Raw genomic sequence first — 57671 nt, forward strand, 5'->3', positions numbered from 1 at the left:
GATCCTATTCAAAAGGAAAAGCTTAGTGGAAAACTCCCGCTTCAGCAGTTCCGTTCTCGGGGTCGTAAAGCACATAAAGAGAACTTTGTGCGGCACTGGAAGGCAAACACGAGCCTCACGATTGTGAATCAGAAGCTCCAGTTCACGACACTCAGTGTATAGGCATAGACAACCGCGATGACGGCGAGATTGATAACATCCAAATCTAGGGCAAGTGGTTTGCTCCGGTTCCAAAGATAACGAGACAAGAGAAAGGTTGTCGTTTCTGCGACGCCCAAGGCGGCAATCATTCCGATCGGGCCGCCGAGGTAGAACCCGACGAATGTCGCCGAGATCTTCAAAGCACTCGATACTGCCATAACATAGGCATGCACGCGACTATTGCCGGTCGAAAGCATGGCATTCTGATAAAGCATCGGGAGCACGCCAATCGCGCCATTCAGCGCCATGAGCGAGAGAAAGGCTCCCGCGGGGTAATACCTCGCGTCATAAAGAAGGTTGATGAGCGGCTGGGCCGCGAGAGACATAAGGATGAAGGCAGGCGTCGTCACGGAAGTCTGGATCAGCCGGAGTTTCGAAAGGACCTCTCTCAGCCGGTCGGGAGACTCCCGATACGTACGGGAGAGAACCGGGTAGCCGACGCTGCCGAGGATCTTGTTTGTAAGGTCGCCCAGCATCCACCCGAAAAGACTAGCAATGTGCAAGAAGGAAAGAACATCAAGATCAACGAGATAGCCGTTGATCGCCTTGAGACCCTTCCCGCTCATGTAAGTGAAAAAGGTACCCAACAGGATCCACCTGCCGAAGACGAGAATCTCCGAGATCGTGCTGCGATCCCACCGGAAACGGTTGTTGGGTGATGGCAGGAGAACATGGCTAAGCAGGGTATTCGCAAGTGCGCCACAGACGGTGCCGATCGCAAGGCCCCAGACGGATTGTATCCACCATGCCAGAAGGACGGTGCATGCGATCGAAATAGCCTGCGACAAAAGATCGAGCGTCACGACCCGTCCAAGGGCAATGTTACGCGACCGTACCATGATCTCGACCGACTTGAATCCGGAAACGAAAGAAGAAAGCGATGCGACGCAGATCAGCGGGAAGAGCAGAGGCTGGTCGTAAAGAAGCGCATAGGGCCAAGCGAGACACCACGCGAGACCCGTGATCCAGGCCCCCCTGAAGACCATGAGAGTCCAGGCCGTCGCCAGGAAATCCGGATCCTCCCCGCGATGCGACCGGACGACCGAGGGCTGGACACCCACGTCGCTGATAAGTTGCAGCGCACCGATGAAGACGGTGACGAGCACCATAAGGCCGAACGCCTCGGGGAAAAGGATACGCGTAAGGATCAGGTTCGATCCGAGCTGCAGGATCTTCGCCACCCCGAAAGCCCCCGTCAGGATGACCGTTCCCCGCATGGAGCGTGAGCGGAGCCGATCGCCTCGGAACTGATCGGTAAAGCTAGTGGCCAGGGTTCTGATGGATGTCATCGGGTCCTGCGTTCCTGAAGGATGGGAAACATGTCGGCTTTCACTTTCTGCGCGCGAGCAGCATTTTCATCAGACCCTGCCATCTGGGCACAGAGAGCGGATCGATCCGGACGGAGCGGAGCATGTACCGCAGCGCCAGGTCCTTACGGCCCTCCCTCAGCGATCGCCAGGCCCGCCCGCCCAGAAGGCTTGCCACATGACCGGTCGCGGACATCGCCCCCTCCGCCTTCGCAAGCCGGGGATCGAATGCCGGAGGGTGGCCTGCCTCGAGATCGTCCGTCTCGCCCATTCTGCGCTGGGATGCCAGACGTCTTGCCGTCGTCTCGTAAAACGCGCGTTCGGGCGTCGCTTGCGTATGGGTGATCGATCCTCCGTGCAAGCGATAGAAATAGGTCACGCGCGGATCGTGCCAGACCCGCCCCTGCCCCGCCAATCGAAGCTGCAGGTCGATATCTTCGGCCGTAACGAACCAGGATCGCGCGCCTCCGACCGCAACGAGAGTCTCTCGGCGCGTCAGCCATGTTCCGAAATGGGTAAGCGTATGGCCCTCGCGAAGTGCGTCCGTCGCCTCCCGGGGTTCCCCTTCGTCGGCTAGGTCCACGAGGTGCCGCCCCCGCGCCGTCATCGCTGCGAAGCCCCCCGAGACCGCGACGTAGTCGCGATGCGTGTCGAGCCAGTCGCATCTGTCGGAAAGGCCTTCGGAGGCGATCCGGTCATCGGCATCGCATCTGACGATATAGGGCGCATGCGCTGCATCGAGACCGGCATTGAAGGCATCGGATATTCCACTGCACGGCCCCGGAACGATCCTGATACGGTCGTCTCCCATCCTGCGCGCGATCTCGTCCGAACCGTCTGTCGAACCGTCGTCCACGACAATGACCTCCGCGACACTGTCATGTGCCAACGCGGATGCGAGCGCTTCCGAAAGGGTTCCGGCCCCGTTGCGAACCGGGACGATGACGCCGACCCGCGACATCAGAGGACCAGCGCGATCGTGCGGAATCCGGCCGGAACGGAACGATACGCGCACTCAGGCATCACGCCACCCGGCTTCGCGTTCCGCCTCGATGCGGGCGATCGTGCGGGACTTGCCCCGAAGGAGCGCATTGCGCTGGTAGCTGCGGATGAAACGTCGCAATTCGGCATCTTCATGGCGTGGCGCGCCGCGCATCCAGGCTCCGAAATAGCCCTGCAAAGTCGCGAGACCGCCCATGACATAGGGCTTCCGGGCCATCTTCCGGATTGCCGTCGCCGTGAAGTAGAGGGGGTCGGATCCCATGTAGTACTGCCCCGCCCCGTGGCGGCGACGTCCCGTATAGATGCCCTTCTGGCTCGACCCCATGGGGCGCAGATGTTCGAATTTCAGATCGTCGTAGCTGCGCACGATCCATCCCATCCTGCGCGCGGTGTGGCAGTCGATCCCGTCCCACATAACCTCTCGCACGAAGCCGCCGATCTGACGGAAGCATTCACGTCGGTAGAACTTGGTCATACCCTCGGACATCTCGGTACCGTGGCCTTCGGAGACGAGCTCGCCAGCCGCGGTGCGATAGCACGACCGCCCCGAGGCACTGCCGAGCCGCGGGGTTTGCTCCATCCGCGCGATCAGCGTCTCGAAGTAATCGGACGGCAGATCAAGATCGAGATCGAGCTTGCAGAGATAGGGAAAGTCCGCGAGGTCGACAGTGTCGAGCCCGTGATAGAAGGCCTCGATCACGCCGGGGCCTACGGCACGCCCGCCGCGATCGGGCTTCTGGACCACGCGGATCCAGTCATGTCTGGCGGCATATTCTGCGAGGATCTCCGGCGTGGCGTCGGTCGATCCGTCATCGACCACGATCCAGAGGGCAGGCGTCACGGTCTGAGCCACCACGCTGTCGAGCGTGCGGCGCATGTATTCCGCCTCGTCGCGGCAGGGCGAGATCAGAAGATAATCCCGATTTTGCATCTCGGTCATGCTGGCATCCATGGAATGGGAATTTAAGGGCGTCTCGTATCACGAGACCGATCGTCACGGCGTTCAGGCATTCGCACGGCCCCTTCCGCGAACCTGATTGACGAGCTCGTGCAACATCTCCGCCGCGGCCGCGTCGGAAAACCGACGGTCCGCCGTCTCGCGCGCCTGCTTCGACAGGCCGTCGCGCCGATCGCGATCGTTCCAGAGAGCCGCGATCGCGTCCGCCATTGCGTCGGAATCGAAAGGAGGCACCAGCAAGCCCGTCTCGCCATCCTCTACGTAACCTTCGGTTCCGGGGCAGCGCGTGGCGACAACCGGCACGCCGAGGCGCATGGCGTTGACGAAGGTGATCTGTCCCGAAGCGGTCTCGAGATTGCCGACCGGCGTGACCGAAATCCGTGCGCGCGCCAGAAGCGCAAGGCATTCTTCCTGGCTCAGATCCGATTTCAGCGTGACGTGCGGGCTTCGAGGCAGCGCCGCGGCCGCATCTGCACGGGTCACGATGATCGTGGGAATCCCCAGCCGGTCTACTGCAGCGATCAGCGTCTCGTAATCGCGATGGGCCGAACCCATCGCCAAGATGAAGGGTGCGTCCGCCTCTTCCTCGCGCACGATGCCCGGCGCGCCGCGCTGAAGCGGCACAAAGCGGAACCGGCTTTCGGGCAAGCCAAAATAAGCGGCGTATGGAGCGACCTCGGTGGGCGAATGCACGACGAAGAGATCGATGGCCGGGGCGATGAAGCGCGCGACCTGCTGGCGGCGTCCTGAAGAAAGGGAACCGAGATTGAAAGTGTAGGCGACGATGTACGGCCTGACGGGCCCAAGCCGCTTCAGAAGACCCGCGCACATGGCGATTTGAGGAAACACGGTCACCACGCCTTCGGGCCGGTACGAGAGCGCACGCGCCGCCTGACCGAGATGCCCCGCCCAGACCTTCAGGCTGTCCAGCCTGCTTCTCTTGCGATGCCAGCTGCGGCTCTTGCGCAGCGGCATTACCTTGCGGAAGACGATCTCATTGTCCTCGATCAGATCGTCGAGCCATGACGATCCGGTAGAGTCGAAGAAGAATGCCGCGACCGTCCAGAGCTTCCGCTCGGGGCGTCGGACCGACGGGACGGCCTCTTGCGCCGGCGCAACCGTTCGGGATCGGGAGAACATGGACAAATCGCCTTCCATTCGTAAAGCAGCGAGCCGCCCCGATGCGAAGGTGTCGGGCGGATCGTGAATCCGCCCGAGGCCGGCCGGATTCGTGCCATGCGCTACTGCAGGCCATGCGTACTGGCAACAATTCCATCGGAATTTCGCAAAGAACACGTAAATTGCGAACAATTCGATCGATCTGGCGAGATTGTGACACGGCTTGCGATCAAAAGGATTGCCCGGTTCGATCCGAAGATGCAAAACCCTTACGCGATAGACTGCGGACCGCCCGGGAACGGTCCGCGACGCCCGGCAGAAGCCTGGGCGGGGAACGGGTCGGGAAAATTTCGGTTCCGAGTACAGCCCGGTAACGATGTATCGTAACGCGTATCAACGAAGAACGAAGGTTTTAGCCCATGTCATTCGCAGAGCTGTCCCGCGGGACGCAGAAATACAATCTTCTGCATCCTGGCCTGATCTGGCTCGCGCTTGCCACGGCGGCAGCCACGATCTTCTTCCTGCCCGGCCTGCAGGAGCTCGGACGCGCCTGGCAATTGCCTGAATACAGTCACGGCCCCCTGATTCCGATCCTGTCGGGCTTCCTGTTCCTGCGCCACCTCAAGGAGGTCCCCGTCGACCCCGGGCCCAAGACAGATCGCTGGCCCGGCGTGGCGGTGATCTTCCTGGCGCTGTTCATGGGCGGCCTCGGGCGGCTCGCCAACATTCCCGACATCGTGGCCTATGCGACGATCGTCTGGGTGGGGGGGCTCCTGCTCATCAGCTTCGGGGCACGGACCGGATGGCTCTTCTGGCCATCGGTCCTGCATCTCGTCTACATGCTGCCGCTGCCGGGCGTGCTCTATTACGGGCTCTCGACTTCGCTGCAGATGATCTCGTCCGAACTCGGGGTGTGGTTCCTGAAGCTGCTGTCGGTGCCCGTCTTCCTCGAAGGCAACATCATCGATCTGGGCGTCTACAAGCTCCACGTGGCCGAGGCCTGTTCGGGGCTACGATACCTCTTTCCGATTCTGAGCTTCTCCTACATCTTCGCGGTACTCTATCGCGGGCCGATGTGGCACAAAGCCGTGCTGCTGATTTCGGCCGCGCCGATCACGGTCTTGATGAACTCGGTCCGGATCGCGATCTCCGGCGTCATCGTCGACCGTTACGGGCTCGACTGGGTCGAGGGGTTCAGCCATTTCTTCGAAGGCTGGGTGATCTTCGTTTCCTGCGTCATCCTGCTCTTCTGCCTGGCGCGGCTGATGTTGTTCCTGCAACCCGTCAAGATGTCGCTCACCGAGGCGCTCGACCTCGATTACGACGGGCTCGGCACGCAGGCCAAGCGCATTGCGCTGGTGCGCCCCTCCCCCGCCCTCATCACCGCCGCTATCGTGTTCCTGGTGGGCGCGTTCGTCGCCGTCGCGACGCCCGAGCGGCAGGCCGTCATCCCCGAGCGCGAAAGCTTCGCGACCTTCCCGCAGCGTGTCGGCGACTGGCAGCAGGTCGGCCCCGCCCAACGGCTTGAGGATAGCGTTGCCACGATCCTCGCGGCCGACGACTACCACTCTATCAACCTCTCGAACGCGGGTGCCGCGGCTCAGGTCGGCCTCTTCATGACCTGGTACGCCAATCAGGACGACGGCGGCAGCCATTCGCCCGAAGTATGCCTGCCCGGCGCAGGCTGGGAGATCGCCTGGCTGGAACAGACCGACATCTCGAACGAGATCGGTGCGGCACGTCCCGTCGAGCTCAACCGCGCGATCATCCAGCAGGGCGAGAGCCGGATGATGGTCTATTACTGGTTCGAGCAGCAGGGCCGGATGCTGACCGACGATTTCTCGGCCGCGCTCTACACGCTTTGGGACCGGACTTTCACGGGCCGCACCGATACCGGCCTCGTGCGTCTGACGACACCGATCCTCGAGAACGAGACGCCCCAGGATGCCGAACGACGCCTGAACGACGCGACCGAAGCGCTCCTGCCTCTCGTGCCGCGCTATCTGCCCGATCAGGACAACGACACCTGAATTGCAAGATCGGGGGCCGACTGGCCCCCGATCTTTCGTAGCGCCTCTTGTTACGGGGCGTTCGGAAGTTGCCCAAGAAATTCTTCGAGCGGCTCGGCATAATAGGATGAGTTGCAGGTCGCACCATGGCCGTTCGTCCGGTCGGTTTCGGATACGACATAGACAGATGCGTCGGACGCGATCTTTGCCACTCTCTCCTCGAGTATCGGCAGTTCGAGCGGATGACGCTTATCATCCTCCGACAGGATGACGAAGGCTTCGACCGTGATCTCCTCCAACTTCGTCATCGATCGAAATTGCACGACACGTTCCACATGTACATAATGTCGTTCGCATCGCCGACACGCGGACCCGACAAGATCGGCGGTAGAGAGGTGCCAGGAAAGATCAACGACCGTGTACTCGGCCCCGAGCCGGAAGAAAGATCAGGCTTCTGATCTACGAGGTGGGTCTTCCTTGGACAATCAGGGATCCGCGAAACGGACGTTGTCGAAACCGAAATCCCTTATCGAGGTCGCATGGATCGCGCCGAGCTTGCCATAGGAGTTGTCGCGCATCTCGACATCCTTGCCCATCAGCGCCGCAAGCACGGTCACGTGCAGGCGATCCGTCCGGATCGTCTCATAGCGCGAGACGAGATCCACCATGGCATCGACGATCTGTCGCGACATGAAGGGCCCGTGATCACGCATATGCATGAAGAGCTCCGAAATATCGATGTTTCCCTCAGGCACCGGGCCGCCGGTACTTTCGACATCATGCCGGAACGCGTTGAGGATCGCGCCGTGGGGCGGATAGGTCCCGAGCTGTCCGATCCGGTCGTCGAGCGCCTGCTTCCATGCGCGGAACTGGTGCAGATCGAACCTGAGCCTGCGCGGAGCCCGCAGGTCGCGCAAGAGTCCCGCAACAGGTGATTGCCGTAGACTTCGCGGATCGGCGAAGAATGCCATATCATGGCATTTTCTTAAGCGGAGGTTCGGCGCAGTAGCAAGGATATGGTCGTAGCTCTTTTGCTCTCGTACAAAAAAGGTGAAGCGGTCATCAAGCGTCTTGAGGAAATCTTCATGCCCCCTGACAGAATGAGGCAAAAGAACAAACGATTTTAAAGATTCTCTATGCCGCCCAATAAAACTTTTTGCCTCGACATAATGTGGCACCAGATTACCGCCGCCGCCAAAGATTATATGGCGGCCGTGATAATTACGTCTATAATATCCATGCTCTACTTTTAGCCCTATGGCTTCGAAAAAACTATAGGTATTAGCCGCTATAAGCGCATCACCAGCATTACCTGGGTTAAATATATGAACTGGGTTCTTACCTCGCAGTGGAGCTAGAGTTTCGACAAGAGATGAATAATCATGTCCAAATGCACCCATCATATCACATTTCTCTCTCTTTTGAGACCTGTCATACTAGAAGAATGGACTTGAAACAAAGAAAGCAAATGGGGCCTCATCTCTAATTTTCTTTATAGCTTCTTTTTCGCAAAGCCCCAAAAATCAATGCCTTCCAAGCATCACGTGACAGGGGAGAAATTTTGAGAGCTTTGATAAAATACCTTCGTGCCGTAGCTTGGTTTCCCGCTTTCCAAGCGCGCCAGCCCCAAGAAATCGCAAATTTTGTCCTTGACTGCGTGTCGTTACCAGGCCGCCAATCGTCAGTCACGATGTCCTGCTGCGGAAGACCTCGCCGGATCCGGGCATCGGCGCAGGCACGCCTCTTGCTGTCGTTCTGTTGATCCCGCCTCGTCCCGCTGATACTTGTCTCGAGCATGCGGTAGCGTAATAGAACTTCGTCGAGATTGGCGAGCCGCCCATGTTCTGCCAGTCGCAGCCAGAGATCCACATCTTCCGCGCTTTTGTAAGTCTCAATATAGCAGCCGACTTCACGGAAACGATCCGTGCGCATCATCACGGAAGGATGGCTGAGAGCCGCGACCCCGCTAAGGTTCAGCGCATCTACCGTCGGATGATCGAGCGGCGGCGTCGCCACATAGATCGGATTCCCCATCTCGTCGATATTCAGCCACCAAGTGCCGAGAGCACTCAACCCTGGCTCGGCATCCAAGCGCGCGACTTGATGCAGGAACCTGTCTGACAAACTGATATCGTCGGCATCCATGCGCGCAAGATATTCGCCCTGCGCCATCTCTGCGAGTTCATTCAGCGTCGCGACAAGGCCGCGATTTTCGCGCGCGACGAAGCGGATCCGGGGATCGCGTGCAGCATACAACGAAACGATCTCGACGCTTCCATCCGTCGAGCCGTCATCAATGATCAGGAATTCAAAATCGGCGAAGCTCTGTCTGAGAATACTCTCGATGGCCTCTGCCAAGTACGCCTGCGCGTTATAGACTGGCAAGAGAACCGAGACGCGCGGAACGTGCCGCAGGTTCGTCAGGCCAGCGGAAGCTCCCTCTTCTACGACGGAACTTGGCCAAGCGGATCGCCGCCCGGCAGCGTTGTTCACATTCTGTCGATCCATCGTCTCCGCTCTTCTCGAAAAACGCAACGATTGGGGATTCTCCCCACAACAACGGAAAAACTGTCTATGTCCGGAAAAAGTTCATCGATCTCCGGCGAAGGGGTTCCGATAGAGGCCGAGCTTCTGCTTCACGAGAAGCGGTACGACCGGGGGTTCGTGCACGACGTAGCGGTGCCAGCGCTGGCGCGGCTCCTTCACAAGGCGATAGAGCCATTCGAAGCCCCATTCGGTCACCCATCCCGGCGGACGCCGGAACGTGCCTGCCTCGTAATCGATCGTGCCGCCTAAAGGCAGATAAAGCTTCACGTTTTCGAACCGGTCACGATGGCGGATGATGAACTTTTCCTGCCGTCCACCGCCCAGACCCACAAGAAGCACGGTCGCCCCTGAGGCGTTCACGGCCTCGATCATCCGTTCGATCTCGGCCGGGTCGTCGTCGAAGTTGAAGGGCGGGGCATAGGTGCCTACCACGAATTCACGGCCGACCTTGGCATTGATGTTCTTCGCCGCGACTTCCGGAATCCCCGGCTTTCCGCCCAGCAGGAACACCGTGACATCGGGATTGTCGCGGTGGCGTTGGTAGAAGCGCGGGAAGTAATCCGAACCCGACACCCGCTCGGGCACCGGTGTCCCAAGGAACTTCGTCGCAAAATAGAGGATCTGGCTGTCGCAGGTGATCACGTCGAACTGATCGAGGATGTCGTGGAATTCACGGTCCTTCTGAAGCTTCATGATCATGTCGACATGCAGCGTCAGCAACAATCCCTCGTCGAGTGTTTCGACCACCTCGTCCATCGTCACGTCGTGGACATAGGCGTTGAGGATCTTCACCTTCCGCCGCTCGGGGAAGGTCGGAGCCTCGGTCGAATGTGCCGTGTCGCTCATTGCGCGGCCTGCGATGTGCCCACGGCACCCATGTATTTCTCGACGAGATCGCGGGTGTTCACGATATTGCCACGGCTCGACGCACCGAAGACGATCGACTGCACGTTCGGCAGTTCGGAAATCCATTCGATCGCCTCTTCGGGCGGGATCGCGCCCGACGCGTAGACCGACATGGCGATGGCGCGCAGCTTGCCGGTTCTGAGCGTCTCGAGATAGCGCTCGTGTCCGCCCGACATGCGAAAGCCGATCTTGTTGATGTTGGAGCAGATGATCGGGTTCTCGATCCCCTCCTTCGTCAACGCCTCGAAAAGCATCGGCATGTTCATCGTGATGAAGGCGGGCTCGGCTCCGTACTTCTCCTTCACGTGGTCGTGGAAGACCTTGAGCGCGCGGGTATAGCCCATGCCGAGCAGCAGGTCGGTGAAGACGTTCTGCATGAAGACGACCGGCGTGTTGAGCCCGCGGAACATCTTCATCTCGGCGTCGATCAGCACCTTGGCGATGCCCTCGATGTCGCGCCCGGCAAGCGCCTTGCCGCCCGAGAGCGCCGTCCTGAGAAAGCCGTCCTCGGGCATGAAGTTGGTGATCGCGCCCAGCATGCCCAGATCCGTCACCGCATTGGCGTATTTGTGCGCGTAGGGCATGCAGGGATAGAAGACGAAATCCGGATAGCGGTCGGGGTTGTTGCGCACGATCTCGCAGATCTCGGAGATGCGGTCGTGGGTCGTGCACATGAAGGTGCGGATCCCCGCATCGTAGGCCGCGTCGAGCACGGCCATGATGGCATCGGTACTCTGAAAGCGCATGGCCTGGGCGCGCGCCTTCTCCTCGGACATGTGGTTGATGCCGAAGAACTGGTTGTCGCCGAAGAGAAGTCTGTCCATGACGTGATCCTTCCTGATCCTTAGCGGCCGAAGAGGCTGCGCCAGCCGCGCCCGCCTTCGGTCTTGCCCGCGACGACGGCAGGGGCCGGCGTGACGGACGCGGTACCGGGATTGCCCGCATCGTCGACGATCATGGCGATGGTCTGGTCGGTCATCGCGGCCGAGCGGAAATCGTTCTCGCGCGCGCGTGTCTCGCCGGCGGCGACGGCCTCCACGAAATCCGCGATCTGGGCGGAATATTCCTCGCCCCTGAGATAGAACCACGGATCCTCGGTCAGATCGGTGGTATAGCGCACGCTCCAGCCCGCGCCGTAATCCGGCAGCGCATCCGACGCCTTGCGCAGATAGATCTGGCATTCCTGACGGTCTACATTCATCCGCCCGTTGGTGCCGATCAGGCTGATCTTGGTCGACATCTTGCGATGCGATTCGTCCGACCAGTTGACCGAGAGCTGCGCCAGCTGTCCGCCCGGGAATTTCAGCGTCGAGAGGACTTCGTCATCGGTGCCGGCCGAAAAGATCGAGTTGAGATGACTGCCGCTCACCCGCTCGGGCGTACCGAAGACCCAGTTCAGGAGATTGAGCGGATGGGCCGCATAATCGTAGAGACAGCCACCGCCCTCGGCCTTCTGGGTGCGCCAGGTCTGCCGCTTGGGACGCAGCACGACGGGTCCGTAGGCTTCGGCCAGAATGTGATGAATATCGCCGAGAGCGCCCGAGGCGAGGACCTTCTGCATTTCCTTGAACGCGCCGACATAGCGGTAGTGATAGCCCACCTGCCCGATCAGTCCCTTTTCCTCGGCCAAACTTGCCAGCGCGTCGCCCTCGCGCCAGTCGAGGCAGAAGGGCTTTTCACAAAAGACGTGGATCCCGCGCTCGAGCGCCGCACGTACCATGCTCGCGTGATGACGCGAGGGCGTGGCGATCACGACGGCATCGAGCGTCTCCTCGGCCAGCATCTTGTCGTAGCTCTTGTAGAGAGTGTTGGGCAAGTTCTTGCCCAGCACGTCGATGAGAAACCCGGTCGCGTCGCAGGCGACACAGTCGACATCGGGATGGGCGTTGACGATGGAAAAGTGCGACAGGCCCATCTTGCCCAGTCCCACAACGGCGATCTTGGTCTTTCGGCTCATGCGGCTACTCGTTTTTGGAAGGGAGACGGACCGGCTCCGGATCTATCTCGATTTCGTTGCGGATCTCTTCACACGCTTTCTGCGGTGCGGCAACGGTTCCTGGGGCCGATCACGACGAAGTCGATCATATCGATAGCCCCGTCAAGCCCGGCAACCGCGCGCGATCGTCGACGAAGAAGCTCTCAGCCTCCTCGACGTCGGTAAACGTGACCTCTGGGGCAGGCTGAACAAGGAACCGCGCCTTGAGGGACCGGCGAAGATCCGACGGGACAATCCGGCGCAGCGCACTTCTGAGACCGGCCATCTTGTGGAACCGGCGCCCCGCCGGGTTGAGCTCGTGGGCGAGGTTGCGATCCCCTTCATCGATCTCGGTCGACATCCCTTCGGAGGAAAGGCCCAGAAAGGTACAGGTCTTGTCGAGCGCGGTTGCGGGATCGCGCGTCAACTCCGCGAAGTCGAGAAACAGAAATTGATCAGGCGCGAAAACCTCGAGATAGCGGTCGATCTGGTCGGCATAGCGCCCCGCAAGAACCAGCATTGGATCCTCGCGCAGCGCGCCTGCAAGCGAGACAGGCCCCTCGGGTGCGCCAATCCGGCGGCGGTTGTGCCGATAGGCCGATTTCGCGCGAGCGACCGGGTCGCGCAGGATATAGATGAGCTTCGCCTCGGGCGCGATCTCGGCGATGCGTCGCGGCACGGGCGCGAGAAGGCCTGGCGCGCCTTCCCGATCGAGATCGCGGGCGGGCCTGAGAAAGCTGTAGGTCGTCGATGCGTCGACACGGATCGGGGCATCAGGGTCGCAAAAGCAGCGTGCATAGGCATCCATGTCATCGACATGATCCCCGCTCAGAAAATGCGGCTCTTTCGGGTGCGAGACGCAGACCGAAGCATGCCGGTCGAGCATGGCGGCGAGATAGGTGGTCCCGGCCTTCTGGGCACCGATGAGGAACGTGTTGGCAACAGGACTGGACGGCATTTTCGCGATCTTCTCTCTTGTGCCCCCCGCCCCCGGCTTCTATCGCTTCCGCCTTGCAAAATGGAAGCACGGATCGCGGAAAAATCGCCTCAAGTCGATCACGGAGAGCGGAAAATCTCCCCGCGAGCTTGGCAAACGGACCACGTTGCGGGAATGTCCGCGCATCATTCGGAGGTCGATCTGATGACCTATTCTGCAGGCGGCGGCATCGTCGTCGCGATCGTGAGCTACGGGACGTCGGAGCTCGTCCTGCAGGCGCTTCCCGCCTTGCAGGAGGAATTGTCGCATTTCCCGCGCGCCCGGACCTTCGTGGTCGACAACGCCTCCCCCGATAACGACGGGGAAGCCCTCGCCCGTGGGATCGCGGCGATGGATGGCACGGGCCCCGAGATCACCTTTCTGCCCTCGCCGATCAACGGCGGCTTCGCGGCCGGCAACAACGTGGCCTTCGCCGCGATCCGCGGAATGGAATGGCAACCGGAGGCGATCCTGCTGCTCAATCCCGACGCCGAGGTACGCCCCGGATCCATTCGCGAAATGCTGCGCGTGATGCGCGAGACGCCCGAAGCGGGTTTCGTGGGCCCGCGGGTGGAAAACCCGGACGGAAGCTCGTGGATCGGTGCATTCAACTTTCCTTCGATGGCGGGGGAAATCTACGGGCAGCTCGGCCTCGACATCCTTGCGCGTCGCGCCCGGTCGACCATTCCCGACAGCGACGTACCCGTGCGCGCGGACTGGGTGACCGGCACCGCCGTGCTGATCCGGCACGAAACGTTCAAAGACCTAGGCGACATGGATGACGGCTATTTCCTTTATTACGAGGAAGTCGACTACATGCTGCAGGGGGCGCGAGCCGGCTGGCAGAGCTGGCATGCACCGGATGCGCGTGTCGTCCATATCGCGGGGGCCGCCACAGGCGTGCAGGATCGCACCGTCCGCAAGGGGCGGATGCCCGCCTACTGGTTCCAGGCCTGGGCGCGGTATTTCGCCAAGAACCACGGGGCGGGCTATGCACGCGCCACGGCACTCGGCCGGATCGGCGCGGTATGGCTTGGCGATCTGCAGCGTCGCCTGCGCGGCAAGGGCTCGCCGCGTCCCGAAGGCTATCTGCGCGATTTTGCCGCTCGCGTAGCCTTCGCGCGCCTCTCGCCACCGCCCGTGTCGGATCGTGCCCGGATCCCGGGCGGCGGATATCGTCCTTCCTGAACCTCTAAAGGGCCCCTAATGTCCCTCGTCTCCGAAGATTTCCTGCGTGCCGAGCGTGAGATGGCAATCCCGCCCGTTTCCGAGCGCGGGAGACGCAACGAAAATCCCGAGGGGATCGGGTTCTGGGCACTCGTTGCCGAGGATTTTCGCACCCACGAAAGCCGGATCTTCGAGCAGGGATTCTGGGCCGTATTCAGCAACCGCTTTGGCAATTGGCGCATGGGACAACCAAAGATCATCCGCGCACCCTGCACGGTTCTCTACATGATCCTCTTCAAGGCGGTGGAGATCCTGGGTGGCATCTCGCTGTGGTACACCGTCAAGCTCGGCCGCCGCGTCCGCATCTGGCACCATAGCGGCATCGTGCTGAGCGCGCGGGCGATCGGCGACGACGTCCATATCCGGCAAAACACCACGATGGGGATCCGGCGGCGCGACCGAACGGCAGATCTGCCGATCGTCCGGGCCGGCGTCGATATCGGTGCGGGAGCCTGTATCGTCGGAGCAGTGGTGATCGGAGAAGGTGCCCGGATCGGAGCCAATTCCGTCATCTTCAACGACGTGCCGAACGGGGGATCGGCGATAGGCAATCCGGCCCTGATAACCCCGCCACGTGTCGACGCCGGGGGCTGAGGCACCTTTCGATCAGATGCGATGACGCGCATTTGGCCTAGATCCAGCCTCGACCATTCAGCTCCTTCAGAAGGGCGAAACGAAGCTGCGGCCGATCTGGACGAAGACGCTTTCCGAGCTTGCGCTGCCCAGATCGTCCTCTTCGCGGAAGGTATGGCTCAGCCCTCCGGTCAGGCTCCAGTCACGGGTAAGCTGGCGCGAGAGAGTTGCCGAGACGCGGCCGGTCGTATCCGTCGCATCGATATCGAGATCCTCGGTCCGGGCGAATTGCGCGTTGATCCCCAGCGAGGTCAGCCGCGACAGCGAACGGGTATAGCCGGCCGAAAGGACAGTGTTGGCCGTCTCGCCCTCCTCCGGATCACTGCTGACGGCCCGGCGGAAGGTCACGTTCACGTTCGAGACCGGATCGAGCGGCTGGGAATATGCGGCCGAGCCGTTCCAGGTCAGATCGTCGTTCGCGGTCTGCACCAGGCCGAGATTGAGGCTGAGCCGCCCCTCGCCCGCAAAATCCCGCGCGATGCCGCCCGAAAGGCCGATCCGGGTCCCTTCATCCACGCGGTTGACGTCGAAGGAGGTGCTGTAGGTCACGATAGCCTGACGGTAATCGACACCGAAACCGAGCCCCGTCGTCTCCTCGACGTCGTCGCCTTCCTCCGCATAGCGGTATCGCAAGGTGGTGGAAGTGCTGATCACGGGATTGAGGTCGATCCGCCCCGTGACGCTCGCATTGAAGTCGCGCGCATCCTCGAGTGTCGATCCCTCGCTCAGATCGGAATAGCTCACGTCCCGCCCCGACAGGGAGACGCTCACGCCATAGGGTCCGTCAGTGCCGTAGGAGAGCGTGGTGTTGACGCGCAGGCTCTCGCGCGTGCCGGTACGTTCGAATGCATCCTCGAAATCGTTGAAATCCGGAGGAAGCTCGCCGGTCTCGTCGACGAAATCCGTGAGGTCGAACGCGTCGAGATAATCCACGTCCTGGCTCGAATAGCCCGCCCCGAAGGAGAAGCCGGAATTGGCTCCGCGCCGGTCGTAGCTGAGCGAGGCATCGGGCCCCTCGAAACCGCTGGACTCGGTATCCCGGAAATCCTCGCGGTAGAGCCCCCCGAGTTGCAATCCGAGCGTCGAGATCGGCGTGGCACTCGTGATTCCGAAGCCGAGACGCGTCGTCGACAGGAGTGCCGATTCATCCTCGACCCCGGGATCGAGATCGACATTGCTGTTGGCCTCGAAGCGCTGCGAGAGATCGAACGAGACGAGACGCCCGCCCTCCTGGGCCATGACCGGTCCCGTCACGAAGGCGGGCGCGAGGAGCACGGCGAGACTGCCGAGCGTCGGGCGAGCGAGGATCATCCGGGCGCGCCTATTCGAAGAGGCGGCGGGTCGGCACGATGAAGGTATCGCCCGGCGCGACCATGAGCTGTCCGTTGGGGCTCGTCCCGTTTTCGATAGCCTTGTAGTTCAGGCGGTAGATCTGCGGCACGCCCTGCGCATCGGTGCGACGCAGCTGGATCCGCTTGGTGGCGGCGAAATCGCTGAAGCCTCCGGCAAGCGCGAAGGCCTGCAGGATCGTCGTGCCGGGCTCGACCTGGATGAGGCCGGAATTGGCGATCTCGCCCAGCATGTAGACATTGTACGTTTCGGGTTCGACCGGTTCCTGGGGGACCCGAGGCTCTTCTTGGGCGAGCGATGAAAGGCCGACGAAGACACTGGGCGTGACGGCGAAATCGTCCTCGAGCGCGGCTGTCAGGGTCGACTGGATCTGTTCGATCGTGCGTCCGCCCGCGCGGATGTTGCCTGCGAGAGGAAAGGAGATCTGCCCGTCGGGCGAGATCAGGACGTCACGGTTCAGCGACGGATCCTCGATCACCTCGACGCGTACGACATCACCGGGCCGCAGGCGGTAATCCTGTGCCCCGGCCTCGCCGGGCGCGAGCGCCACGAATGACAGGATGGCGAAAGCGGTCGCCCAAAGCAGTTTCATTGACAATCTCCGATGAGAGTCGACTTCACCGGCGAGACTGGCAGAGTTTCGCCGGGAAATCATGGCGTCGCGCGGATGTTGCGACGTGTGTAGGGAATGCCGTGCCTTATCGGCAACTCCCCGTCCTAGGTTGCGGCGGATTATTGCGTATCGCCCGACCCTTCCGTGCCTTGGCCCGTGGCCTGGTCAGGACCCGCTCCTTCGAGCGCCGCGCGGGCGCGTTCGACCAGGATGGCCGGAGCCTCCTGCTCGAGCGCGAGGCCCCGCTCGATCTCGGCCTCGGCATCCGCATCGCGACCCGCGGCCGCATAGGCGAGCCCCAGATGGAGCGCAACGCTCGGCTCCTGCGGCAGGCCGCGCGCGGCGGCCTGCAGGTTCCCGATGGCCGCGTCGATATCTCCGCGTTGCACCTGGATCCAGCCGAGCGTGTCCTGGAAGGCGGGCTCGCGCGCGCCGGTCAGCCGCAGGGATATCTGGTGCGCCCGGTCGAGCGAAGCCTGATCCTCGCGGTGGACCGACAGCAGGCTTGCGAGGTTGTTGGCCACGATGAGATCGTCGGAATCAGCCTCGTAGAGCTGTTCGTAGATTGCGATCGCGCCTTCGATGTCCCCTTCCCGTTCGAGCCGTCCGGCCTCCACGAGTTGCAGGGAACGGGCTTCGGGCATGATCTCAAGGCTGTCGCGAACGAGCGCGTCAGCTTCTTCCACGAGGTTCTGCTGACGCAGGAGACGGTAGAGACGCTCTACCACCGGGAGGCTGTCGGGATTTTCCGCGAGGACATCGCGATAGGACGCGATCGCCTCGTCGGTGCGCCCCTCGAGCGAGAGAAGGTCGGCCTGCAGGATCTGCACGGCCTGGCTTTCGGGATAGCGCTCGCCAAGGCGAGCGATGGTGGACCGCGCTTCGTCGAGCCGGTTCGATTGGACCTGCAGTCGCAAAAGCTGCAGCGTCGCGGCAAGCTCCTCGCCCGTCGATCCGCCCTCGTCGACCTGCGATTGGAGGAAGGAAAGGCTCTCGTCGACGCGGTTCTGGCGGAACAGAATCTGCGCCTGCAACGCCTGTGCCATCTGGCGCGCCCGCTGGACGTCGAGCTGCTGCAGCCGCTGGGCAAGCGCGCCTGCCTCGGCCAGGCGATCGCGCTGCAAGAGTACTCGCCCGAGTGCCGCGGCGACGTCGAGATTGCCAGGGCTGGCGGATTGCGCGTTGGTCAGGACCGTCTCGGCGGAGGAGAGGTTGCCCTGCCCCTCGAGGAACTGCGCATAGATGAGCGAGGGGCCGGGGGCCGCGTTCGACACCTCGACGGCCTGGGCCAGTTGCTGCTGTGACAATTCGATGTTGCCGGATTTCTGCTGCGCCTCTGCCAGCAGGATCATGATCTCCGCATCGGTCGGTGCCTGGCCCAGGGCCGTGCGCAGATTGGAGATGGCATCGCCGAAGGATCCTTCGCGGATCTCGCGCGCGCCACGTACCTTGAGCGCGTCGACATGGCTGGGGTCCTCCGCAAGGATCTCGTCAACGAGCGCGAAGGCCGCATCGGTTTCGTCCATGGCTGCACGCATCTGCGACAGGGCCATCTTGGCCTCGAGCCGACGCTCGGTACTTGTGGCGGTTTCGACGACCTGCTCGATCTGCGCGAGCCCCTCCTCGCGCTGGCCGAGACGGAAGCGCAGCGCCGCAGCCTCGGAGGCGTAGAGCCGTCCGAGTTCGGTCTCGGCATTGGCCTCGGTCAGGCGGTCGAGTTCGGCCAGGGAAGCCTCCGGCCCGTCCCGTTCGCCCAAAAGCTCGACCACTGTCAGATGCCCCTCGGGGGCCGCGTCGTCGGGACCGGCCTCGGCGCGCAGGAACTCCTCGGCCGCATCGAGATTGCCGGTCGAGATATACCAGCTGATGAGATAGCCCGAGATCTGCTCGTCGTCAGGGAAGAGTTCGTACATATGGCGCAGCTGCTCTTCGGTCGCCGCGTCGTCGTCGAGACGGCCCAGCACCGACAGGCGGGTCATCTGCAGCGACCGCGAAGTGGGCTGCTCCTCGAGCGCAAGGTCGATCTCGGGCAGCGCGCGGGCAGCATCGGGCCCCTGCACGAGCCAGTCGATCAGGATACGCCGCGCGACGGTGAGGTCCGGATCGGCCTCGAGCAGGGCTCGGGCACGCTCGGCAGCCGCAGCTGCCTCGGGTTCGTCCCGGTCGAGCATCGCCTCGCGGTAGTCGAGCGCGATCTGCAGTGCCTGGGTCGAGGGCTGATCGGGCTCAAGCTCCACCGCGGCTCCGGCATGACGCTCGAACTCGGTCCAGTTGCCGAGGTCGAGCGCCATGCCCGCCAGCATGCGCCGCGCTTCGGCATTGTCGGGCGATTGCTCGACCAGTCGAAGATACTGGCTGTAGGCCTCCGAAGTGTTGCCCTGCTGGACGAGGAGATCGGCATAGAGGGCGCGTGCTTCCTGATGCTGGCCGTCATTGTCGAAGACGTTGCGCAGTTCGACCATCGCACGGTCGACATCGCCCGCCTCGAGCAGGCTTAGAGCGGATTGGTAATAGCGTTCCGCCGCATCCTCGGGATCCTCGCAGGCCACGAGCACCCCGAGCCCCAGGATCAGAAGAGAAAGACGAAGAAGACGAGACGGTGCCATAAACGATGATCCAATCAGACTGATACGAAAAAACCCGCATTTGCATGCGGGCTTATCAGGTCATGATCTACCAATCTACTAACAGAAAAGCTAGCAGCCCGTCCCGCGCAGCACGACGTCGACGGTGGAGGCCATAAGACGAATATCCTTGGAAACCGAGATCTCGCGGAAATACGCGTCGTCGAAGCGCGCGCGATCCGCGAAGGAGGAGGCGTTACGGTCGGAGACCTGCCATGGCCCGGTAAGGCCCGGTCTCAGCGCGTAATAGCTCAGCCCGGGATAGAGATGCTCCTGCCCCGCCATCATCGGGCGCGGCCCCACGATGCTCATGTCCCCACGCAGCACATTGAAGAACTGCGGCAGCTCATCGAGCGAAGTGCGGCGCAGGATCCTTCCGAACCGGGTGATGCGCGGATCGTGCCGGAGCTTCTGCTTGATTTCCCATTCGCTGCGTACTTCCTCCGAGCTCGCCAGATAGGCATCGAGCCTGGCTTCGGCATCGGGCACCATCGTGCGCAGCTTCCACATGCCGAAGATGCGACCGTTCAAGCCCACGCGCTTCTGGATGTAGAAGGGAGAGGCTCCGTCGCGGGCGATCAGGAGGGCGAGGATCAGGATCGTGGGAAGGACGATCGGTACGAAAAGCAGCGTCAGCAACAGATCGAGTCCGCGCTTGCCGGCCCTGAGATAGACGCCGGCCCCACGCTCCTTGCGGATCGCGACCGGAGAGACGTTTCCGACCGACACCGCCGCAGCATGCTCGGGGCTGAACTCTATAAGATAATCTGGCTTCGACATAACATCTCCAACGGCAACGGTACTCGGAACGCGGAACACGAAAATGGGTTCAAGTCGAAACTTATGCCTCGAATATGGCACAGTCATTACAGACTCTCGCCCAACTCTCCAAGCATCGTGTCGCACGAAGGAGGATGCTGAAACAATTCGCATAAAATTTGTCGAATTGTGCACATCTCGATCGAAGATACTCTGCCCGCCGGGTCCGCTCATGCTGCGGGAGATGGCATCTTTCGCTGCATTGCGGCAAGAGTGATTCGTAATTACGTCCCGGATGCCGTAGGCTCGCCGCTCACAGCCCGCCCGCCGCCTTCCCGAAGGAGTCCCCCCTTGGCCTTGACGATGGACATCTATACCGAGCATTTCGGCCTTCGGGAACGCCCTTTCACATTGGTTCCCAACCCCGATTTCCTCTATTGGTCGCCGGCCCACAGGCGGGCGGCGGCGGTGCTCGAATACGGCATCATCACCTGCGCGCCCATTACCCTCGTCACAGGCGAGATCGGGTCGGGAAAGACGACGCTGCTGCGCAATCTGCTCAGAACCGCTGCCGAGGACATCGGCGAGATCCGGGTAGGGCTCATCTCGAACCCGATCGGCGGGCGCGACGAGCTCTTCCGCTGGGTGCTCATGGCGCTGGACCAGGACGCACCCGCCGATGCGACCTACGTTCAGCTCCACCGCCAGCTCGAGACCTATCTCATCACGCAATACGCCGAGGGCCGACGGGTCGTGCTGATCTTCGACGAGGCACAGAATCTCGATCGCGCCTCGCTCGAACAGGTGCGGATGCTCACCAACATCAATTCCGACGACAACGAGCTCGTTCAGCTCATTCTCGTGGGCCAGCCCGAACTGCGCGAGACCATCATGCGTCCCGACATGGTCCAGCTGGCCCAGAGGGTTTCGGCGAGTTTCTTCCTGCCGGCGCTGAAGGACGGGTCGGTGGCGGAATACATCCGGCACAGACTGCGTATCGCAGGAGCCGAACACGAGATCTTCACGCCTGATAGCGTGGAATTGATCCGCCAAGCCACGGGCGGCGTGCCACGGCTCATCAACCAACTGGGCGATTTCGCGATGCTTTACGCCTTCGAGAATGATACGACGCGCGTCACGAAGGAGACGGTGCAGGACGTGCTCAATGACGGCATGTTCTTCGCCGGCGGCCATACCGAGCCGTTGCGGCTGGTGCCGTCCTTCGACGATACGGGTTCCGACTGAAAGCAGGATTGATGGATCTCAGGTTCTATTTAGGATTGTTCCTTCGGCGGCTGCCGTTGCTCATCGCCTTCGCGGTCGTGGGGGCGGTACTGGGCGTGGTCGTGGCGCTCTCGCAGCAGCCCGTCTACAGCGCCCAGGCAACGCTGATCGTGGAATCCGAGCAGATCCCCGAGAATCTCGCCTCCTCCACCGTTCAGGCCAGCCAGAACGAGATGCTGCAGATCATCCAGCAGCGGATTCTGTCGCGTGACGTGCTTCTGGAGCTCGCGAACCGGCTGAACATCTATGCAGGCGTCGAGGATGCCGCCTCGATGACCGCCGACGAGAAGGTAAGCGATCTGCGCCAGCGCATCTCGATCCGCACCCGCGGGGGCGGCTCTCCCACGGAGGCGATGATCGTTACGGTAAGCTTCGATGCCACTACGCCGCAGATCACCGCGCAGGTCGTCAACGATATCGTGACCCAGATCCTGCAGCAGAACGTGCGGATGCGCACCTCGGTGGCGACGCAGACGCTCGACTTCTTCACGCAGGAGGTCGACAGGCTCGAACAACAGCTCTCGGCCGTGAGCGAGCGCATTCTGGACTTCCAAGAAAGCAATCTTCAGGCACTGCCTGATTCTCTCGAATTCCGTCGCTCCCAGCAGGCGGCCCTGCAGGAGCGTCTTCTCCAACTCGAACGCGACGGCAATGCCCTGCGCGAACGACGCCGGCAGCTCGTCACCCTCTTCGAGGAAACGGGCCGGGTCGGCTTCGCCCAGCAGCAGGGCGGCAACATGAGCCCACAGGAAGCGCGGCTGGCCGAGCTTCGCGACGAATACGCCCAGCTGGCGGGTGTGCTGTCCGATACCAATCCACGCCTCAACTTGCTGCGCAGCCGCATCTCGGCGATCGAGGGATCGATGCCCGCTGCGGGTTCCTCGCAATCCGAAGGCAGCGGCGGGACCGCGCCCACGCTCTACGACATCCAGATCGCCGATATCGACACCCAGATCGAGAACGTGGAAGAGCAATCCACAGCGATCGAGAACCAGATGGAGAATCTGTCCGCGACGATCCAGGCCACGCCCGGCAATGCCGTGACGCTGAACTCGCTCGAACGCGAATACGAGAACCTTCAGGCGCAGTACAACCAAGCCGTCACGAACCGTGCCCGGGCCGACATGGGCAACACGATCGAGTCGCTCTCAAAGGGCCAGCGGATCAGCGTGATCGAGCAGGCCACCCGTCCGTCTTCACCCTCGAGCCCGAACCGGCCGTTCATCGCGACCGCGGGGCTCGGTGCGGGGCTCGCGGCGGGAATCGCACTGATCGTGCTCATGGAGATCCTCAATTCGGCGATCCGTCGCCCGCAGGATCTTCAGAACGCTCTCGGTATCGATACGCTCGCCACCATTCCCTACATCCAGACCCGGGAAGAGGTCAGGACCCGCCGCATGCGTCTCGCCGTGCTGACAGCCCTGCTCGTGGTGGGGATCCCCGCCCTCCTGTGGTTCGTGGACCGCAACATCACCTCCCTGCAACCGGTCTTCGAGAATGTGGCCGAGCGCGTCCGGGATACGCTCAACCTCTGATGATCGAGGGCCCTTTCAAATGACGACCGAACGACTCCAGGCCGCGATCGCCAAGGCGCGGGCGAAGCGGGATACGACGGGGCGCATCGCCGACCCCTCTCCCGCCGATCCGGATCATGTGGCTGCGTCCCCTTCGCAAGCCGCGCAGACCTCCGATGCAGGAAGATGGAACGATCTGCGTGCCGCCGAGATCGACGCCGAGACGCTGATCCGCAATCGGGTCCTGTCGGTCGGCTCGAACCGCGATTCCACGCCTTTCGACATCCTGCGGACCAGGATCCTGCAGCGCATGCGCGAAAACGGCTGGCGACGGATCGCCATCACCTCTCCCACACCCCGATGTGGCAAGAGCACGCTGGCGCTGAACCTCGCCTTCGGCATGTCGCGCCAACCCGATCGCAAGATCGTGTCGATCGAGACCGATATGCGCCGCCCCAGTCATGAGACGCTGCTGGGCATCGATCCCGCCAACCGTTCGGTCGCTCGGTTCTTCGATTCCCGGAGCAGCTTTGCCGATACCGCAATCCTCGCCCTTCCGAACCTTGCCTTCGCGACCAATTCTTCCACGGAGGCGCAAGCTTCGGACGTGCTGCTCGGCAGCGCGGTGGGTCCGCTCCTCGCGCAGTTCGACAAGGACTACGCGCCGGACGTCACGATCTTCGATACGCCACCGCTTCTTGCCAACGACGATGCGATGGCTTTTCTCACCCATGTGGATTGTGCGCTGATCATCGCTGCGGCAGGCGAGACGACGGCCAAGGAAATCGATCAATGCGAGCGCCTGATCGCCCAAGAGACTCAAGTCATGGGCGTGGTGCTCAACAAGAGCCGCCAAGGCGGATCGACGGCCGCTTACGACTATTATTGAGCGCTGAACGGAAACAGGCTTTCACGGCATTCTGCAGACATAAAAAAGCCGGCGATGTTATCGCCGGCTTTTTCGTATCGCTAAGTCGCGGTCGAATCAGACCATTTCGGCCTTCGCCTTGCGGCGACGCGCGAATGCGAGGCCACCACCGAGCGCGGTCGTCAGAAGAAGTGCGCCGGCCGGAAGCGGAACAGCGGCCACGTTGACGGCAAATCCGAAGCGGCCAAGCGGCCTTTCACCGGTCGAGCCATAATCGAAGGTAAGCGAGAAGGATTCGCCTGCCGCGAAGATCGGATCGACGGAAGCTTCGGAATTGGCGGGAATGTCGATCGCCATATCGTCGTTGAAGCTCAGGGTAACGCCTTCGACGATGTTCGGACCGGCAAAGGCGGTCGTGCCGAACAGAACGGGCGTGTCGAGGTCGTTGAAGAAGTTGAACGTATAGGTACCGCCCGGCTCGCCCGAACGGGTGAACCCGCTGAACGCGAACGGCATTTCGGAAACGTTGTTGATCGCCGGGCCGTCGTTGATGTTCGTCACGACGGTCACGGCTTGGGAGACGGCGGGGATTGCTGCGAGCGCTGCCGCTGCAATCATGGTCTGGATTTTACGCATGGTTACCTCAAACATTGGATGGGGTCCGCCGATGTCTCGAAACGCGTCTCGGGCACGCTCCACCGATCGGACCTATATGAGTTCCCCGTCGCCAAATCTTCATCTCAAACCTTTACGCAACAATCTGACTGCGCGCAGTTCATCTCGACAGAGTCATAACGACTTGCCGTAGAGCGACGCGGAACAAGGTGGCAACAACCGGCTCCCACCCTGGTTCCAGAAAATTTACGATTTGTTTACTAATCGCAAATATCACGTTGCGTCACGTCAGGAATTACGCTGCGTGACAGGTCAGTAGAGCCCCTTTATTCCCTCCGCATCCGTTCCCGTCGCCCAGATCCGTACGACGCGAAGCGGAAATGCGATACCCGCACCGACGAAGACGGTTCCGGTCGTACCTTCGGTCGTGGTGACACGGAGGTTTCCGGCGGAAGACACATTGATCGCGCGTGTCGGCTGGTTGAGATCGCGATCGTCGTCGGGAGTGATCGACATGATGGCGGTCGGGGGCGAGGACAGCCCCTTCGTGAGATCGGCGAACTTGTCGGGCATGGCGAAGCGTCCTTCTATCGGGTTGTCGCAGATCCGACCATCGACCGCGGGGGGTTAAAGGCCGCCTTTTTCTCCGTACGGAGGTCTTTCCGACTGCCTTAAGCATTTTCCGTGTTGCGCTAAGAAAAACGTGTTACGCGGAGAAAAACACGAACCAGATCGAGGCAGGACATGACCGGGATCAGCGGATCGAGCACGCTCGAGACCCATGCGGCGCTCATCGCCGACGAACTCGTGCAGCATCGCGACAGGCTGCTCGAACCGGCGAAGGCGCGGATGCTGCGCCCCTTCCCGCTCAAGGAGGCCTGCCATTGGATCGGGGTGAGCCAGAACGCCCTGCGCCATATCCTGCGTACTAATGCGGACCTGCCGCAGGGCACGATGCTGAGAGGCACGCGGCGCCATTTCACCGCCTCCGAGATCCACGCCATCCGCGACCGGCTGATCGATCAGGGCAAGCTCGATTCCCGCCACGTCACCCGCCGACAGGAAGGCGAAGCCCCCGCAATCATCTCCGCAATCAACCTCAAGGGCGGCGTCGGCAAGTCCACTTCGACCCAGCATCTGAGCCAAGCGCTCGCCATGCGCGGCTACCGCACGCTCGCCATTGATCTCGACCCGCAGGCGAGCCTCACGCAGCTTTTCGGGATCATCCCCGAACGCGAACCCGACATGGCAACGCTCTATCATGCGATCCGCTATCCCGAAGACGGCGTGTCCGAGAGCCGACCGATCGAGATCGGCGACGTCGTGCGACCCACGCATATCCCGCGGCTCGACCTCATTCCGTCAAGCATGCAGATCATGGAATTCGAGCACGAGACCGCGGCCAACGACCAGCGCCAGGCCCCGTTCTTCCTGCGCGTCGAAGAAGCGCTTGCCCCAATCCGCGACGATTACGACGTGATCCTTTTCGACTGCCCGCCGCAGATGTCCTTCGCAGTCATGGCCTCTCTCTTCACTTCGACCTCGCTTCTGGTGACGGTCACCGCTTCCTTCGTCGACGTCATGAGCCTTGGCACATTCCTCGGCATGACGGGCGAGATGATGGGCGTGATCGAACGGCGGAAGGGACAGCGACCCTATGACTGGATCAAGTATCTCATCACCCGTTACAATCCGACCGACCAGCCGTCGGTGCAGGTGGCGGGCTATCTGCGGTCGATCCTCGAGACCGCGGTCATGACGAACGAGTTCTACCTCTCGACAGCCATCGCAGATGCCGCGACCACGTCCGAATCCATCGTCGAGGTCGATCCGTCGAACTTCCACCGACAGACCTATCAGCGGGCCTGGGACGCCGTAGATCGCGTCACGGGCGAACTCGAAGGCCTCATACACGCATCCTGGGGGAGAGCAGATCATGGCGCGTAAGGGACTCCTCTCGGCGGGGATGAGCCGTGCACTCGCGGGCGAAGCCGACGGTGCGCCGAAATCCTCAAGCCCCAATGTCCGCCGCTTCCGCGAGACCTTCGACGAGCTCCGCAACCAATCTATCCAGGAGGTCGAGACCGATCGGATCGGCCAATCCCGCTTCGCCGACCGTTTCGACGCCAGTGCCGATATCGCGGGGCTCGTCTCCTCGATTCGCGAGGCGGGACAGCAGATTCCGGTCCTGCTGCGCGCGACACCGGAGGGCGAGCACGAGTTCGAGCCGGTCTACGGGCGTCGGCGCATCGCAGCTTGCCGTGAATTGGGCATCCCCGTCCGCGCGCTGGTTGGCCAGCTCGACGACGAGGAAGCGATTGTGGCCCAAGGCCTCGAAAACAACGAACGCCTTGAGACGAGCTTCATCGAAAAGGCGGTCTTCGTTCAGCAGCTCCGCGCTTCGGGCCTACGCCCTACGATGATCGACGAGACGCTTGGCATTCCGCGCACCGAGATCAGCCGCATGGGCGCAGTGCTACGCGATGTGCCGGATGCGCTCGTCGACGCGATCGGACCCGCCCATGGCGTGGGGCGGCGACAATGGGTGCAGATAGCCGATCTCTGTACGCGGGCGGATGCCGGACGACGCAAAACAGCGATCCGGGCGACCGAAGGCGTCGCGGGATCGGCCGAACGTTTTGCCGCGGCACTTGCCGCGCTCCAACTCAAGGCCGAACGTGCCCCGCCCCCTGCCCCTCAAGCGCTTGCGCAAGGCCGTGTGACGCTACTTCGACGTGGCGGATCGCTGACTTTCACTACCGCATCGAAAGAGGATCGAGCCTTCCTCGACTGGCTCGCGGAAGAGGGCGACACGCTCTTCGATCGCTGGACCAAGACTCCACGAGTCTGAGGCTGAAACTTGTACCGCGGTACAAGTTTTCGCACCTTGGGCTCTGGGTCCGCTTAACTTCCCATATCAGCTAACCATCGTGGTTGTTGCCGAAAGCGGCCTGGATCGCCCTTTGAATTTGTACCGCGGTACAAATCTCTTACCAAAAAAGAAGTCCTCAGGACGAACTGGCCGGATCAAGCCGTGGAGTGCGGGGTAACCGACTTCTTTCCTGCGTGATCTTTGTACCGCGGTACAAGTCGGGCCGTCAGTCCTTGAGTTAGCGAGCGGTCAGCTAATCGAGCAGGTCTCGGTGGAACGGCCTATCAAGATCGGGGCCATCTAACAGAGTGCTGACGTTGACATAATGCGTATAGGCGAGCGTGCTGCCAGACGATTACGGCCTGCTCGCCAGCGCTGTCGGTGGCGAGCGTATAGTTGAGTGAACATCCCAAACTCGCTCTGAAGTTGGATCCTAATTCAGCACCCTTGCGATCATGAGACCGAGGCCTCGTACTGGGAAAGGCACCCTACTCAACACTTTTTATAACGATGCGCGCGCTCATAGTATCCGAGGCCACGCAAATCTCGTTCTTCTCGACCATTGCCAGATAGGCTTCTCCCAATTCAGCCGGCATGCGCAGGAATGCCAGAATCGTCAAAGGTTGCGCCGGGTTTGCGAACAGTCCTCTGAGAACGTGAAACCCTCTCCAGCCAGCAACAAGCCAGTATCGCGGCTGCATCGTTTCGCCCAGATCGATGACCTCAATCGGAACCTGCTGCCCGTGCATCTTGAGGCTCGACATCAGTCTTTCGATCCCATTGGTGCCGAGCCCAAGCCAGTCGCGGATCAGCTAAGTCGAACCTATGTCTTGCAGGTCGAATGCTGAACGGACATTGTCATCCGCGCTCGTTTCCTCGTTGGGTCGAACGTGATCGGCGGTCTCCTTCAGATTATGGGCGAGTGTCGCTTCGGCATCGCAACGTTGGATCGCCAAGAACGGTTATCAGGTTGTCCGCGCGACCGCGCGGAGGCCGATATTTCGCGCGTGAATTGGTTGACCGCGGTCAAGATCAGAGGAGATTGGGCCGGGTAGGGGCTTCGATCATTCCGGGCCCGTTGCTTCGATTGCGCGTCGCCAGGTTCCGATGAGAAGCTGCTTGAAGGTCGCATAAGTTGCGTCGAAGGATTCCCGGGCGCGGCTGTAGATCTCTCGGTTAAAGTTGCGGTAATCCGCCTCGTAGACGGCCCTGACACGCCCTTCACCCTGACCGATGAGCGGTGTCAGTGCCTGCCGCCTCGGGACAAGCGCGGACCCGAGGCTTGCTTGCATGAGCGCGGCATTCTCGGCTTGTGTGGCCTCGTCGTAGCGGGTGACGAGGAGGCGAACCGCATCCCAGAAGAATCGCGTCTCCTCCCGACCAAGCGCACGGGCAGCCTGGTTCTCGCTGTCTTCAATCATTCGGAACGTAGCGTGGAGCGCCTTGAGGAACCGTGTCGTCGCGTCAAAATCGTCCAGCGTCGCCCCGAGGGGGACAAACAGGATATCGGCCGCTGCGACTCCTCCGATCGTCAGCGTCCCGAGACTGGGTCCAGTATCGATCAGTACGACGTCATAGGCATCGAGCAGCCCCTCCGAGGCGAGCATCTCCTTGAGCGCGTTCCAGGGCTTCCAGCTACGTCCTTGCATCTGCCAGGCAGGGATCTGCAACTCGGCCCGGGCGAGATCGAGATGCGCGCCGATATGATCCAAGTTCGGCCAACGTGTCGGCTGCACAAGATCGGAGCCGCTGGTTCCGAGCGCGCGATCGAGCATATCGTCGAGCGGGACGGGTGGGTCGCCGCGGTCAAGCCTGCGCTGGTTCTCGGATCGCAGATGCTGCGCATAGTGCTTTGCGAGGAGGGGCAGTACCGTCTGCCATTCATTCTCGGCTCGACGCCCAAGGATCACGCCGAGCCCGCCTTGAGGGTCAAGGTCGATCGTGAGCACCTTGTAGCCGTCGAGCGCTGCCGACATTGCGAGATGCGCGACGTTAGTGGTCTTGCCGGTACTCGCGACGAGATTGGCGAGCGTGCAGATCCGGGCCTGCATCCCCGCCGGGCGATAGGGCAGGTATTCCTTGGCCTTCGATCCCTCTTCTCCGAAGTGAGCCTTGAGCTGCATGACCTCCTCGAGGGTGAACCACCTTGCACCACCCGGAGTGTCGGACCGGCCCTGGGGCAAGGCGGGGTTCTGCTTCAGCACGCGACGGAAATGGCCCTGGGCGATCGGGATGAGATAACGGGTGATCTCCCATGTCGAGAAAAGCCGCAGATCGTCTTTGATCAGGAAGGAAGCTGCAGTGTGCCGGATGAGATCTTGGCGCCCGGACGCGGCGGCCCGGGCGATTCCGACGAAGCTTTCGATCGCTGTTTCGGCGGGGAGTGCAGCGAGAGCGGCATCAGGGTCGAGACCGAAATACGGTGGCAGGGCAGGGGGCATCAGCTTGCTTTCAATGTAAGGCGGTATCGGCAATGTACGCTATTTCATATTACATATGCAAATATGGAGTACATCATATCAATGGCATTACATCTTGAGTGAATATCCTGTTTTCATAGCTGTGCCCGGTGCTGATTTTGTGTGGATCCGGTGGAATCGACAGGCGTCCAAGCCTTTTTTCTAGTTAGATTTGTTAGTTGAATCGTTACGAACAATCTTCGGTGGATTGGAGTCGCCTCAACCCACTGAGGTTGAGTGATAATCAATCGGCATGAAGGTCCCATCCGACTCTGATCCGACGAAAGTGCGACTCTGATCCAACGCCGTCGCGATTCCGATCCACCGGTCGCCGGCTGGACGCAGACCTGTGGATATGTCTAGGGTGTCACTGATCCCCCGAAAGGCTGGCGCGGCAGAAACGACGCCGATCGCGGGTGGATTGGCCGAACGGCGCGAGGCAGAGACGATGACCCTTTCCAAGGCCGGAGGCCCTCCCGGCGACTTCTTTCTGTGCGACGTCTTCGGCGCGCGCCCGAAGAATGATCTGGGCACGATGGAGCATCCCATATTCTCGCTTGCGACGAAGCCCGATCGGCGAATCCTGAGCTACACCCACAACGGCACGGATGTGACGGTGACACCTTCGGTGCGCGGCCGCGCCACGATCCATGACAAGGACATCCTCATCTATTGCGTGAGCCAACTCATGGCCGCGATCAATGCGGGCCGCGCCGTGTCGCGGCATCTCAGGCTTCGTGCTCACGATCTGCTGATGGCCACGAACCGCGATACGTCGGGTGACAGCTATGCCCGTCTCGTCCAGGCCTTCGAGAGGCTCGCGGGCACCCGCATCACCACCAATATCGAGACCGGAGGTCAGGAGACGACGGCGGGTTTCGGTCTCATCGAGAGCTGGGAGATCGTGCGCAAGGCGCGGGGCGGGCGCATGGTCTCGGTCAGCGTGACGCTCAGCGAATGGCTCTATCGCGCGGTCCTGTCGAAATCCGTGCTGACGCTCAGCCGCGACTACTTCCGTCTGAGAAAACCGCTCGAACGCCGGATCTACGAACTTGCGCGCAAGCATTGTGGACGCCAGCCCGACTGGCAGGTGGGGGTGGGCGTTCTGCACCTGAAGGCCGGATCGACCGCGCCGATCCGGGTCTTCCGCGCGGCGCTCAGACGCATCATCGCCGAGGACCATCTGCCCGACTACACGCTCGAGGAATTGCCGGGCGACCGGCTGCGCGTGCGTCCGCGCCGCGCGGGTCCCGCCCCCGGCACCGGCCCCGCGCCCATGTCCGGCGACACGCTCGAGGCTGCGCGTGCGATCTTGCCCGGCCGCGACGTCCATGCGCTCGAGGCGGAATGGCGCGCCTGGTGGGAGGCATCGGGCCGCGAGAGGCTCGCTGCACCCGAACGCGCGTTTCTGGGCTGGTGCCGGACCAAGGCGGCGCGCGATAAGGGATGAGCGCCCGCGGGCGCGCGCTCCGTCACTGCTTACCAAAGGAAACCCGCCCCATGCGACCCAAGGCCCTCGTCACCGGATCGGCCGGCTTCATCGGCCTGCATCTCGTCCGGAGGCTCCTCGCCCAAGGGTACGAGGTGACGGGGCTCGACGCGATGACGGATTACTACGACGTCGCGCTCAAACGCCGCCGTCACGCCATGCTGCTGCAGGATCCGGGCTTTCGCGCGGTCGAGGCCCGCGTCGAGACGCCGGGCCTTCTCGACGGACTGATGGAGGAGACGCGGCCGGACATCATCGTCCATCTCGCGGCCCAGGCGGGCGTGCGCTACTCGCTCGAGAATCCGCGCTCCTATCTCGAGAGCAATGTCGCGGGCACGTTCGAGATACTGGAGGCCGCACGCGCCCACCCGCCCCGTCACATGCTGCTGGCCTCGACGAGTTCGGCCTACGGTGCCAATGTCGACATGCCATACGTCGAGACCGACCGCGCCGACCATCAGATGTCGTTCTATGCCGCCACCAAGAAGGCGACCGAGGCGATGGCCCATTCCTACGCGCATCTGTACGGCCTGCCCACGACCATGTTCCGGTTCTTCACCGTCTACGGGCCCTGGGGCCGTCCCGACATGGCGCTCTTCAAGTTCGTGGAAGCGATCCTCGCGGGGCGTCCCATCGACGTCTACAATCATGGCCGAATGGCGCGCGACTTCACCTATGTCGAGGATCTCGTCGAGGCGGTCGTCCGGCTGATCGACACCGCGCCCGAGCGTCCCGGAGAAGATGGTCCACCCGAAGGCGACAGCCTCTCTCCCGTGGCACCGTTCCGCGTAGTCAATATCGGCAATTCGCGCGCGATCCCCCTGGGCGATTTCATCGATGCGATCGAGGCGGCGACGGGACGTCGCGCGATCCGCAACCCCGTCGAGATGCAGCCGGGCGACGTGCCCGCCACCTGGGCGGATGCGGGTCTCCTGCGCCGGCTCACGGGATACGCGCCCGAGACCGATCTCAAGACCGGGATCGCGGCCTTCGTCGAGTGGTACCGCGATTATTATCGGCAATGAACGGCCGCCCACCGGTACCGGTACCGGTGGATGCCCGCCGGGGCGGGGGAAAGGGTTTTTTCACTTCCACGGATCATCATAGGGTCCGATCGTTCCTTAAAGAGTTTCCCTGATGCCCAGTTCAGCACCCTCGTTCCGTCCTCTCGCCTCGGCCTCCAACGGCTCCCTGGATGAGATCGCGCGCTATCTCACCGATGGATACTGGGATGCCCAGGGTGCCGGCAGCGCGTCCTTCGGCAACACGATCACGGTCGATATCGGGGGGCTGACGGCCGACGGGCAGAAGCTCGCCCGGTGGGCCTTCGAGGCATGGGAGGCGGTGGCCGACATCACCTTCGTCGAGACCTCCGGCAAGGCCCAGATCGTCTTCGACGACGATCAGCCCGGTGCCATGGGCGGGATCACCTCCTATTACCCGTCGAACGGAGAGGCGATCGCGGGCATGGTCAACATCTCGACCGACTGGCTCGAGGTCTACGGGACCGGCATCGACGGCTACGCCTTCTCCACCTACATGCACGAGCTTGGCCATGCCCTGGGTCTTGGCCATCCGGGACTCTACGACGCCTCGGCCACCTACGGCACGGACGAGATTTTCGCCAACGACAGCTGGCAGATCACGATCATGTCGTATTTCGATCAGGAGCAGAACACCTCCGTCGATGCGACGAAGGCCGCGACCCTCACGCCCATGATGGCCGACATCCTAGCGATCCAGTCGCTCTACGGTGCGCCGGGCAAGGGCTCGGCCACGTCGGGCGACACGGTCTGGGGGGCGGGCACGACCCTCGACGGCTATCTCGGGGCCTTCTTCGATACGTTCGCGGGTGAAAAGGCGTCGCGTGGTCTGCTGACCGAAGGGGTCGAGGTTGCGCTGACCCTCTACGACCGCGACGGACACGACCGTATTTCCCTGGGTTTCTCGGAAACCGACGATCGTATCTCGCTTGAAGACGGAACCTTCTCCGATATCGGCGGTGCGATCGGCAATCTCGGTATCGCGCGCGGCACGATCATCGAGGATCTCGTGACGGGATCGGGCGACGACACGGTGACGGGCAACGACGCGGACAACATGATCTCCACGCGCGCGGGCGACGACGAGGTCTCGGGCGGCGAGGGTCGCGACGCGATCTACGGCGGTGCAGGCAACGACCTGCTGCGCGGAGGCGCGGGCAACGACACGCTTGGCGGCGGCACCGGTGACGACACGCTTGAGGGCGATGGCGGCCGCGACGCGCTCTGGGGCGGAACGGGCCACGACGTGCTGCGCGGAGGCGCGGGCAACGACACGCTCGGCGGCTTCGATGGCGACGACGTCCTCGACGGCGGGTCGGGCGAGGATGAGCTGTGGGGCGCGAAGGGCGACGACACGATCTGGGGCGGGTCGGGTGATGACACGCTCGGCGGCTTCGACGGCGACGACGTCCTCCACGGTCAGGAGGGCCACGACGAGATCTGGGGCGCCTCGGGGAACGACTATCTCCACGGCGGTGCGGGTGACGATCAGCTTGGCGGCGGAACGGAGAACGACACGCTCGACGGCGGTACCGGCAACGACGTCGTCTCGGGCGGTCTCGGGCATGATTTGATCGCGGGCGGTGCGGGGCAGGACACGCTCTACGGGGCCGCGGGCGACGACACGCTCCGTGGCGGCGCGGGTGACGATGTGATCTTCGGAGGCTCGGGCGCAGACACCTTCGTCTATGCCGACGGCGACGAGGGGCGGGACAGGATCAACGGCTTCTCGCTCGGTCAGGGGGACCGGCTGTCGCTCGACGCGGATCTCTGGTCGGGCACGCTCGACGCGGACGGGGTCATCGACGCATTCGCTTCCAGGCAGGGCGACGACATCGTCTTCGATTTCGGCGACGTCTCCTTCGTGCTTCTGGATGTGGAAAGCCTCTCGGGGTTCGAGGCGGCAATCGACATCGCTTGATCCGGAGGGCGGCGGAAGGACGGCCTGGCCTCCGCCGCCCGAAGGCCGATCCGGGTGAATCGCGTGATGCGATACAATCCCGCCGCGAAGGCCTTCGTGACGGAGATTGTCGCCGACTGGGAAACGGCCGGAGATTCAGACTTTCTCGGTAGGCTGGAAAGAGTTAATCACCTCGGCAATCGACGGTAACGTCCTTCGTGTTATGAAGGCGGGCCGGCGTCAGCATGAAAGGTGTCTCAGATGAGAATTGATTATTTCGGTCCCGACTCGCAGTTCATCTTCTCCGCGTTCAACGTCCGTGGCGGCGATATCGAAGATGTCTCGATCAACTCGACCCGCTACGTGGGTTTCAACACCTCGACCGGATACAGGGTTACCGTCGAAGGACGCGGCATCGGTTACGATTCCTTCGGCGATCCGAGCTTCGACCGGGTGACGGGCCTGCGGTTCGAGCGTGACGGACGGACGGTCGGTACGTTCTCGAACATGAACTGGGACGGCGACGAGTTCCGCGACGCGATCGACGACTTGCTCGAGCAAGGCGATGTCGACGAACTCGAGGACCTTCTGTCCGAGGAACCGCTCACCATCAACGCACGCGATGCGAACGCGGCGCTGACCATGTCGGGTCAGCAATTCTCGACCATCTTCTTCGATTTCGATGCGCCGGTGACGATTTATGGCTCGGCCTTCTCGGACTTCCTCATCGCGGGTGAGGAGGAGGACGAGATCTATGCGGGTGCGGGTAACGACATCCTTTATGGTGGCGAAAGCGACGACCGGCTCTTCGGCGGAACGGGCAACGATTCCGTGATCGGCGACGAGGGCAACGACACGCTCGGCGGCGGCGACGGCAATGACGAGATCGAGGGTGGCGACGGCAACGACGAGCTCTGGGGCGCGCTTGGCGACGACACCCTGATGGGCAATGCCGGAAACGACACGCTCGGCGGCTTCCGCGGTGACGACAGCCTCGATGGCGGCTTCGGCGACGACGAGCTCTGGGGCTCCTACGGCAACGACACGCTCATGGGCGGCGGCGGCGACGATACGCTCGGCGGCTTCGAGGGCAACGACGAGATCTGGGGCGGCGCAGGCAACGACGAGGTCTGGGGATCGCTCGGCAACGACACGCTGATGGGCGAGGCGGGCAACGACACGCTCGGCGGGTTCCGCGGCAACGATTCCATCGATGGCGGTGCAGGCGACGACGAGATCTGGGGCTCGTTCGGCAACGACACGCTTCAGGGCGGTGCCGGCAACGACACGATCGGCGCGGGCGAGGACGACGACATCGTGGGCGGCGGTGCCGGTCGCGACGAGATCTCGGGCGGCGCGGGCGACGATCGCATCTTCGGCGAAGGCGGCAACGACACCATCTTCGGCGGCGGTGGCGACGACGTGATCCGCGGCGGTGGCGGCGACGACCTGATCTATGGCGGTCGCGGTGCCGATACCTTCGTTTTCGGTGCGAACGAGGGCGACGACGATATCCGTGGCTTCTCGCTCTCCGAGGGCGACACTCTGGGGCTCGCCGGGTCGCTCTTCGACGGAACCGCTCCGAGCGCCGAGCAGGTCGTCGACCAGTTTGCCAGCGTGAATGCAGCCGGTAACGTGGTCTTCGATTTCGGCGACACCTCGTTCGAGCTCTTCGGCGTGGGCTCCACGAACGGTCTCGCGGACGCGATCACCTACGACTTCTGATCGCGGCCATCTAAGGTCTGCGGACCCGCGCGGAGGGCATTCCCCCGCGCGGGTTCTTTCGTTCTGGCCCTCCGCAAGGGTGATCCGGACCGTCAGGGGTTTTCCGAACGGGATCGAGGCCATAGCCTCCGAGAGGCGGATGCACGCCAAGTCCGGCACCCGCTCGGACCATGGCCCCCAAGGGAAAAGACTTTCATGTTGATCCAGTATTTCGGCCCTGATTCCGGGTTTCTCTTCGACGCGATCCCGAGCGACGGGGGTGATCTCGTCCCCGCGGGGCCGTTCACCTCCACTCGGCTGACAGGCCGGAATCCCGACACCGGCTACGAGGTCACGCTTCTGGGCGAGGGGTTCAGCCGAGATTCTGGAGAGACCGATTTCGACCGGCTGACTGGGATGGAATTCCGTCTGAACGGTCGGCTTGTCGCCCGGATCGCGCAGGTCGACTGGACCCAGGACGAGTTCGTGGAGGGCTTCGGGCCATTGGTCGTCGCGGGCAGCGTCGAGGGCCTTCAAGGTCTCTTCTCCACCGCCCCCCTCACGATCGACGCGCGCGATGCCGGTACGTCGCTGGCGATGGGATCCTTCGAGAATGGCGACCTCTTCTCCGGGATCGACGCCCCCATGATCGTCTACGGTTCTGCTTTCGGAGACGAGATCCTCGGCGGCCGGCGCGGGGAGAGCGAACTCTTCGGCCGAAGCGGAAACGATACGATCCTTGGCAGCTACGGGGGCGACAGGATCTTCGGGGGCGCGGACGACGACTTGATCGTAAGCGATGCCGGAGATGTCCTGGGGGATACGGGCGAGGGTATGACCCCGGTCGATGTGACAGGCGATACACTTGGCGGCGGCGCGGGCGACGACACCGTCATCGGCGGTTCGGGCCGCGACGAGATCTGGGGCGGGACGGGCCATGACACCCTCGCCGGCCAGGCGGGTGACGACACGCTCGGCGGGTTCCACGGCGACGACCTTATGGCGGGCGGTTATGGCGATGATGAACTCTGGGGGGCATTCGGCAGCGATTCCCTTCTCGGCGAAGCGGGCGACGACACGCTCGGCGGCTTCGACGGCGACGATGCCATCTTCGGCGGGGACGGACGTGACGAGCTCTGGGGCGGCCGGGGCCGGGACACGCTCGGCGGGAACGAGGGTCACGACCGGATCGGTGCCGGCGCGGGCGACGATACCGTCGATGGAGGGGCTGGCTTCGACGAACTCGCGGGCGGGACGGGCGACGACATCCTTTTGGGGGATGCGGGTCATGACACGATCTACGGTGCCGCGGGCGACGATACGATCTTCGGCGGGTCGGGTGACGACCTGATCTTCGGCGGGACCGGCGCGGATGTCTTCGCCTTCTCGACGGGCGACGGGGACGATACGATCCTCGGCTTTTCGGCACCCGATGGCGACAGGCTCGCCTTCGACACCGATCTTTATTCGAACGCCTCCGACGGGGAGCAGGTCGTGGATCGCTTCGCGAGCGTGAACGGGTCGGGCAACGTGGTCCTCGATTTCGGCGACACGTCGCTCGAACTCGTGGGTGTCGGGGCCCTCTCGGATCTCGCAGGCGTCATAACCGACGAAATCTGATCCACGGAAAAACCACAGGATTTTGTCCTTGCCCCCGTGGCGCTCGGGCGCGAGAAGCGGGAAACGTCGACGACAAGGGAACATCGACATGCGTATTGCGGTGATCGGAACGGGCTATGTCGGCCTGGTCTCGGGTGTCTGCTTCTCCGATTTCGGCCATGACGTGGTCTGCGTCGATCGCGATGCGGCCAAGATCGACCGGCTCGAACGTGGCGAGGTCCCGATCTACGAGCCTGGACTCGAGCCGCTGATGGCCCGCAACGTCGAGGCGGGACGACTCTCCTTCACCACGGATCTCGACGCGGCGCTCGAGGCCGTACAGGCAGTCTTCATCGCGGTGGGCACGCCGACCCGGCGCGGCGATGGCCATGCGGACCTGACCTATGTCATGGCGGCGGCCGAAGAGGTCGCGAGGAAGGCGAAGGGCTACGTCGTCATCGTCACCAAGTCGACGGTGCCCGTGGGCACAAACGCGCGCGTTGCCGAAGTGGTGGCCGAGGCCAATCCTGATCTCGATTTCGACGTGGCCTCGAACCCCGAATTCCTGCGCGAGGGGGCTGCGATAGACGACTTCATGCGTCCCGACCGCGTTGTCGTCGGCGTCACGAGCGAGCGGGCAGGGGCGGTCATGTCCGAGATCTATCGCCCCCTCTTCCTGCGCGAATTTCCGATCATGGTAACCGATCTCGAATCGGCCGAGATGATCAAATACGCGGCCAATGCCTTCCTTGCGACCAAGATCACGTTCATCAACGAGATCGCCGCGCTCTGCGAGAAGGTGGGTGCCGACGTCAAGCAGGTCAGCCGCGGCATGGGGCTCGACGGACGCATCGGCAACAAGTTCCTGCATGCGGGTCCGGGCTATGGCGGATCGTGCTTCCCGAAGGATACCCGCGCGCTCGCCCGGATGGGGCAGGAGCACGCGGCCCCCATGCGCATCACCGAGGCCGTGATGGAGGTCAACGAGGAGACCAAGCGGCGCATGCTCGCCAAGCTGCGCGACCTCTGCGACGACAGCTTCAACGGCAAGGTGATCGCGGTGCTGGGCGTCACCTTCAAGCCCAATACCGACGACATGCGTGATGCGCCCTCGCTCACCATCGTGCCCGCGCTCGTGGGCGGCGGGGCCGAGGTGCGGGTGGTCGATCCGCAGGGCCGCCACGAGGGCGAGGCATTGCTGCCGAACGTTGACTGGCACGATGACCCTTACGCCGCCTGTGCGGGTGCGGATCTTCTGGTGCTGCTCACCGAATGGAACGAGTTCCGCGCACTCGATCTCAAGCGCATCGCGGGCTCCATGCGCAGTCCGCGGATGGGCGATCTGCGCAACATCTATACCGCGGACGACGTGGCCGAGGCGGGGTTCACCGCCTATGACAGCGTTGGCCGCATGCCCTTTGCGCGGGACTGACCGCGGAACTACGCGTCAGTATTCGACGGTGACGAGCACGGAATCGGTATACGCCCCGGCCCGGAGCGGCTGGTCGCCGAAGATGCGGCCGAAGACCGTGAAGGTCTGCGAACTGCCCGTGCCCAGTACGCGCGGGGGCAGTGTGCCGGGCGTGTCGCCCCAGGGCTGACTGCGGCCCGCATCCATGTAGAGTCCGTAGCGCAATTGCGCCCCGAGCGGCCCGGTCATGCGCCGATCCGCGGGTCCCGTCGCCCCTGATCCGGTCCCGAGGCCGAGCCGGACGGTATAGTTGGTATCGCGGGTGCATCTGACGGTGATGCCGGTCGCGGCGTCGACGCCGCCGCGCGCATCGGGGCCGATCCTGCCGAAATCGAGTGTCGCAGCGTCGACCTCGCAACTGTCGCTGACGAAGGCGCTGACCTGAAAAGGTGGGATCGGTGCCACGGTGCCCGTCTCGGCACAGCTCGACACGCCATAGCGGATCCGCGCTCCCGTTGCTCCCGAAAAGGTCGAGACATGGGGCCCCGTGCTGGTTCCTGCCCCGGGCCCCGTTGCCACGATGTCGGCGAAGACGGGCATCGTCGCGCGACCTCCGAGCAGAGCGAAGACCGTGACGAATTCCTGCCTCCAGATATTGCCCGCCGTGCCGTTGCCGCCGCGACGCAATTCGAAGGGAAGTGCGCTTCCGTTGCCGCTCTTCATGTAGCGCGGCGAAAGGCCCGCGGCCGCGCCGCCATCGCCCGAGCCGAATTCGACGCAGACGCCGATATTCTGCACGAGCCCCGTGCAGTCGATCTGCAAGCTCCCCGAGGTGCTGTTGGCGGCCCCCGCGCGCAGCGTGACCGTGCCGAAGGAGACGTTGCTCATCGAGGCCGTGCATCTCTGCGCCTCGGCCGTGCCTGCCAGCACGAGAAACAGCCCCGCGAGGAGAAGGTGAAGGGCATGCCGGGGGGTCATCGGCAGATCGCCTCGGCCGCGCGGCCGTCGGGGGCGGGCTGCGGGACGATCGCCCGGCAGGTTCCCGAAGGCGGCATGGCCAGAATTTCGGCACCGATATCCGCCCCGCTCAGCAGGGCCGCCCCGTCGTAACCCACTCCCAGATCGGCGCGCCGCCCCGCGACGCTGAACGCCGTGCCGAGCGGCAGGGGGCTGCCCGATGCGTCGATCAGCGTGACAAGGTTGCGCGCGTCCCAACTGTCGATGCCGAACGAGACGAAGTGCCCCGTGCGCCGGCCCGGGACCACCTCGACCGCGGAATTCTGCCAGACGCTGTCGCTGGGCAGGTCGCGAATATCGATCGAGATCCGGTTGCTCGCCTGTGGCTCGAGCCCGGTGACGAGTGCGCGGCCCGCCGGGCCGGTCACGGCGACTTCCCGGTTCTGCAGCCGGATCGGCAGGCCTGACCGACCACCCTCGACGATCGCGAAGGCCCGGTCGATGGGCTGACCGACGGCGATCCTCCGGTCGACCGTCGCGAATGCGCCGCGCAACCTCGCCTCGAGCGAGGAGAAGCGCGCGCCCGCGCGACCCGAGAGCTCGACCTCGCCAATGCCTGTGCGGGTGCGGATTCGCCCTGCAATACGGCGCGAGGGGCCGGTCGGCACCGCCTCGAGAGCATAGCCGAGAGACCCCGCCCGGTTCTTCCGGGCGCGGTTGTAGAGCAGGGCGGTCTCCCCCTCGTCCGAGGCCGCCGCCTGGAACGTGCCGCCGCCGATCGACAGACTTGCCAGAACGGCGAGCCGGGTCTCGTCCTGCACCGCGTCGTGACTCGCGCTGAGGTTCAGCGACCCGCGGCCGCCGGGCAGGGGGGTCGAGTAATTGAAGCCGTAGCGCCGCGCCTCGACCCTTTCGTCCACGGAGCGGATGTAGCTCAGGCCGAAATCGTGGCGGCCCACGGGCAGGCTCAGGCTCAGGATGTCGCGCCGTCGCGGTGGACGGCTGGGCACCGCATCGTCGGACGCATCGATGGTGGCGGGCAGGTCGGTGAACCCGTCGCTGCTGCGGAAGAGGGCGCCTTCGAGGCGCAAGTCCCCCACGGGATAGGCCGAGAATTCGACATAGCCGAAATGGCCGCCTTGTTCCTCGAACCGGCTCGCGCCTGCATTGAGCGTCATCTCGGCCCGTCCGCCGAGGATCGTGCTGAGGCCCCCGCCCGCGAGCAGGAAGTCGCGGCTCGACGCGGCATGACCTTCGAGAGTGACGCGGTCGGTGAGCCCGTAGCGCGCGGTACCGCTCAGGATCGTCCGGGGCAGGTAGCGCGACCCTTCCGACAGGCCGAAGCCCAGCCGCGGCCGGCCGATCTCGATCGACCAGTCGACGATTCCCTGACGCAGCAGGTCACGCGCCCCGAAGAACGGAAGCGCCTCGCGGGTGACCGTGCCGTCCGCGTTCTGGATCGACACGATCGCCGTTCCCGGCCCGCTCACCACCGGAACCTCGTCCAGCCGGAAACGTCCGGGTTCGGCCACGGTCGAGAAGACGGGTGCATCGTCGATCAGCACGTCGATCGTGCTCGGCACAGCGGCCGATCCTTCGTAGGAGAGGAGCGGTCGCGTGACGAGGTCGCGACGCAACCCGAAATCGCGCCGGATCTGCAGACCCGCCATTCGCACGGGTCGACCCCAGGCCAGCACCGACGAGATCGTATCGCCGATCCGTGCCGAGAGGGCCGTGCGGGGAAAGTCGATGTCGAGCGCGGTATCGTAACGGTCGAACCTGGTGGTGTCGCCCTCCTTGAGCCCGAAGCGCAACAATCCCGTCGTCGACAGCCGCGCGGGCCCCGAGAAGATCCAGGCGTCGATCCCCATGGTCGAACTGCGGTTCCCGAGGGCTCGCCCGGTCTCGCCGTCGAGGCGCAGGTTCAGATCGTAGTTGATCGCAGCCCCCGTGCTCCATTCCGCATCGAGCCGTTCGGCGATGGATGGCGAGAGCAGGGCGGGCAGAAGCCGGGCTTGCGCGGCCAGGATCTCAAGACGTTGCGTCGCCTCGACATAGCTCCAGGAGATCCCGGGAATCGCGTCAAGCAGGAGTTCTTGGCCGGAAAGCCCGGTCACGTCGATCCCGACCTGTTCCAGCGCGTCGCGGGTCATGGCGAACCGGCCGTCCGGCCCGCGCAGCACCTCGAGGACGAGACCGGTATTGCGGCCGTTCACGACGATCTCAAGATAGAGGGAATAATCGGCGGTGGCGGCGGTGGCCGGATCGATCTGCTGGGCCGATACCCGTCCGGGCCCGGCCAACCCGAGAAAGAGGGCTGCCAGAAGCGACAGTGGGCCCGGGATCCGACTTCCTCTCCGCCGCTCCACGTTCTGCGTGTGGCGGAAGGACATCATCCTTGCCGTGCGTCAGCCATTGAAACAGAGCGGAACGGAGTGGCGCATCCTGAGTGCGATCCGTCCTGACCCTTCGGCCTGGGTGGGCAAGGTGTCGACCAGGACGCGGTAGCATTCGCGACCCCGGACCGCGCTCCGTGCGGTACGCACGATCCGCACGGTCAGTTCCTGCCGACGGCCGATCTGCGCGATGGGCGGGCTCACCGCGACGGCGTTGGTGGGCGAGATCTGCGTCGGGGGCTGGCCTTCGGCCCAGGCGAAGACCCGGATCTGGACGGCCACTCCTTCGTCGCGGCCGGCGCGAATTGTCATGGTCGTCTGTGTCGAACCCGCGGGGATCTCGAGCCGGGTGGGCATGACCGAGATCGCGGCCGCGTGGAGCGGTGCCGCGAAAAGCGTGAATAGCGCCAGGGCGGCCGGGACGATCTGCATCGAAAAGGGCATGGACCCCCCTTCCTAGTAGCTGAGCGTTACGGTCAGTGTATCGCTGTAGCTCCCGGCGGGATAGACGGTGCTGCCCGGAACCAGGCCATAGATCAGGAGATTGCGTGGCGTGGCGCTGGCCAGGGTATCGGAGAGGATGGTTCCGCCGATCCCGATGGGCGTGGCCCGGCCGATGCCGGTGAAGATGCTGTAGGGAACGAAGCCACCGCTTCCGTTGCTCATCCGACGAACGCCGGTCGCTTGGTTGTCGCCACCGTCGACCGTCACGGTGACAGGGCTCGCCGCCGTGCAGACGACCTCGACGAGGCCGGGGCTCTGCTCGGTCGTCGATGCTCCGAGATTGAGGTTCGCGAAATCGAGAGTGGTCGCGTTGATCGTGCATTCGTTCGCGACGACCGCCGTCACGGTCAGCTCCGACGTCTGCGCCGAAGCCGAGATGCTGCCGATCAGGAGCGCGTGAAATGCCACGATCGCGCTTTTTGCGAAGATAGACGGTTTCGCTGAAAGGGGACGGGACTGGATCATTTCACCTCCATGATCGCGAGTTTCCGCACGTAAGATCGCCCAAAGCGGTTAATATCCGTTTAAAGACCTCGGGTGGTCCGGAAAGCCTTCCCGAGATGGCTGTGATCTTGAAGCGGGAAATTCCGTTCCGGATAGTTTTGCAGCCTTTCGAAACGTTCGTAAAACTGCAGCCTTCCCGAGACAGATAAAGGGGAGAGCCAATGTTATGGCAATCCAGCGGAGAATTTGCATTATGTAATAAATAGAGAGAACCATGCTTGCGGACACTGCAACTACCTGGCCGGGTCGGCTGTCTTGCACTGATCTTCTGGGCTTTGGACCCGGCTCCGCCGATCGTACCCGCGACTATCGTATTCGACGGTAGCCTTGCGTTCGTTTTGGCCCGGGCTGCAGGTGTGTCTCCTCTTGTTCCAACCCTACCCAGATCAGTCGAAACCGTAGCCGAGCAACCAGTCAGAACCCGGCAGTCTGCTCAACAAGGTCCGTACGCCAATGCGATTGCTTTTCTGCTCAACGGTTACGAACAGGTTCGAAGGGTGCCATTCGCTATTGATCGGGACGCGACCGGCTGATTTCCATCAGGGCATGCAGCTGGCAGATCGCTGCATACTGGACGCCGGATACAGAGTCATGACCAGCCAGATGCCGGATCAAGCGAAGGTTTTGCCAAGGGGGCATACATACATGGCTCAAGCGTAGCGCGACCGTTTTACCCGATCTGCTCAACTAGATACCTTTTGACGAAGAGATCGGTTCGGTGATCGCCGACGGTGCCTACGACATCCGCAAGTGCACGATGCGATCGCCGAACGCGGAGCCCATTCCGCCCCGAAAGAACGCGAAGCCCTGAAAGACCATCGTTGTTGGAGCCATAGCACAAAACGACGCCCTGCGCGCGGCCAGATACCTTGGTTGGGGTCTGCTCCTATCGGGTGGTCCGGTTTCAGTCTTGGTGCATGACTGGTCTTGGCACTAAGCTAGATGCCTGGAGCGGGGGTAATTTTATCTGGCTTTGGCGAGATCGTCGAAGGCCCTGAGGTGCCCGATCAGGGCTTCCATCCGGTCGACGGGGATCATGTTGGGCCCGTCCGAGGGCGCGCGGTCGGGATCCTCGTGCGTCTCGATGAAGAGCGCCGAGACCCCGACGGCACAGGCCGCCCGTGCCAGCACCGGCGCGAATTCGCGCTGTCCTCCGGAGGTCGCGCCCTGCCCGCCCGGCTGCTGCACCGAATGGGTGGCGTCGAAGACGACCGGGTATCCCGTCCGCGCCATCACCGGCAGACCGCGGAAATCGCTGACCAGCGTGTTGTAGCCGAAGGACGTGCCGCGGTCGCAGAGCAGGATCCGCTCGTTGCCTGTGGACGCGATCTTGGCCGCGACGTTTTCCATGTCCCAGGGGGCCAGGAACTGGCCCTTCTTCACATTGATCGCGGCACCCGTTTCTCCGGCGGCGAGAAGGAGATCGGTCTGGCGGCAGAGGAAGGCCGGGATCTGGATCACGTCGCAGGCCTCGGCCGCGGGGGCGCAATGCTCGGGCAGGTGCACGTCGGTGAGCGTGGGGCAGCTGAATTCGGCGCGGATCTTCGACAGGATCCCCAGCCCCTCCTCGAGGCCGAGCCCGCGCGTCGATCCCAGCGACGAGCGGTTGGCCTTGTCGTAGCTCGCCTTGAAGACGAAGCGCGTGCCGGTGGGCGCGCAGGCCTCGGCGATGCGTTCGGCCATCATGCGTGCGTGATCGAGGCTTTCGAGCTGGCAGGGCCCGGTGATGAGCGCGAACGGCTCCCGCCCGCCCACTGCGATGTCGCCGATCTCGACGATCCGCGTCTCGATGAAGTCCATCACGAAAGCTCCCTCAGCGCGGCCTCGATGCGGGGGCGGTCCTCGGGGTTGTTGAGCTCCCAGAAGACGCGGCCGCGCCCCTCGACCTCGACGCAGGCGACGGCCGTGCCGTTCTCGAGGAATCTCAGCTGTTCGAGCCCTTCGAGCGTCTCGAGCGTGCCGGGGGCCCAGCCGGTATAGGCGGCGAGCGTTCCGGGGCGGTAGGCATAGACCCCCACATGGTGGAAGACCGGGATCGGGTCGGGCAGCTTGCCGGGATCGATATAGGGGATCACTTCCTTCGAGAAATAGAGCGCGTGGCCCTTCGCATCCATCACCGCCGTGGTGCCGCCCACGCGGCCCGCCGCGCGATCCTCGCGGAAATGGTCGTAGCTCGTCCGATCGCAGCGCAGGACGGGCGTCGCGACCTGGGCTTCGGCATCGCGCTCCATCGCCGCCATCAGGTCCTCGATGAACCAGGGCGGCGTCAGCAGCGCGTCGCCCTGCAGGTTCACGATCAGGTCGGCCTCGATCCCGCCCGCCGTGAGCGCCTCGGCGCAACGCTCGGTGCCGTTGCGCGCGGTCTCGGAGGTCATGATGACATCGCCGCCGAAGCCGCGGACATGCTCGGCGATGCGCTCGTCGTCGGTCACGACATGCACATCCGAGACACCCTCGACGGCCTGCGCCGCGTCCCAGCTCAGCCGGATGAGGCTGCGCCGCGTGCCGTCGGGCAGTTCGATCTCCGCCAGCGGCTTGCCGGGATAGCGCGTCGACGCATACCGCGCCGGGATCAGGATCACCGTCTTCATGCCGCTCTCCCAGAAGTTCAAACCCGACCTACCGTCAATGCCAAAGACGGTAAACCGTGGACAGCAAAAGGCGGCCCGTTCTAGGCCACTTCGAAACGAATGCGCCTGAGGCAAAGCCCAAGCGGCCGCTTGTCCTGCCCGATCCCCAGCTTTTCCGGCGAGACCGTTCGCGCGAGGCTGATGCCCAGAAGGAAGGACGGGCTATCGCTGGCAAGGTCGATCGCGATCCTTCCCGACAGATCACCGGACCACGTTAGTTCGTGGGCCACCGGGGCTCCATCCACGGTCAGAAAGTCACCTGTCGGAAGGACGTCGCGCGAGAGCACATCGAACACCAGGACCAGCTTGCAGGGCGTTTGGGCGATGTTCGGCAGGTAGATCCCCGCTTCCCGCGCGGGCCCGCTCCAGCGCCAGCTCGAACTGCCCTTCTGTTCGGTCTCGTGCCAACCGAATCCCAACATCGACTCGTCGGGTTTCAGCACGTATGTGCCGAAGGCGGCCGGCCCCATTGCCGCCATGTCCGTGCCGAGCGCGTCGAACTGCGCACGAAGTGGATCGACGTAATCCCAGTCCTGTGTCAAGGCAAGCCGGTCTCGACCCAGCACGGCAGATTTCATCACGAATAGATCAGCCTGAGCGCGCGCGAGTTGCCGTACCAGAACGCGCAGCCCCCTTTCGACCCCGGCTGGCAAATCCTCATCCATCATCTGGGGCAGGAGCGTTTCCTCGTAGCGTTTGGCAAGATGCTCCATCAGGAATTCCGCATCGTTCCCGACCTTGGAAAGGTCGAGATGAGGTTCGGTTTCGGCGATCATGTCAGTGCTCATTCGCCTGTCGCGCTCCTGCAGTTCTGATAGTTCAGGTCCTGAACTGTCGGTCTCGTTCTTGGATCTCTTGCTCATTTGGCCATCCGGACGGGAATATCTGTGTCGATCTCGTTGAATCCCCAGAAGCCGCGGATCGCGATCCGCAGGCGATTGGGTTTGAATGGAACGGTAATGCCGTCGGGTTGCGAGACAGGCATGACAGGGGCGAGGATCTTGCGCCAGAAATCGGGCATCAGAAATGCGTCGCGGATCGCGACATACCCGTCCCGATCGTCCTCTGCCTCGCGGCGCAGCTTGAGTGGCTCGCGCAGGAAGAATCGCGATTGCTTGTCGAAATATTCCGCCTCGAGGCCGACGCTCGAACTGAGCGTCGCGACGGTGCGGATCTCAGGCAGTGCGAGCATGCTGTAGACGTTGTCTTTGACGAGGCGCATGTTCGGAATGAGGGCGGCCATCGTCGAGATCGCGGGGTGCGGTTCGAGCGGATGTTCCTTGACGAGGAACTCCTCGTGCTCGGCCGCGCAGGAGATGATTTCGTCCAGGAAATCGGTGGGCGAGACGAAGCGACCGTCGCGAAGCTGCGACTGATCGTACCATGTCTGCATCAGAAATAGCGCGCTGTCGGGGGCGACGGACGCATTGAAGCCTCTCGCAGCCGAGGCCTTCTGAAGTCCCGCGATCAGCCGGATGGACGCATCGTCGAGACGGTGGCCAAAGATCGCCTCCTGTATCGCGGGATGGTTCGATGCGAACCCCAGAAGCAGGTCGTCGAGAAAACGGACCGGATGCAGGCTCACATTGACGAAGGGGATGCCTTCGCGCGTCAGGAAGGTCGAGAGATACGGTGCCATCTCGAAGCCGACGACGAGGGAGCCGCGAAAGACATCCCGCAACATGCTTTCCATCCGCCGCGGCAGGGTGTCGATACCGTGGATCCGGGCCCAGGAATGGATCGAGCGCGGCAGGCCGAAACTGCCGTAGAAGCGATTGATATCGGCATCACCCAACAATCCGTCGCGGACCGCCCCGCTGTTCCAGCAAAAGACCGAGCTGTTGCACCCGGTCGCCATCGCGATCGGCGTGGAGAGGATATTGCGCAACCAGCGGATGTTCTGATGCTGCGTGGGACGGGTTCCAGCCGCGTTCAATCGAAGGAAATCGCCGGTGAAGACGACACGGTCCGGTGATGTGGAGACGGACGCGCCATGTTTCTCGACATGCCGGTGAAGCAGAGCGGTTCGGATCACGTCACACTATCCACGTTGCCAAGAAAGCATCCGCCGATCATATCGGGCATGCCCGGAGAGACAACCGGCCCAAGAGGTGTCGTCCGAAAATATGGATGGGGTTGCATGTCGAAGGCTTGTCATCGCATGCACCGCGGGGTTGTTTTGGCGTGGTTGCGGCCGGCAACCGCCTTGGGCTTGACCGCTCACCGCTCTGGCGGGAAATTGACGACCTGGCAAGCGAGGCGCGATGAAAGAGATAGTCGTCGTAACTGACATCCGGTTTTGGGAGCCGACGATGGGCAGCCATGCGCGCATTCGGATGCTGGCCCATAATCTGGCGCGCACCTACCGGCTCCGCATCTTCTATCTCAGACCGATCGACACGAAGACACGTGCCGCTTTCGATGCTCTCGACCTGCCCGGCGGCGCAGAAATCGTCAGTTACATGGACTATACCGGCCAGCGCCCGGATTATCAGCGCAGGCTTTCGAAGCTGGCCTATTTCAAGACCGGCGAAGTGATCGATTTCACAGCCGCGCTCGAGAGCTATCTCAAGGAGCGTCCGGCCCATGCGGTGATCTTCGAATATCTCCGGATTGCCTATATCGCGGACGCCTGTCCGGAAGGGACGTTGCGGATTCTCGATATGCACGACGTCATGTCGGCGCGCACCGTCAGCCTGCAACGCGCGGGCCTCAAGGCCTCAATCTCGATTGACGCTCCCACCGAAAAAGAGATTCTTTCTTCCTTCGATGGCGTCCTCGCGATCAGCCGGGCTGACATGGCTTTCATCCGCAACCGCTTCGGCCTCGAGAACGGTATCTACGTCCCCTATTCGGTTGAGACCAGAGCGCGGCCGGTCATCGGTTCGGGCCGCAGGCTGGTCTTTATCGGCGGACGGTCGGATCCGAATATCACCGGTCTGGAGTGGTTCCTGGAGCAGGTCTGGCCGCTTCTTGGGGGCGCGTTCCAGCTTGACGTAGTGGGCACCGTCTGCGGAGCTTTTACCGACGGGCCCGATCCGCGGTCTTGGCCGGGGGTCGTCTTTCATGGCCCGCAGGAGGATCTGGACGCACCGCTGCGCGACGCCGATATCGCGATCAATCCGGTCTATGTGGGTGGCGGGCTGAAGATCAAATGCGTCGATGCCCTGGCCGCCGGATTGCCCTGCGTGACCACGCCCGAGGGGGCGGCAGGTCTGGACGCGGCGCAGGAGGCCGGCCTGACCGTGGCGCGAAGCCGTAGCGAATTTGCCGGAGCGATCCTGCGACTTGCAGCCTCTCCCGCCCATCGCCGTGCCGCGGCTGTCGCAGCCCCGGGCTTCGTCCGGGACGAATTCTCACCCGAAGCCGCCCATGCAGATCTCGTAGCCTATCTTGGAGAGGCGGGGCAGGATGACTTCCGCCCCGTGTCCCGAACGCTGCCGGCGATCGCGGCACGGATCAGGCGCGCCATCGCCCGCGACAGCGCGAGTGTCCGCTCCAAGGACTGAACATATTCAGGTTCGCTCCCTGAAGATCGGATTGTGGGGATCGACATCGGCATCTTCGGCATAGAGGTTGTCGGTCATCCGCCGGTCCCAGACGATGTTTTCTCGTAGGACCGTCGGAGGGGCACCTGCAATAAGGCATCCGGGAGCAAAAGTCTTCTTGTTGAGATACGAGCGCCCACCGACGACGCAATCCTTGCCTATGACCGACCCTTTTCCGACGATTGCGCCCTGTGCGATCCAGACATGGTCGCAAATTCGTATATCATCCGGCGGGTTCAGCAGCACACCGCTCTCGCGGTCGTAGATGCCATGCGCGTCAGTCGTTCTGAGCGCGACCTGGAAAGAGATCATGCAATCTTCGCCAATGTCGATCTTGGCGCCGTCAGCCAGCAGGTAACATTCCTCGATCGTCGTACGCCGACCGATACGGACCTCACCGGCATTCTTCACGATCATCCTGACGCGTCCTGCGCTTGGCATATCCTCGATCCAGACGTTCGAACGATCTCCCTGAATGGAAATGTCGAGATGATCTATGCGGGAAGATGCGCTGACGAAAACGGTATTGTCGTCGCCCGCCACAACAATGCGCCCCTTGCCTTTCGGAACGTCAATTCTGTTCCTGCGGCCTGTATCTATAACTTCGATAATCTTGGCCTCTCTTGTGGTCGAATACGCGGTATCATTTCACGACAGTCTTGCAAACTCGCAAGGGTCGGCGTCGGCAGTGTCATCCCCAACGACCGAAAAGACAGAGATTGACGTTCGTGGAAATGCGGCTCCCCGATAGCGTCCAGGCGTCGAACGTCACCGAGTTTACCGTTATTTTGTTCACAACGACCACGCGCGGCGAGGCCTCGTGCGCCGTGCCGATCACGTAAGGCACCTCAGAAAATGCCTGTGGCAGATTATAGGTTCGTTGTCCTGACGTATGGGAGGTCAGGCGCAGGCTCACGATCTGTGTGCCATCTGCGAAACGAGTATAGCTGTCGTTGACGTTATGTGCGCTTTCGACCACCGCACCCGATGGATGACCGTTCGCCATTGAGACCGGTCCCACCACATTGCCAGGGCCATAGCCCCAATCGGCGCGCATGAGGCGGCCGGGGGTGGTATCCTCGGGTGACGCCTGCACCGCCTCGCCGGTGATCGCCGCCGCCGAAAGCCGGTCCATCGACGTCTCGCCGCTGGACCCGTCGACCCGGAGCGCTGTGGCCCAACTCTCTCCGTCCGCGCTCACCTTGATCGAGAAATCGTCGTCGCCTGCAATCCCCATCTCGGCGCGGCCCGAAAAGCCGGTCTGGAACAGGAGGCTCGCCGTCTCCGGGGCGGCGGACTTGTTGATCTTCAGCCGGTGCCCCGCCCCCTCATGGCTTAGGAGCGTGCCGGACGACGCCACGCTCAGCCGGTTCTCGGCATCCCAGCTTGCGTTCAGGCCGAGCCCGTCGGCCGTGTCCGCACCGACCGCCAGCAGAAGCCGCCAGCTGCTGTCCTGAAAGACATAGAAGGCGCCTCGGCTTTCGACCCACGCCTTGAAACCGTTGCGCGGCGGCACGAACAACCACGCCCCGTTCGAACGATAGGCGATCTTGCCATCCTCCCCCTCGAAGATACCGGTCGCACCAGAGCCCACGGCAACGACCTGACCCTCGAACGGATCTGCAGGGGGTGTCGTCGCATCGAGGGTCGTCAGGCTCAGATGTACCAGTGCGTCGAGAAGCTCGATCGCGAGGTTGTGGGTGATGTGCTTTTGCGCCTGCGATGGCTGTATGTAGGGTATCGACAGGTTGGGAGAGTTCGACATCAGGGATCCTCGCATCTTTGCGCCGAACAGACCCTCCTGTCTTTAGCATTGCGTGATCGGATCGTACGGGCCGTAAAGGCCATGCGTTACGCCTCAGACGACACCCGCTCTTAGCAGATCGTGGATATGCAGAACGCCGATCGGCCGCACATCGTCGTCGATCACCATCAGAGCCGAGATCTTGCGCTCCTGCAAAAGCGCCAACGCCTCTGCAGCCAGGGTATCGGCGCGGACGGTGGCCGGGTTTCGGCTCGCCACCTCGCCGGCCCGGTGCGCCATCAATCCGTCCATGTGGCGCCGCAGGTCACCGTCTGTCACGACGCCCGACAATCGACGCGACCCGTCGACAACCGCAGCGATGCCGAAGCCGCCCGAGGTCATGGCGAGCAGCGTTTCGGCCATTGGTGTCGTTTCGTCCACGAGCGGCAAGGCGCGTTCGCCATGCATCAGCGCGCTCACACGCGCGAGCTGGGCGCCGAGCTTGCCGCCGGGGTGGAACACGGCGAAATTGTCCGCCCGAAACTGGCGCATCTCCATCAGCGTCACGGCCAACGCGTCCCCGAGGGCCAGCGCCTGCGTCGTCGACGTCGTGGGTGCAAGCCTCATTGGACAGGCTTCCGGGGCTGCGGCGAGCGTCAGCCGGAAGGTCGCCGCACGCATCAGGGTGCTGTCGGGTGCGCTCGAGATACCGATCATGGGAATGGAGAACCGCGTGCAATAGGCGATGATGTCGCCGAGTTCGGTCGTCTCGCCGGAATTCGAGATCAACAGGCAGATGTCCTTTGCCCCGATCATGCCCAGATCACCGTGGCTCGCCTCCGAGGGATGGACGAAATACGACGGCGTTCCGGTAGAGGCGAAAGTTGCGCTTATCTTGCGTCCGATATGGCCGGATTTGCCGATCCCCGAGACGATCACGCCACCCGAGGCGGCCCTGATCGCCCTGATCGCCGGTGCGAAATCGGCGGGCAGTTCCGCGCCGAGCGCGTCGAGCGCGCGCGCTTCGGTCTCGAGGACCTCCCGCCCGAGCGCCTCCAGCCTTTGATCGCTCATCACGTCCGTTTCCGCGACCCTATTGTCCACGATCGATGCTCCTTCTGATGGTGCCCGGACGGTCCGGTTCATGCCGGTATTCGAGATCAACGGGCGGTAGAATCGCGTTTCGCACGTGCTTGCCTCCGGGGTCTAGGGCGTCCCGCCGGGATCGGACACATCCCGGTACGCTTCCGGCCCGGTGCGGGAGCGCCCGTCCCTTCGTCGTCGGCCGCCCTTGCAACTTCTCTCGCACCCGAATTATCAGAAGCCTCGGACAAACGCGTCGACGAACGAGCGCGAACGGTCCGGCCGGAAACCGGATCCAATGTCCCCGGGTATCCTCGAAGTCGAGAGGGAGCATGAGGTGAAGGGCCAGTCAGATCCGCCAGGCGTCTCGACCGACGGCCTCCCCATCTCGCCGCGCAACCACTGGGCGCATCTCGAGGTGGTCATGCGTCTTCTGGCCGAGGGCACGCCGGACCGGGCCTGGAACCAGCTCGAAGCCATCCGTCGTTCCGAAAGCGTGGGCGCGGAAGCCATCGCCGCTGCTCGCAGGATCGTGGGCGAGGCGCTGGCTCGGGCGGGTGGCGATCGGATCGAACGCCCCTCGGATTATCTCCGTGCGCGACCCGGCAAGACGATCCAGCCGAAGCTGCGCCAGACCCGCGACCTGAAGCGGCGCCCGGGACGCTTTCCGTCGGACCTGATCCTGCCGGGGATAACCGGCAATGCCAACGATTTCTCCTTCCTCGTCGATGCGAGCCGGTCGGGCGGGTTCGCGGGGCCCCTGCCGGGGCTGCGGATGCGCCTCGTCGTGACGCTCGAAGGCGCGGAGGATCTCTCGCAGCTCGAACGTGCCTTGGCGCAATGCCGCGAGAGAGCCCCGGCCCTCGCGCACGGGCTCACGCTCTGCGTCTCGGCACCCGAGGCGCTGCACGGCGCCGCCCTGCCCGTCCCGACCGATTGGCTCGCAGGGTCGGTTTTCGCCGAAGATCCGGCCCAACAGATGCGGCGGCTTGCCGAGGAGACGGATATCGTCTGCTTCGCGCCCCTCGCCGTACTCGAAGACACGCTCGCCCTTGAGCGGGTCGTTCGATACGTCGCGCTGTCGGGGCAGGCTTGTCTGGTGCTGCGCCCGTTCGGCACCCTCTGCCCCGCCGGTCCGGATCGGGACGGCGTCTTGCCCGGCGTCCTGTCGGATCGCTTGATGCTGCCCGCCTGGGCGGACCGCCCCGACGCCTTTTCCGACATCCGTGGCTTGTCCTTCGCTCTCGATGCCGGGCTCTTCCGCAAGGCCGGCGGCTTCGATCCACGGTTTTCCACTCCGGGCGGGGCCGCGGCATATCTGGCGGCCCGTGCCCACGATGCGGGGGCCTATTTCCTGCCACTTGCCGTGCGGGCCGAGTTCGACACGGGCGGCGATCCGCCCGCGGCCGATGCGGCCCTCCTGCGCGCGCTCTGCCCGCATCCGGCCATTCGCGGTGCGGCCGGCCGGTTCGAGACCCCGCGCGTCAGCATCTACATCCCCGCCTATCGTGCCGCGCGATATCTCCAGGCGGCCATCGACAGCGTTCTGGAGCAGGATTACGACGATCTCGAGGTCTGCGTGGCCGATGACGGATCGCCGGACGCGACACTCGAGGTGCTCGCCCGCTATGACGGCGATCCGCGCGTGCGCTACGCGACGGGGCCAAACGGCGGGATCGGCCATGCCTCGAACCGTGCGATCGGCATGGCGCGGGGAAGCTATATCGGACAGCTCGATTCCGACGACAGGCTGAAGCCCGGCGCGATACGCAGGCTTGCCACCTATCTCGACAACAACCCCTGGGTCGGATGCGTCTATGGCTCGTGCGAGCGGATCGACGAGAACGGGTATCTTATCGGCAAGGAATACAGCCACCTGAATTTCAGCCGCAAGAAGATGCTGACGACCTCGATCGTGCATCACTTCCGCATGTTCCGCCGCCAGGCCTGGGAGCGGACGAGCGGCTTTCGCGAGGACATCGCGAATGCGGTCGATTACGACATGTTCCTCAAGCTGTCGGAGATCACGGCCTTCCACCATGTCGACGAGGTCCTCTATCAGCGCCGCTGGCACGGCGAGAACACGTCGCATGTGAACGAGCATTTCCAGACCGCCAATACCTATGCCGTGCAGGAACAGGCGCTCGAGCGGATGGGGATCGGTCGGTTCTGGAAAGGCTACGTCCCCGATCCGGAAAAGCCCCGCGCCATCTCCTATCGACGCGGCGATTGTCCCGACCGGGTCTATTTCTGGCCCGATTACAGCCGCACGAACCCCTATCAGAGACTGCTCTACGCCCGCGCATCCGAACGTGTGGAATGTATCGGCGGCAGCATCGACGAAGCGTTGCAGGCCATGGGGGGGCGCACCGAGGAGGATGCCGGGACGGCCGTCTTCCATCTCCACTGGCTCAACAAGGTCTTCGTCGAGGCCACCAATGTCGCCGGAGCGGCCCGCGCCGCGCAGGATTTCCTGACCAAGCTGCGCCGCTTCAAGTTCATGGGCGGCCGAGTCGTCTGGACGATCCACAACACGCTCTCGCACGACCTGCCCTTCCTGCGGATAGAGGCGAACCTGTCGCGCGAGGTGCTGGAGCTTGCCGATGCGGTGCATCTGCATTGCGAAGGCTCCATTCCCGAGATCGAGGCCTCCTTTCCTCTCCCTCGCGAGAAGGTCCGCATCGCCCGTCACGGCACCTATGTCGGGACTTATCCGGACTTCGTCACCCGCGACCGCGCGCGCACCGAGCTTGGCATCGACGCGGATGACGAGGTAATCCTCTTCATCGGGCAGATCCGTCCCTACAAGGGCCTCGACGCGCTTCTCGCGGCCTTCCGCGAGATTCTCCCCCGCCGCCCGCGCGCGCGGCTCGTCATCGCGGGAAGCCGGCCCGTCGCCCCCCTCCTCGACGGCGCGGGTCTGAGCGAGGCCGAGCGTGCGCGCATCACCGTCGCCAACCGCTTCATCGACGAAATGGAGCTGCAGGTCTTCTTCCGCGCCGCCGATCTCGCCGTCTTTCCCTATACGCGGATCCTGACATCGGGATCGCTGCTTCTGTCGCTGAGCTTTGGTGTGCCCGCGATCGTGCCCGAAAGCGCGATGACGCGCGAAGTGCTCGCCGATGATCGCGCCGGCGCGCTCTATCGCCCCGAGGACGGCCTGCTCGCCCTCGTCGGCGCGATGGAGACGATCCTTGGTCGGGTCGAGGCCGGCGAAGGCCCCGAGATGGGCCGCGCCGCCTTCGACACGGCCCGTGCGCTCGGCTGGGAAGACATCACGCCGCTCCTTCTCGGGGACGACGCGGCCAGAAACGAGGAGACGTCGCCATGACACGAGAGGACGCGACGCAAGCCGATGCCGCGCTGATCGCAGCCGAGGCCGCGAAGGCCGCCGCCGCCGCCGAAGCGCGCCTGATCGAGACGCGCGCCGAGATGGCCCGCCTGCGCGAGACGATCCGCGCCGAGCTCGACGGATCGCTGGCCGAGGCGCGCCTGCGCATCGCGGCCCTTCAGGAGGAGGCCGCCCGCCTGCAGGCCGAAACGGCAGAGGCCCGCGCCGAGGCCGACGCCATCCGTCGCAGCACGAGTTGGCGCCTTACCGCGCCGCTGCGCGCGGTCGCGTTGCGCCTTCGGGGCTGAGACGCGGATCTCGTCCGAGCGATCTCAGGCCGGTTTGAACTCGTCGACCGATTTCGTGCGCATGTTGCGATAGCGCCAGAGCTTGTTCGTCTGGAGGATCTTGCGGTGCAGCTCGTCGGGGGACGGGGGCTCGAAGCCGAAAAGCCGGGTCGACGCTGAAATGTCTCGGGCGAGATTTTCGCGAAACCAAGCCATCCGGGCAAGCGCGTCCGCCCGGATCCGCGCGGGGTCGAAGACGGTATCGTCGAGCTTCGACAGGGCGGTCTTGACCGCCTGCGCGACGGCTTCCGGCGAGGGGTCGCAGATGATGGAGTTCTGTGGGGTATAGAATTCGTCCCGACCGCCGATCGACGGCGTGCTGATCACAGGAAGACCGCAGAGCAAGTATTCGAGCGACGCGTAGCACGCGCCTTCCTCCGCCGAGAGGATCAGCCCGGTTCGCCCCCGCCCCACGATATCCGCGACCTCGAGCCCTTTCACGTTGCGGAAGATCTCGCGCGGCGAAAGCTCACGAAGGTCCAGATCGGCCCATTTCCAGTCGTAGCACAGGAAGGCCTTGTTCCCGACCTCCCGCGTCAGGCGATGGCGTTTGAAATCGTTGGCACGGGCATTGTAGATGGCGTCGAATTCCTTGGCCCCGGAGCTCAGCTGGAAATGCCGTTCGTTCAGAAGCGCGGCATTGTTGAAGAAGACGCAGGTTTCCTCGGGAAATCGCGTTCTGGCCCGGTCAAATTCGTCCCGCGAATTGAGTAGGAAACGAACATGGCGAAGGGCCTCCTCCGCGTTGCCGAGCGCGTCATTCGCTTCCGAGATACGCTTGGCGATGTGATCGAGGCTCTTTTCCGAGACATGCCAGGAAAACGTGAAATAGCAGATCGACCCTGTCAGAAGACCCGATGCGGCAAGGCTCGGGATCGCGTCGATGCCGTCGTGGAAGACGAGGATACGGAAATCCCGATCGGCATGAAAAACCTTGAGGCGGGGATACCCCTCCGGCGCGTTCTTTCGTGGTTCGGGCATCGGGTTTCCAGATTGCGTTTCAAGCGAACGGGCCCTTCGGGGGACGTCGCATTGATGTTCGCGGGGCGGTGCCGATACCGTCGCGACGGTATTCCCGTCCGCCACCAGATCCAGGCTGCACAAAACTCCGCGAGATTGATATCGGGAGCCGCAGCAAGCAACTCCAACCCCTTTCTCTTTTGCCGATACTCATACCAGACGGCGGTTCCGGCGCAAGCAGGGGTGACTGGCTTGCGGCATCCTGCGTGGCAGAGCTAGGATCAGCCGCATGATCGGTACCACCCTCCAAAAGTGCGTGACGGAAGCGCAACTCATGTATTCAGGAGGTGACAAGAGGTGAGGCACAATCTGTCGCGCGTCATGCACGCGTTGCGACGCAGGATCTTTGCCGACGATCCTGTCGATCTGGTGCGTGCCCTCGCGCTCTGGCGGACCGACCCGGACCGGGCGGGGCGTGCGATGGATCGGGCGGTCGCGCGGCTGGCGCGGGGGCGCGACCCGGCCGCGCTGACGGATCTTGTGCTTTCGGTTCTGCCGCGTTTTCTCGATCGTCCGACCCTGCGCGCGGTGCTCCGTCTGCGGGCTTCGCACGATATGGCCGTGCGGCGGGCCGGACACGCTGCGCTCGCGGCCCATGCGCTGCATTGTCAGGATTTCCGGCGCGCCGCCGGAGACCTCGAGG

49 protein-coding genes and 1 pseudogene (1 of these 50 running past the window's edge) are annotated in these 57671 nt (G+C 63.2%); 19 read left to right on the top strand and 31 right to left on the bottom strand.

Features of this window, described 5'->3' with window-relative positions:
• Window positions 1-128: 128 nt before the first annotated feature.
• From RVY76_RS18125 to RVY76_RS18140, 4 genes are all read right to left on the bottom strand, one after another.
• Window positions 129-1490 (bottom strand): oligosaccharide flippase family protein, encoded by a 1362-nt coding sequence (locus RVY76_RS18125; protein WP_317377934.1) that lies wholly within the window; start codon window positions 1488-1490, stop codon window positions 129-131.
• A gap of 40 nt (window positions 1491-1530) precedes the next feature.
• Window positions 1531-2469: a glycosyltransferase family A protein gene (locus RVY76_RS18130; protein ID WP_317377936.1), complete on the bottom strand. Its 939-nt coding sequence runs from the start codon at window positions 2467-2469 to the stop codon at window positions 1531-1533.
• A gap of 54 nt (window positions 2470-2523) precedes the next feature.
• Window positions 2524-3450 carry a glycosyltransferase family A protein gene (locus RVY76_RS18135; protein WP_317377938.1) on the bottom strand — a complete coding sequence of 309 codons (927 nt, stop codon included), beginning with the start codon at window positions 3448-3450 and terminating at the stop codon, window positions 2524-2526.
• Window positions 3451-3513: 63 nt separating this feature from the next.
• Window positions 3514-4851, bottom strand: a complete 1338-nt coding sequence (locus tag RVY76_RS18140) for a glycosyltransferase family 4 protein (protein WP_317377940.1) — start codon at window positions 4849-4851, stop codon at window positions 3514-3516.
• A gap of 155 nt (window positions 4852-5006) precedes the next feature.
• Between RVY76_RS18140 and xrtD the strand changes: the two genes are divergently transcribed.
• Window positions 5007-6617 (top strand): VPLPA-CTERM-specific exosortase XrtD, encoded by a 1611-nt coding sequence (gene xrtD, locus RVY76_RS18145; RefSeq protein ID WP_317377942.1) that lies wholly within the window; start codon window positions 5007-5009, stop codon window positions 6615-6617.
• A 50-nt stretch (window positions 6618-6667) separates the two neighbouring features.
• Here the strand turns inward: xrtD and RVY76_RS18150 are convergent, their stop codons facing one another.
• The 7 genes from RVY76_RS18150 to RVY76_RS18180 form a co-directional block, all read right to left on the bottom strand.
• Window positions 6668-6904: a hypothetical protein gene (locus RVY76_RS18150; protein WP_317377944.1), complete on the bottom strand. Its 237-nt coding sequence runs from the start codon at window positions 6902-6904 to the stop codon at window positions 6668-6670.
• Window positions 6905-7081: 177 nt separating this feature from the next.
• Window positions 7082-7999 (bottom strand): polysaccharide pyruvyl transferase family protein, encoded by a 918-nt coding sequence (locus tag RVY76_RS18155; RefSeq protein ID WP_317377946.1) that lies wholly within the window; start codon window positions 7997-7999, stop codon window positions 7082-7084.
• Between the two features lie 79 nt (window positions 8000-8078).
• Window positions 8079-9104 carry a glycosyltransferase family 2 protein gene (locus RVY76_RS18160; RefSeq protein WP_317377948.1) on the bottom strand — a complete coding sequence of 342 codons (1026 nt, stop codon included), beginning with the start codon at window positions 9102-9104 and terminating at the stop codon, window positions 8079-8081.
• A gap of 81 nt (window positions 9105-9185) precedes the next feature.
• Window positions 9186-9989 carry a WecB/TagA/CpsF family glycosyltransferase gene (locus RVY76_RS18165; protein WP_317377950.1) on the bottom strand — a complete coding sequence of 268 codons (804 nt, stop codon included), beginning with the start codon at window positions 9987-9989 and terminating at the stop codon, window positions 9186-9188.
• Window positions 9986-10873 (bottom strand): hypothetical protein, encoded by an 888-nt coding sequence (locus tag RVY76_RS18170; RefSeq protein ID WP_317377952.1) that lies wholly within the window; start codon window positions 10871-10873, stop codon window positions 9986-9988. Before RVY76_RS18170 ends, RVY76_RS18165 begins: the two co-directional genes overlap by 4 nt.
• Window positions 10874-10893: 20 nt before the next feature.
• Window positions 10894-12006, bottom strand: a complete 1113-nt coding sequence (locus tag RVY76_RS18175) for a Gfo/Idh/MocA family oxidoreductase (protein ID WP_317377954.1) — start codon at window positions 12004-12006, stop codon at window positions 10894-10896.
• A 124-nt stretch (window positions 12007-12130) separates the two neighbouring features.
• Window positions 12131-12982: a sulfotransferase domain-containing protein gene (locus RVY76_RS18180; RefSeq protein ID WP_317377956.1), complete on the bottom strand. Its 852-nt coding sequence runs from the start codon at window positions 12980-12982 to the stop codon at window positions 12131-12133.
• 183 nt (window positions 12983-13165) lie between these two features.
• Here RVY76_RS18180 and RVY76_RS18185 point away from each other — a divergent pair, with 183 nt between their 5' ends.
• Entirely contained in the window at window positions 13166-14188 is a 1023-nt protein-coding gene (locus RVY76_RS18185; RefSeq protein WP_317377958.1) for a glycosyltransferase family 2 protein, read from the top strand.
• Window positions 14189-14206: 18 nt separating this feature from the next.
• Window positions 14207-14821: a serine acetyltransferase gene (locus RVY76_RS18190; RefSeq protein ID WP_317377960.1), complete on the top strand. Its 615-nt coding sequence runs from the start codon at window positions 14207-14209 to the stop codon at window positions 14819-14821.
• 66 nt (window positions 14822-14887) lie between these two features.
• Here RVY76_RS18190 and RVY76_RS18195 read toward each other — a convergent pair whose 3' ends face one another.
• The 4 genes from RVY76_RS18195 to RVY76_RS18210 all read right to left on the bottom strand — a co-directional run bounded on the left by RVY76_RS18195 (window position 14888) and on the right by RVY76_RS18210 (window position 20227).
• Window positions 14888-16171: a hypothetical protein gene (locus tag RVY76_RS18195; RefSeq protein WP_317377962.1), complete on the bottom strand. Its 1284-nt coding sequence runs from the start codon at window positions 16169-16171 to the stop codon at window positions 14888-14890.
• 10 nt (window positions 16172-16181) lie between these two features.
• Window positions 16182-16802, bottom strand: coding sequence for a polysaccharide biosynthesis/export family protein (locus tag RVY76_RS18200; protein WP_317377964.1), 621 nt, complete (start codon window positions 16800-16802; stop codon window positions 16182-16184).
• Between the two features lie 140 nt (window positions 16803-16942).
• A complete protein-coding gene (locus RVY76_RS18205; protein ID WP_317377966.1) occupies window positions 16943-19429 on the bottom strand; it encodes a tetratricopeptide repeat protein in 2487 nt (828 codons plus the stop codon).
• Window positions 19430-19519: 90 nt separating this feature from the next.
• Window positions 19520-20227, bottom strand: a complete 708-nt coding sequence (locus tag RVY76_RS18210; RefSeq protein WP_317377967.1) for a sugar transferase — start codon at window positions 20225-20227, stop codon at window positions 19520-19522.
• Window positions 20228-20557: 330 nt separating this feature from the next.
• On the opposite strand from RVY76_RS18210, the gene RVY76_RS18215 reads away from it, so the two are divergent.
• Genes RVY76_RS18215 through RVY76_RS18225 form a run of 3 tightly spaced genes read left to right on the top strand, consistent with a single transcriptional unit; the run spans window position 20558 to window position 23893 of the window.
• Window positions 20558-21451, top strand: coding sequence for an ExeA family protein (locus tag RVY76_RS18215; protein ID WP_317377969.1), 894 nt, complete (start codon window positions 20558-20560; stop codon window positions 21449-21451).
• An 11-nt stretch (window positions 21452-21462) separates the two neighbouring features.
• Window positions 21463-23025: a GumC family protein gene (locus RVY76_RS18220; RefSeq protein ID WP_317377971.1), complete on the top strand. Its 1563-nt coding sequence runs from the start codon at window positions 21463-21465 to the stop codon at window positions 23023-23025.
• Between the two features lie 19 nt (window positions 23026-23044).
• Entirely contained in the window at window positions 23045-23893 is an 849-nt protein-coding gene (locus RVY76_RS18225) for a CpsD/CapB family tyrosine-protein kinase (RefSeq protein WP_317377973.1), read from the top strand.
• Window positions 23894-23989: 96 nt separating this feature from the next.
• On the opposite strand, the gene RVY76_RS18230 is transcribed toward RVY76_RS18225, so the two are convergent.
• Window positions 23990-24508 (bottom strand): VPLPA-CTERM sorting domain-containing protein, encoded by a 519-nt coding sequence (locus RVY76_RS18230; RefSeq protein ID WP_317377975.1) that lies wholly within the window; start codon window positions 24506-24508, stop codon window positions 23990-23992.
• A 291-nt stretch (window positions 24509-24799) separates the two neighbouring features.
• Complete coding sequence (locus RVY76_RS18235; protein ID WP_317377977.1) at window positions 24800-25060, bottom strand: hypothetical protein; 261 nt, start codon at window positions 25058-25060, stop codon at window positions 24800-24802.
• 171 nt (window positions 25061-25231) lie between these two features.
• Between RVY76_RS18235 and repA the strand changes: the two genes are divergently transcribed.
• Window positions 25232-26434: a plasmid partitioning protein RepA gene (gene repA / locus RVY76_RS18240; RefSeq protein WP_317377979.1), complete on the top strand. Its 1203-nt coding sequence runs from the start codon at window positions 25232-25234 to the stop codon at window positions 26432-26434.
• The gene (gene repB, locus RVY76_RS18245; RefSeq protein WP_317377981.1) at window positions 26424-27338 is read left to right on the top strand and encodes a plasmid partitioning protein RepB; all 915 of its coding nucleotides are present in this window, start codon (window positions 26424-26426) and stop codon (window positions 27336-27338) included. The genes repA and repB overlap by 11 nt, the downstream gene beginning before the upstream one ends.
• Window positions 27339-27847: 509 nt before the next feature.
• On the opposite strand, the gene RVY76_RS18250 is transcribed toward repB, so the two are convergent.
• Window positions 27848-28123 (bottom strand): hypothetical protein, encoded by a 276-nt coding sequence (locus RVY76_RS18250; protein ID WP_317377983.1) that lies wholly within the window; start codon window positions 28121-28123, stop codon window positions 27848-27850.
• Window positions 28124-28423: 300 nt separating this feature from the next.
• Window positions 28424-29800 (bottom strand): AAA family ATPase, encoded by a 1377-nt coding sequence (locus tag RVY76_RS18255; protein ID WP_317377985.1) that lies wholly within the window; start codon window positions 29798-29800, stop codon window positions 28424-28426.
• A 466-nt stretch (window positions 29801-30266) separates the two neighbouring features.
• On the opposite strand from RVY76_RS18255, the gene RVY76_RS18260 reads away from it, so the two are divergent.
• The 6 genes from RVY76_RS18260 (at window position 30267) to RVY76_RS18285 (ending at window position 38985) form a co-directional block, all read left to right on the top strand.
• Window positions 30267-31268 (top strand): replication initiator protein A, encoded by a 1002-nt coding sequence (locus RVY76_RS18260; RefSeq protein WP_317378032.1) that lies wholly within the window; start codon window positions 30267-30269, stop codon window positions 31266-31268.
• 50 nt (window positions 31269-31318) lie between these two features.
• Window positions 31319-32332, top strand: coding sequence for an NAD-dependent epimerase/dehydratase family protein (locus tag RVY76_RS18265; RefSeq protein WP_317377986.1), 1014 nt, complete (start codon window positions 31319-31321; stop codon window positions 32330-32332).
• 112 nt (window positions 32333-32444) lie between these two features.
• On the top strand, window positions 32445-34271 hold the full coding sequence (locus tag RVY76_RS18270) for a M10 family metallopeptidase (RefSeq protein ID WP_317377988.1): 1827 nt from the start codon (window positions 32445-32447) through the stop codon (window positions 34269-34271).
• Window positions 34272-34511: 240 nt separating this feature from the next.
• Window positions 34512-35975: a calcium-binding protein gene (locus RVY76_RS18275; protein WP_317377990.1), complete on the top strand. Its 1464-nt coding sequence runs from the start codon at window positions 34512-34514 to the stop codon at window positions 35973-35975.
• 195 nt (window positions 35976-36170) lie between these two features.
• Window positions 36171-37574 (top strand): calcium-binding protein, encoded by a 1404-nt coding sequence (locus RVY76_RS18280; RefSeq protein WP_317377992.1) that lies wholly within the window; start codon window positions 36171-36173, stop codon window positions 37572-37574.
• A gap of 88 nt (window positions 37575-37662) precedes the next feature.
• Window positions 37663-38985, top strand: a complete 1323-nt coding sequence (locus tag RVY76_RS18285; protein WP_317377994.1) for a UDP-glucose/GDP-mannose dehydrogenase family protein — start codon at window positions 37663-37665, stop codon at window positions 38983-38985.
• A gap of 15 nt (window positions 38986-39000) precedes the next feature.
• Here the strand turns inward: RVY76_RS18285 and RVY76_RS18290 are convergent, their stop codons facing one another.
• The 4 genes from RVY76_RS18290 to RVY76_RS18305 are packed head-to-tail and all read right to left on the bottom strand — an operon-like array spanning window position 39001 to window position 43229.
• Window positions 39001-39942: a spore coat U domain-containing protein gene (locus RVY76_RS18290; RefSeq protein ID WP_317377996.1), complete on the bottom strand. Its 942-nt coding sequence runs from the start codon at window positions 39940-39942 to the stop codon at window positions 39001-39003.
• Complete coding sequence (locus tag RVY76_RS18295) at window positions 39939-42317, bottom strand: fimbria/pilus outer membrane usher protein (RefSeq protein WP_317377998.1); 2379 nt, start codon at window positions 42315-42317, stop codon at window positions 39939-39941. The genes RVY76_RS18290 and RVY76_RS18295 overlap by 4 nt, the downstream gene beginning before the upstream one ends.
• A 12-nt stretch (window positions 42318-42329) precedes the next feature.
• Window positions 42330-42761 carry a molecular chaperone gene (locus RVY76_RS18300; RefSeq protein WP_317378000.1) on the bottom strand — a complete coding sequence of 144 codons (432 nt, stop codon included), beginning with the start codon at window positions 42759-42761 and terminating at the stop codon, window positions 42330-42332.
• 12 nt (window positions 42762-42773) lie between these two features.
• Window positions 42774-43229, bottom strand: a complete 456-nt coding sequence (locus tag RVY76_RS18305; protein WP_317378002.1) for a spore coat U domain-containing protein — start codon at window positions 43227-43229, stop codon at window positions 42774-42776.
• A gap of 757 nt (window positions 43230-43986) precedes the next feature.
• Between RVY76_RS18305 and RVY76_RS18310 the strand changes: the two are divergent.
• Window positions 43987-44199 (top strand): annotated as a pseudogene (locus RVY76_RS18310) (transposase); the annotation flags it as partial.
• An 89-nt stretch (window positions 44200-44288) separates the two neighbouring features.
• Here the strand turns inward: RVY76_RS18310 and kdsA are convergent.
• The 4 genes from kdsA to RVY76_RS18330 all read right to left on the bottom strand — a co-directional run bounded on the left by kdsA (window position 44289) and on the right by RVY76_RS18330 (window position 47990).
• Window positions 44289-45125: a 3-deoxy-8-phosphooctulonate synthase gene (gene kdsA / locus RVY76_RS18315; RefSeq protein WP_317377871.1), complete on the bottom strand. Its 837-nt coding sequence runs from the start codon at window positions 45123-45125 to the stop codon at window positions 44289-44291.
• A complete protein-coding gene (locus RVY76_RS18320) occupies window positions 45125-45916 on the bottom strand; it encodes a manno-octulosonate cytidylyltransferase (protein ID WP_317377873.1) in 792 nt (263 codons plus the stop codon). Before RVY76_RS18320 ends, kdsA begins: the two co-directional genes overlap by 1 nt.
• Before the next feature lie 80 nt (window positions 45917-45996).
• The gene (locus tag RVY76_RS18325; protein ID WP_317378004.1) at window positions 45997-46743 is read right to left on the bottom strand and encodes a hypothetical protein; all 747 of its coding nucleotides are present in this window, start codon (window positions 46741-46743) and stop codon (window positions 45997-45999) included.
• A gap of 71 nt (window positions 46744-46814) precedes the next feature.
• The gene (locus RVY76_RS18330; RefSeq protein ID WP_317378006.1) at window positions 46815-47990 is read right to left on the bottom strand and encodes a hypothetical protein; all 1176 of its coding nucleotides are present in this window, start codon (window positions 47988-47990) and stop codon (window positions 46815-46817) included.
• Window positions 47991-48219: 229 nt separating this feature from the next.
• Here RVY76_RS18330 and RVY76_RS18335 point away from each other — a divergent pair, with 229 nt between their 5' ends.
• Window positions 48220-49464: a glycosyltransferase family 4 protein gene (locus RVY76_RS18335; RefSeq protein ID WP_317378007.1), complete on the top strand. Its 1245-nt coding sequence runs from the start codon at window positions 48220-48222 to the stop codon at window positions 49462-49464.
• Window positions 49465-49470: 6 nt separating this feature from the next.
• Here the strand turns inward: RVY76_RS18335 and RVY76_RS18340 are convergent, their stop codons facing one another.
• The 3 genes from RVY76_RS18340 to RVY76_RS18350 all read right to left on the bottom strand — a co-directional run bounded on the left by RVY76_RS18340 (window position 49471) and on the right by RVY76_RS18350 (window position 52321).
• Entirely contained in the window at window positions 49471-49920 is a 450-nt protein-coding gene (locus RVY76_RS18340) for a hypothetical protein (RefSeq protein ID WP_317378009.1), read from the bottom strand.
• A gap of 274 nt (window positions 49921-50194) precedes the next feature.
• Window positions 50195-51268 carry a DUF2793 domain-containing protein gene (locus RVY76_RS18345; RefSeq protein ID WP_317378011.1) on the bottom strand — a complete coding sequence of 358 codons (1074 nt, stop codon included), beginning with the start codon at window positions 51266-51268 and terminating at the stop codon, window positions 50195-50197.
• A 93-nt stretch (window positions 51269-51361) separates the two neighbouring features.
• On the bottom strand, window positions 51362-52321 hold the full coding sequence (locus tag RVY76_RS18350) for a KpsF/GutQ family sugar-phosphate isomerase (RefSeq protein WP_317378034.1): 960 nt from the start codon (window positions 52319-52321) through the stop codon (window positions 51362-51364).
• Between the two features lie 307 nt (window positions 52322-52628).
• Here RVY76_RS18350 and RVY76_RS18355 point away from each other — a divergent pair, with 307 nt between their 5' ends.
• Complete coding sequence (locus tag RVY76_RS18355) at window positions 52629-55661, top strand: glycosyltransferase (RefSeq protein ID WP_317378013.1); 3033 nt, start codon at window positions 52629-52631, stop codon at window positions 55659-55661.
• Window positions 55658-55969: a hypothetical protein gene (locus RVY76_RS18360; protein ID WP_317378015.1), complete on the top strand. Its 312-nt coding sequence runs from the start codon at window positions 55658-55660 to the stop codon at window positions 55967-55969. Before RVY76_RS18355 ends, RVY76_RS18360 begins: the two co-directional genes overlap by 4 nt.
• 24 nt (window positions 55970-55993) lie before the next feature.
• Here the strand turns inward: RVY76_RS18360 and RVY76_RS18365 are convergent, their stop codons facing one another.
• Entirely contained in the window at window positions 55994-56989 is a 996-nt protein-coding gene (locus RVY76_RS18365) for a hypothetical protein (protein ID WP_317378017.1), read from the bottom strand.
• 336 nt (window positions 56990-57325) lie between these two features.
• On the opposite strand from RVY76_RS18365, the gene RVY76_RS18370 reads away from it, so the two are divergent.
• Window positions 57326-57671 carry the start of a glycosyltransferase family A protein gene (locus RVY76_RS18370; RefSeq protein ID WP_317378019.1) on the top strand. The gene runs 1268 nt beyond the window's last position, so only the first 346 of its 1614 coding nucleotides appear in the window; it begins with the start codon at window positions 57326-57328; the stop codon falls past the right edge of the window.

It is taken from the genome of Palleronia sp. LCG004 (assembly GCF_032931615.1).
In the GTDB taxonomy this organism is placed as follows: Bacteria; Pseudomonadota; Alphaproteobacteria; order Rhodobacterales; family Rhodobacteraceae; genus Palleronia.

Excerpts from the sequence above, each read along its gene's own strand:
- RVY76_RS18125 (WP_317377934.1), bottom strand. The coding sequence starts at position 1,490 with ATGACATCCATCAGAACCCTGGCCACTAGCTTTACCGATCAGTTCCGA.
- RVY76_RS18130 (WP_317377936.1), bottom strand. The coding sequence starts at position 2,469 with ATGTCGCGGGTCGGCGTCATCGTCCCGGTTCGCAACGGGGCCGGAACC.
- RVY76_RS18135 (WP_317377938.1), bottom strand. The coding sequence starts at position 3,450 with ATGACCGAGATGCAAAATCGGGATTATCTTCTGATCTCGCCCTGCCGC.
- xrtD (WP_317377942.1), top strand. The coding sequence starts at position 5,007 with ATGTCATTCGCAGAGCTGTCCCGCGGGACGCAGAAATACAATCTTCTG.
- RVY76_RS18150 (WP_317377944.1), bottom strand. The coding sequence starts at position 6,904 with ATGACGAAGTTGGAGGAGATCACGGTCGAAGCCTTCGTCATCCTGTCG.
- RVY76_RS18155 (WP_317377946.1), bottom strand. The coding sequence starts at position 7,999 with ATGATGGGTGCATTTGGACATGATTATTCATCTCTTGTCGAAACTCTA.
- RVY76_RS18160 (WP_317377948.1), bottom strand. The coding sequence starts at position 9,104 with ATGGATCGACAGAATGTGAACAACGCTGCCGGGCGGCGATCCGCTTGG.
- RVY76_RS18165 (WP_317377950.1), bottom strand. The coding sequence starts at position 9,989 with ATGAGCGACACGGCACATTCGACCGAGGCTCCGACCTTCCCCGAGCGG.
- RVY76_RS18170 (WP_317377952.1), bottom strand. The coding sequence starts at position 10,873 with ATGGACAGACTTCTCTTCGGCGACAACCAGTTCTTCGGCATCAACCAC.
- RVY76_RS18175 (WP_317377954.1), bottom strand. The coding sequence starts at position 12,006 with ATGAGCCGAAAGACCAAGATCGCCGTTGTGGGACTGGGCAAGATGGGC.
- RVY76_RS18180 (WP_317377956.1), bottom strand. The coding sequence starts at position 12,982 with ATGCCGTCCAGTCCTGTTGCCAACACGTTCCTCATCGGTGCCCAGAAG.
- RVY76_RS18185 (WP_317377958.1), top strand. The coding sequence starts at position 13,166 with ATGACCTATTCTGCAGGCGGCGGCATCGTCGTCGCGATCGTGAGCTAC.
- RVY76_RS18190 (WP_317377960.1), top strand. The coding sequence starts at position 14,207 with ATGTCCCTCGTCTCCGAAGATTTCCTGCGTGCCGAGCGTGAGATGGCA.
- RVY76_RS18195 (WP_317377962.1), bottom strand. The coding sequence starts at position 16,171 with ATGATCCTCGCTCGCCCGACGCTCGGCAGTCTCGCCGTGCTCCTCGCG.
- RVY76_RS18200 (WP_317377964.1), bottom strand. The coding sequence starts at position 16,802 with ATGAAACTGCTTTGGGCGACCGCTTTCGCCATCCTGTCATTCGTGGCG.
- RVY76_RS18205 (WP_317377966.1), bottom strand. The coding sequence starts at position 19,429 with ATGGCACCGTCTCGTCTTCTTCGTCTTTCTCTTCTGATCCTGGGGCTC.
- RVY76_RS18210 (WP_317377967.1), bottom strand. The coding sequence starts at position 20,227 with ATGTCGAAGCCAGATTATCTTATAGAGTTCAGCCCCGAGCATGCTGCG.
- RVY76_RS18220 (WP_317377971.1), top strand. The coding sequence starts at position 21,463 with ATGGATCTCAGGTTCTATTTAGGATTGTTCCTTCGGCGGCTGCCGTTG.
- RVY76_RS18225 (WP_317377973.1), top strand. The coding sequence starts at position 23,045 with ATGACGACCGAACGACTCCAGGCCGCGATCGCCAAGGCGCGGGCGAAG.
- RVY76_RS18230 (WP_317377975.1), bottom strand. The coding sequence starts at position 24,508 with ATGCGTAAAATCCAGACCATGATTGCAGCGGCAGCGCTCGCAGCAATC.
- RVY76_RS18235 (WP_317377977.1), bottom strand. The coding sequence starts at position 25,060 with ATGCCCGACAAGTTCGCCGATCTCACGAAGGGGCTGTCCTCGCCCCCG.
- repA (WP_317377979.1), top strand. The coding sequence starts at position 25,232 with ATGACCGGGATCAGCGGATCGAGCACGCTCGAGACCCATGCGGCGCTC.
- repB (WP_317377981.1), top strand. The coding sequence starts at position 26,424 with ATGGCGCGTAAGGGACTCCTCTCGGCGGGGATGAGCCGTGCACTCGCG.
- RVY76_RS18250 (WP_317377983.1), bottom strand. The coding sequence starts at position 28,123 with ATGTCGAGCCTCAAGATGCACGGGCAGCAGGTTCCGATTGAGGTCATC.
- RVY76_RS18255 (WP_317377985.1), bottom strand. The coding sequence starts at position 29,800 with ATGCCCCCTGCCCTGCCACCGTATTTCGGTCTCGACCCTGATGCCGCT.
- RVY76_RS18260 (WP_317378032.1), top strand. The coding sequence starts at position 30,267 with ATGACCCTTTCCAAGGCCGGAGGCCCTCCCGGCGACTTCTTTCTGTGC.
- RVY76_RS18265 (WP_317377986.1), top strand. The coding sequence starts at position 31,319 with ATGCGACCCAAGGCCCTCGTCACCGGATCGGCCGGCTTCATCGGCCTG.
- RVY76_RS18270 (WP_317377988.1), top strand. The coding sequence starts at position 32,445 with ATGCCCAGTTCAGCACCCTCGTTCCGTCCTCTCGCCTCGGCCTCCAAC.
- RVY76_RS18275 (WP_317377990.1), top strand. The coding sequence starts at position 34,512 with ATGAGAATTGATTATTTCGGTCCCGACTCGCAGTTCATCTTCTCCGCG.
- RVY76_RS18280 (WP_317377992.1), top strand. The coding sequence starts at position 36,171 with ATGTTGATCCAGTATTTCGGCCCTGATTCCGGGTTTCTCTTCGACGCG.
- RVY76_RS18285 (WP_317377994.1), top strand. The coding sequence starts at position 37,663 with ATGCGTATTGCGGTGATCGGAACGGGCTATGTCGGCCTGGTCTCGGGT.
- RVY76_RS18290 (WP_317377996.1), bottom strand. The coding sequence starts at position 39,942 with ATGACCCCCCGGCATGCCCTTCACCTTCTCCTCGCGGGGCTGTTTCTC.
- RVY76_RS18295 (WP_317377998.1), bottom strand. The coding sequence starts at position 42,317 with ATGATGTCCTTCCGCCACACGCAGAACGTGGAGCGGCGGAGAGGAAGT.
- RVY76_RS18300 (WP_317378000.1), bottom strand. The coding sequence starts at position 42,761 with ATGCCCTTTTCGATGCAGATCGTCCCGGCCGCCCTGGCGCTATTCACG.
- kdsA (WP_317377871.1), bottom strand. The coding sequence starts at position 45,125 with ATGGACTTCATCGAGACGCGGATCGTCGAGATCGGCGACATCGCAGTG.
- RVY76_RS18320 (WP_317377873.1), bottom strand. The coding sequence starts at position 45,916 with ATGAAGACGGTGATCCTGATCCCGGCGCGGTATGCGTCGACGCGCTAT.
- RVY76_RS18325 (WP_317378004.1), bottom strand. The coding sequence starts at position 46,743 with ATGAGCACTGACATGATCGCCGAAACCGAACCTCATCTCGACCTTTCC.
- RVY76_RS18335 (WP_317378007.1), top strand. The coding sequence starts at position 48,220 with ATGAAAGAGATAGTCGTCGTAACTGACATCCGGTTTTGGGAGCCGACG.
- RVY76_RS18340 (WP_317378009.1), bottom strand. The coding sequence starts at position 49,920 with ATGATCGTGAAGAATGCCGGTGAGGTCCGTATCGGTCGGCGTACGACG.
- RVY76_RS18345 (WP_317378011.1), bottom strand. The coding sequence starts at position 51,268 with ATGTCGAACTCTCCCAACCTGTCGATACCCTACATACAGCCATCGCAG.
- RVY76_RS18350 (WP_317378034.1), bottom strand. The coding sequence starts at position 52,321 with ATGAGCGATCAAAGGCTGGAGGCGCTCGGGCGGGAGGTCCTCGAGACC.
- RVY76_RS18355 (WP_317378013.1), top strand. The coding sequence starts at position 52,629 with ATGTCCCCGGGTATCCTCGAAGTCGAGAGGGAGCATGAGGTGAAGGGC.
- RVY76_RS18360 (WP_317378015.1), top strand. The coding sequence starts at position 55,658 with ATGACACGAGAGGACGCGACGCAAGCCGATGCCGCGCTGATCGCAGCC.
- RVY76_RS18365 (WP_317378017.1), bottom strand. The coding sequence starts at position 56,989 with ATGCCCGAACCACGAAAGAACGCGCCGGAGGGGTATCCCCGCCTCAAG.